The sequence below is a fragment of the Helicobacter pullorum NCTC 12824 genome, from assembly GCF_017979475.1.
Lineage (GTDB): Bacteria > Campylobacterota > Campylobacteria > Campylobacterales > Helicobacteraceae > Helicobacter_D > Helicobacter_D pullorum.
Genome location: NZ_JAERIT010000003.1, coordinates 115,343 through 173,013, shown reverse-complemented (window position 1 = coordinate 173,013; position 57,671 = coordinate 115,343). Strand labels below are relative to the sequence as shown.

At 36.1% G+C, this 57,671-nt stretch carries 47 protein-coding genes, 3 tRNA genes, 3 rRNA genes and 2 pseudogenes (2 of these 55 running past the window's edge); 22 read left to right on the top strand and 33 right to left on the bottom strand.

The genetic code is table 11. From position 1 onward, the window contains the following. Together accA and JJQ98_RS03505 are read left to right on the top strand one after the other, a co-directional pair. Positions 1–372, top strand: the 3' portion of a protein-coding gene (accA, locus tag JJQ98_RS03510; RefSeq protein WP_005021834.1) for an acetyl-CoA carboxylase carboxyl transferase subunit alpha. Its footprint begins 555 nt before the window's first position; the window shows 372 of its 927 coding nt (coding positions 556–927); its start codon lies beyond the left edge, outside the window; it ends in the stop codon at positions 370–372. Continuing rightward, the gene (locus JJQ98_RS03505; RefSeq protein ID WP_065828605.1) at positions 356–1,588 is read left to right on the top strand and encodes an aminoacetone oxidase family FAD-binding enzyme; all 1,233 of its coding nucleotides are present in this window, start codon (positions 356–358) and stop codon (positions 1,586–1,588) included. Before accA ends, JJQ98_RS03505 begins: the two co-directional genes overlap by 17 nt. Here JJQ98_RS03505 and nrfD read toward each other — a convergent pair. The 4 genes from nrfD to JJQ98_RS03485 form a co-directional block, all read right to left on the bottom strand. Beyond that, the gene (nrfD, locus tag JJQ98_RS03500; protein ID WP_060662950.1) at positions 1,583–2,545 is read right to left on the bottom strand and encodes an NrfD/PsrC family molybdoenzyme membrane anchor subunit; all 963 of its coding nucleotides are present in this window, start codon (positions 2,543–2,545) and stop codon (positions 1,583–1,585) included. The two genes, JJQ98_RS03505 and nrfD, sit on opposite strands and share 6 nt — an antisense overlap. Then, on the bottom strand, positions 2,542–3,111 hold the full coding sequence (locus tag JJQ98_RS03495; RefSeq protein WP_005021831.1) for a 4Fe-4S dicluster domain-containing protein: 570 nt from the start codon (positions 3,109–3,111) through the stop codon (positions 2,542–2,544). The genes nrfD and JJQ98_RS03495 overlap by 4 nt, the downstream gene beginning before the upstream one ends. Positions 3,112–3,114: 3 nt before the next feature. Then, positions 3,115–5,394 (bottom strand): thiosulfate reductase PhsA, encoded by a 2,280-nt coding sequence (gene phsA, locus JJQ98_RS03490; RefSeq protein ID WP_247596671.1) that lies wholly within the window; start codon positions 5,392–5,394, stop codon positions 3,115–3,117. 570 nt (positions 5,395–5,964) lie between these two features. Next, positions 5,965–7,242, bottom strand: a complete 1,278-nt coding sequence (locus tag JJQ98_RS03485; protein ID WP_151104859.1) for an NTP/NDP exchange transporter — start codon at positions 7,240–7,242, stop codon at positions 5,965–5,967. 412 nt (positions 7,243–7,654) lie between these two features. Here JJQ98_RS03485 and JJQ98_RS03480 point away from each other — a divergent pair, with 412 nt between their 5' ends. Together JJQ98_RS03480 and JJQ98_RS08890 are read left to right on the top strand one after the other, a co-directional pair. Then, entirely contained in the window at positions 7,655–10,483 is a 2,829-nt protein-coding gene (locus tag JJQ98_RS03480; protein WP_151104858.1) for an autotransporter outer membrane beta-barrel domain-containing protein, read from the top strand. Positions 10,484–10,492: 9 nt separating this feature from the next. After that, a complete protein-coding gene (locus JJQ98_RS08890) occupies positions 10,493–10,615 on the top strand; it encodes a hypothetical protein (RefSeq protein ID WP_281728920.1) in 123 nt (40 codons plus the stop codon). Between the two features lie 56 nt (positions 10,616–10,671). Here the strand turns inward: JJQ98_RS08890 and JJQ98_RS03475 are convergent, their stop codons facing one another. Beyond that, positions 10,672–11,100 carry a winged helix-turn-helix transcriptional regulator gene (locus tag JJQ98_RS03475; RefSeq protein ID WP_151104857.1) on the bottom strand — a complete coding sequence of 143 codons (429 nt, stop codon included), beginning with the start codon at positions 11,098–11,100 and terminating at the stop codon, positions 10,672–10,674. Positions 11,101–11,252: 152 nt separating this feature from the next. Here JJQ98_RS03475 and JJQ98_RS03470 point away from each other — a divergent pair, with 152 nt between their 5' ends. The 6 genes from JJQ98_RS03470 (at position 11,253) to JJQ98_RS03445 (ending at position 16,256) form a co-directional block, all read left to right on the top strand. Next, the gene (locus tag JJQ98_RS03470) at positions 11,253–12,098 is read left to right on the top strand and encodes an aldo/keto reductase (protein ID WP_151104856.1); all 846 of its coding nucleotides are present in this window, start codon (positions 11,253–11,255) and stop codon (positions 12,096–12,098) included. 9 nt (positions 12,099–12,107) lie between these two features. Next, positions 12,108–12,692, top strand: coding sequence for an NAD(P)H-dependent oxidoreductase (locus tag JJQ98_RS03465; protein ID WP_151104855.1), 585 nt, complete (start codon positions 12,108–12,110; stop codon positions 12,690–12,692). 103 nt (positions 12,693–12,795) lie between these two features. Further along, complete coding sequence (locus JJQ98_RS03460; protein WP_151104854.1) at positions 12,796–14,061, top strand: MFS transporter; 1,266 nt, start codon at positions 12,796–12,798, stop codon at positions 14,059–14,061. A gap of 167 nt (positions 14,062–14,228) precedes the next feature. Continuing rightward, positions 14,229–14,750, top strand: coding sequence for a Rid family hydrolase (locus JJQ98_RS03455; protein WP_210670775.1), 522 nt, complete (start codon positions 14,229–14,231; stop codon positions 14,748–14,750). After that, positions 14,747–15,616: an arginase family protein gene (locus tag JJQ98_RS03450; protein ID WP_151104853.1), complete on the top strand. Its 870-nt coding sequence runs from the start codon at positions 14,747–14,749 to the stop codon at positions 15,614–15,616. Before JJQ98_RS03455 ends, JJQ98_RS03450 begins: the two co-directional genes overlap by 4 nt. Then, positions 15,609–16,256: a LysE/ArgO family amino acid transporter gene (locus JJQ98_RS03445; RefSeq protein WP_247596670.1), complete on the top strand. Its 648-nt coding sequence runs from the start codon at positions 15,609–15,611 to the stop codon at positions 16,254–16,256. Before JJQ98_RS03450 ends, JJQ98_RS03445 begins: the two co-directional genes overlap by 8 nt. A 105-nt stretch (positions 16,257–16,361) precedes the next feature. On the opposite strand, the gene JJQ98_RS03440 is transcribed toward JJQ98_RS03445, so the two are convergent. The 11 genes and pseudogenes from JJQ98_RS03440 to JJQ98_RS03390 form a co-directional block, all read right to left on the bottom strand. Then, positions 16,362–16,787, bottom strand: coding sequence for a MerR family transcriptional regulator (locus JJQ98_RS03440; RefSeq protein ID WP_151104852.1), 426 nt, complete (start codon positions 16,785–16,787; stop codon positions 16,362–16,364). Positions 16,788–16,842: 55 nt separating this feature from the next. Next, positions 16,843–17,325, bottom strand: coding sequence for an NAD(P)H-dependent oxidoreductase (locus JJQ98_RS03435; RefSeq protein WP_151104851.1), 483 nt, complete (start codon positions 17,323–17,325; stop codon positions 16,843–16,845). Between the two features lie 23 nt (positions 17,326–17,348). Continuing rightward, entirely contained in the window at positions 17,349–17,510 is a 162-nt protein-coding gene (locus JJQ98_RS03430) for a hypothetical protein (RefSeq protein WP_170252207.1), read from the bottom strand. Further along, positions 17,467–18,451: pseudogene (locus JJQ98_RS03425) on the bottom strand (aldo/keto reductase). The gene JJQ98_RS03430 and the pseudogene JJQ98_RS03425 overlap by 44 nt, the downstream one beginning before the upstream one ends. Before the next feature lie 658 nt (positions 18,452–19,109). Next, positions 19,110–19,225 (bottom strand): 5S ribosomal RNA (gene rrf, locus JJQ98_RS03420). Positions 19,226–19,396: 171 nt separating this feature from the next. Continuing rightward, positions 19,397–22,281: ribosomal RNA gene (locus JJQ98_RS03415) — 23S ribosomal RNA — on the bottom strand. A 199-nt stretch (positions 22,282–22,480) separates the two neighbouring features. After that, a tRNA-Ala gene (locus JJQ98_RS03410) sits at positions 22,481–22,556 on the bottom strand. 5 nt (positions 22,557–22,561) lie between these two features. Continuing rightward, positions 22,562–22,638: transfer RNA gene (locus JJQ98_RS03405), tRNA-Ile, on the bottom strand. Between the two features lie 108 nt (positions 22,639–22,746). Further along, a 16S ribosomal RNA gene (locus JJQ98_RS03400) occupies positions 22,747–24,244 on the bottom strand. The 16S, 23S and 5S rRNA genes sit together here with 2 tRNA genes alongside, the layout of an rRNA operon. A 571-nt stretch (positions 24,245–24,815) precedes the next feature. After that, positions 24,816–25,955 (bottom strand): hypothetical protein, encoded by a 1,140-nt coding sequence (locus JJQ98_RS03395; RefSeq protein WP_151104926.1) that lies wholly within the window; start codon positions 25,953–25,955, stop codon positions 24,816–24,818. Positions 25,956–25,975: 20 nt separating this feature from the next. Next, positions 25,976–27,474, bottom strand: a pseudogene (locus tag JJQ98_RS03390) (MBOAT family O-acyltransferase). Between the two features lie 193 nt (positions 27,475–27,667). Here JJQ98_RS03390 and nhaA point away from each other — a divergent pair. Continuing rightward, the gene (gene nhaA / locus JJQ98_RS03380) at positions 27,668–28,849 is read left to right on the top strand and encodes a Na+/H+ antiporter NhaA (RefSeq protein WP_054198236.1); all 1,182 of its coding nucleotides are present in this window, start codon (positions 27,668–27,670) and stop codon (positions 28,847–28,849) included. Here the strand turns inward: nhaA and pseI are convergent. Further along, a complete protein-coding gene (gene pseI, locus JJQ98_RS03375; RefSeq protein WP_151104925.1) occupies positions 28,827–29,837 on the bottom strand; it encodes a pseudaminic acid synthase in 1,011 nt (336 codons plus the stop codon). The genes nhaA and pseI overlap by 23 nt on opposite strands. 66 nt (positions 29,838–29,903) lie before the next feature. On the opposite strand from pseI, the gene JJQ98_RS03370 reads away from it, so the two are divergent. Then, the gene (locus JJQ98_RS03370; protein WP_151104924.1) at positions 29,904–30,251 is read left to right on the top strand and encodes a hypothetical protein; all 348 of its coding nucleotides are present in this window, start codon (positions 29,904–29,906) and stop codon (positions 30,249–30,251) included. Here JJQ98_RS03370 and JJQ98_RS03365 read toward each other — a convergent pair whose 3' ends face one another. Both JJQ98_RS03365 and JJQ98_RS03360 read right to left on the bottom strand, forming a co-directional pair. Beyond that, positions 30,252–31,535 carry a coproporphyrinogen III oxidase family protein gene (locus JJQ98_RS03365; RefSeq protein ID WP_005022246.1) on the bottom strand — a complete coding sequence of 428 codons (1,284 nt, stop codon included), beginning with the start codon at positions 31,533–31,535 and terminating at the stop codon, positions 30,252–30,254. A gap of 112 nt (positions 31,536–31,647) precedes the next feature. Next, positions 31,648–31,857 carry a hypothetical protein gene (locus JJQ98_RS03360; protein ID WP_065827942.1) on the bottom strand — a complete coding sequence of 70 codons (210 nt, stop codon included), beginning with the start codon at positions 31,855–31,857 and terminating at the stop codon, positions 31,648–31,650. A 199-nt stretch (positions 31,858–32,056) separates the two neighbouring features. On the opposite strand from JJQ98_RS03360, the gene JJQ98_RS03355 reads away from it, so the two are divergent. The 7 genes from JJQ98_RS03355 (at position 32,057) to JJQ98_RS03325 (ending at position 39,379) form a co-directional block, all read left to right on the top strand. After that, the gene (locus tag JJQ98_RS03355; RefSeq protein WP_151104923.1) at positions 32,057–34,567 is read left to right on the top strand and encodes an AsmA family protein; all 2,511 of its coding nucleotides are present in this window, start codon (positions 32,057–32,059) and stop codon (positions 34,565–34,567) included. 85 nt (positions 34,568–34,652) lie between these two features. Continuing rightward, on the top strand, positions 34,653–35,411 hold the full coding sequence (locus JJQ98_RS03350; RefSeq protein ID WP_040499925.1) for an exodeoxyribonuclease III: 759 nt from the start codon (positions 34,653–34,655) through the stop codon (positions 35,409–35,411). Beyond that, positions 35,401–35,853 carry an rRNA maturation RNase YbeY gene (gene ybeY, locus JJQ98_RS03345; protein WP_005022239.1) on the top strand — a complete coding sequence of 151 codons (453 nt, stop codon included), beginning with the start codon at positions 35,401–35,403 and terminating at the stop codon, positions 35,851–35,853. The genes JJQ98_RS03350 and ybeY overlap by 11 nt, the downstream gene beginning before the upstream one ends. A gap of 2 nt (positions 35,854–35,855) precedes the next feature. Next, positions 35,856–36,386: a metal-dependent hydrolase gene (locus JJQ98_RS03340; RefSeq protein WP_065828947.1), complete on the top strand. Its 531-nt coding sequence runs from the start codon at positions 35,856–35,858 to the stop codon at positions 36,384–36,386. A gap of 33 nt (positions 36,387–36,419) precedes the next feature. Beyond that, positions 36,420–37,202, top strand: a complete 783-nt coding sequence (locus JJQ98_RS03335; RefSeq protein WP_151104922.1) for a phosphatidate cytidylyltransferase — start codon at positions 36,420–36,422, stop codon at positions 37,200–37,202. A 6-nt stretch (positions 37,203–37,208) separates the two neighbouring features. Further along, positions 37,209–38,333 carry a 1-deoxy-D-xylulose-5-phosphate reductoisomerase gene (dxr, locus tag JJQ98_RS03330; RefSeq protein ID WP_151104921.1) on the top strand — a complete coding sequence of 375 codons (1,125 nt, stop codon included), beginning with the start codon at positions 37,209–37,211 and terminating at the stop codon, positions 38,331–38,333. A 77-nt stretch (positions 38,334–38,410) separates the two neighbouring features. After that, positions 38,411–39,379 carry a catalase gene (locus JJQ98_RS03325; RefSeq protein WP_151104920.1) on the top strand — a complete coding sequence of 323 codons (969 nt, stop codon included), beginning with the start codon at positions 38,411–38,413 and terminating at the stop codon, positions 39,377–39,379. A gap of 45 nt (positions 39,380–39,424) precedes the next feature. On the opposite strand, the gene corA is transcribed toward JJQ98_RS03325, so the two are convergent. From corA to JJQ98_RS03300, 5 genes are all read right to left on the bottom strand, one after another. Beyond that, positions 39,425–40,381, bottom strand: a complete 957-nt coding sequence (gene corA / locus JJQ98_RS03320; protein ID WP_040499924.1) for a magnesium/cobalt transporter CorA — start codon at positions 40,379–40,381, stop codon at positions 39,425–39,427. 20 nt (positions 40,382–40,401) lie between these two features. After that, positions 40,402–41,610 (bottom strand): phosphoglycerate kinase, encoded by a 1,209-nt coding sequence (locus JJQ98_RS03315; protein ID WP_054195428.1) that lies wholly within the window; start codon positions 41,608–41,610, stop codon positions 40,402–40,404. A 67-nt stretch (positions 41,611–41,677) separates the two neighbouring features. Beyond that, complete coding sequence (locus JJQ98_RS08935; protein ID WP_065827892.1) at positions 41,678–42,688, bottom strand: sensor histidine kinase; 1,011 nt, start codon at positions 42,686–42,688, stop codon at positions 41,678–41,680. Continuing rightward, complete coding sequence (locus tag JJQ98_RS03305; RefSeq protein WP_005022226.1) at positions 42,685–43,014, bottom strand: rod-binding protein; 330 nt, start codon at positions 43,012–43,014, stop codon at positions 42,685–42,687. Before JJQ98_RS03305 ends, JJQ98_RS08935 begins: the two co-directional genes overlap by 4 nt. Before the next feature lie 15 nt (positions 43,015–43,029). After that, complete coding sequence (locus tag JJQ98_RS03300) at positions 43,030–44,085, bottom strand: flagellar basal body P-ring protein FlgI (protein ID WP_151104919.1); 1,056 nt, start codon at positions 44,083–44,085, stop codon at positions 43,030–43,032. Positions 44,086–44,215: 130 nt separating this feature from the next. Here JJQ98_RS03300 and JJQ98_RS03295 point away from each other — a divergent pair. Beyond that, a tRNA-Pro gene (locus JJQ98_RS03295) sits at positions 44,216–44,293 on the top strand. A gap of 259 nt (positions 44,294–44,552) precedes the next feature. Continuing rightward, positions 44,553–46,082: a DUF2828 family protein gene (locus JJQ98_RS03290; RefSeq protein WP_151104918.1), complete on the top strand. Its 1,530-nt coding sequence runs from the start codon at positions 44,553–44,555 to the stop codon at positions 46,080–46,082. A gap of 585 nt (positions 46,083–46,667) precedes the next feature. On the opposite strand, the gene JJQ98_RS03285 is transcribed toward JJQ98_RS03290, so the two are convergent. From JJQ98_RS03285 to JJQ98_RS03260, 6 genes are all read right to left on the bottom strand, one after another. Further along, positions 46,668–48,437 carry a peptidoglycan D,D-transpeptidase FtsI family protein gene (locus JJQ98_RS03285; RefSeq protein WP_005022071.1) on the bottom strand — a complete coding sequence of 590 codons (1,770 nt, stop codon included), beginning with the start codon at positions 48,435–48,437 and terminating at the stop codon, positions 46,668–46,670. Further along, complete coding sequence (gene fliE / locus JJQ98_RS03280; RefSeq protein WP_054195425.1) at positions 48,437–48,754, bottom strand: flagellar hook-basal body complex protein FliE; 318 nt, start codon at positions 48,752–48,754, stop codon at positions 48,437–48,439. The genes JJQ98_RS03285 and fliE overlap by 1 nt, the downstream gene beginning before the upstream one ends. Positions 48,755–48,764: 10 nt before the next feature. Further along, positions 48,765–49,265, bottom strand: a complete 501-nt coding sequence (gene flgC, locus JJQ98_RS03275) for a flagellar basal body rod protein FlgC (RefSeq protein ID WP_151104917.1) — start codon at positions 49,263–49,265, stop codon at positions 48,765–48,767. Between the two features lie 10 nt (positions 49,266–49,275). Further along, complete coding sequence (flgB, locus tag JJQ98_RS03270) at positions 49,276–49,710, bottom strand: flagellar basal body rod protein FlgB (protein WP_005022065.1); 435 nt, start codon at positions 49,708–49,710, stop codon at positions 49,276–49,278. A 418-nt stretch (positions 49,711–50,128) separates the two neighbouring features. Further along, positions 50,129–50,920, bottom strand: a complete 792-nt coding sequence (flgG, locus tag JJQ98_RS03265) for a flagellar basal-body rod protein FlgG (RefSeq protein WP_005022061.1) — start codon at positions 50,918–50,920, stop codon at positions 50,129–50,131. 12 nt (positions 50,921–50,932) lie between these two features. Beyond that, the gene (locus JJQ98_RS03260) at positions 50,933–51,766 is read right to left on the bottom strand and encodes a flagellar hook-basal body protein (RefSeq protein WP_005022060.1); all 834 of its coding nucleotides are present in this window, start codon (positions 51,764–51,766) and stop codon (positions 50,933–50,935) included. Positions 51,767–51,946: 180 nt separating this feature from the next. On the opposite strand from JJQ98_RS03260, the gene JJQ98_RS03255 reads away from it, so the two are divergent. Further along, complete coding sequence (locus tag JJQ98_RS03255) at positions 51,947–54,604, top strand: autotransporter family protein (protein ID WP_247596669.1); 2,658 nt, start codon at positions 51,947–51,949, stop codon at positions 54,602–54,604. A gap of 473 nt (positions 54,605–55,077) precedes the next feature. Here JJQ98_RS03255 and JJQ98_RS03250 read toward each other — a convergent pair whose 3' ends face one another. The 3 genes in view from JJQ98_RS03250 to metG are tightly spaced (at most 10 nt apart) and all read right to left on the bottom strand, a layout consistent with a single transcriptional unit that may run on beyond the window. Beyond that, positions 55,078–55,467 (bottom strand): NifB/NifX family molybdenum-iron cluster-binding protein, encoded by a 390-nt coding sequence (locus JJQ98_RS03250; protein ID WP_005022058.1) that lies wholly within the window; start codon positions 55,465–55,467, stop codon positions 55,078–55,080. 2 nt (positions 55,468–55,469) lie between these two features. After that, on the bottom strand, positions 55,470–56,558 hold the full coding sequence (locus JJQ98_RS03245) for a hypothetical protein (RefSeq protein WP_005022056.1): 1,089 nt from the start codon (positions 56,556–56,558) through the stop codon (positions 55,470–55,472). Positions 56,559–56,568: 10 nt separating this feature from the next. After that, a protein-coding gene (gene metG / locus JJQ98_RS03240) for a methionine--tRNA ligase (protein WP_151104916.1) crosses the window boundary here: on the bottom strand, positions 56,569–57,671 show its 3' portion. It continues 841 nt past the right edge of the window; the window shows 1,103 of its 1,944 coding nt (coding positions 842–1,944); its start codon lies off the right edge, out of view; it ends in the stop codon at positions 56,569–56,571.

Below are 57,671 nucleotides of genomic sequence, written 5' to 3'. Positions count from 1 at the left end.
ATCTCTATTGTTATAGGTGAGGGAGGAAGTGGCGGAGCTTTAGCCATTAGCGTTGCTGATAGGCTTGCAATGATGGAATACTCTGTGTTTAGCGTAATCTCCCCAGAGGGCTGTGCGGCAATTTTATGGAATGACCCAAGTAAAATTGAAAATGCCACGCAAGCACTCAAAATCACACCCAATGAATTAAAAGCCGCAAAACTCATTGATGATATCATCAAAGAGCCAATCATTGGAGCACATAGAGACAAAGAAGGGGCTGCACAAGCCATCAAAGAATATTTTTTAAATTCACTAAAAGAGATTCAAAATGATAAAAACTATCTGCAAACACGCTATGATAAGCTAATGTCTTATGGGAGTTTCCAATAATTTCAAAATAGCTATCATCGGTGCAGGTGCTAGTGGAATCTTTTGTGCAACCTTGCTTGCTTCTTTGAAGATTCCCCTTATTCTTTTTGACAAAAATAAAACCCTTGGCAAAAAACTCCTAGCCACCGGTAATGGGCATTGCAACATTCACAATAAAAACCTAAAACACTCATACTACCAAAGTACAAGTTTCACCCCTCAAGAAATCCAAACTATTCTTAATAATTTTGATTATTTTGCTTTTGAAAAGCATTGCAAAAAAATCGGATTATTCTTAGAATGCAAAGATAATGGCAAAATCTATCCAGCCTCTAGCAGTGCAAAATCTGTCATCAATATCTTTGAATCCCTACTCAAAGAATCTCATATTTCCTTGAAGTTGCAAGAAGAAATTCTTTCTCTTTCTTACAAAGAAGAATCTTTTTGCCTCCAAAGCACCCAAAATTCTTATACTTTTTCACATGTTATTCTTGCTTGTGGCAGTGAAGCCTCACCAAAACTCGGAGGAAGCGACAAAGGCTTACTTCTGGCTCAAAAATTAGGATTAGAGATTCTACCCACCTACCCTTCTTTAGTCCCTCTTAAACTCAACTCTACTGCTATTAACAATCTAAGCGGTATTAAAATCAAAGCAAACATCACCCTAAAGGACGATGATGCCACTCTATTTAAAACCTATGATGATATACTTTTTACCAATTATGGAGTATCTGGCTTTGGCATTTTGGATCTTTCATCCTATTTGCACCAAGCCAAAAATCCAAAAATCATCTTAGATTTATTGCCTAATTTTTCCTCCCAACAACTTGAAAAGTCTTTGATTTATCTTATCAAAAGCTACCCAAATAGAAGCACAAAAGAAATTTTAAGCGGCTTTATTCACCCCAAACTAGCTCAACTATTAAGCGAGAATCTCAAATTAAAAATCACCAACACAAAAACCATCAAACACACAATCTACACACTCAAAAACCTACTTTTAGATTCTCCAAGTTATTATGGCTTTGAAAGTGCGGAAGTCAGTGGAGGCGGTGTAAGTGGAAATGAAATTTCAAAACAAACCTTTGAAAGCAAAAAGTTTAAAAATCTCTATCTCATCGGAGAAATGCTAGATATAGTTGGTAATAGAGGTGGATATAATCTTGCTTTTGCGTGGGCTAGTGCGTGGGCTTGCACAAAAGCCATAAGCACCCACTTAGCACAAAGGGGATTATAAAATCCCCAAATGCAATTGCCCTGCATACAAAATATACATTCTTAATGCAAAAACCCCAATCATAATAGAAACCGCATTCAAAAGAATGAAATTAACCTTATAGGCATGATTTTTAAGTGCCGTTAATGCAATCACACTCGGAATAACCACGCTAAAGCCAATCACCCCAAGCCAAAATACCCACGCCCAAGCCCCAACACTTAAAGCAGTAATTGCAGCTATCGCTTTTTCTCCTCCTTGAAAATATAAACCCACAAAAAGTGCAAAAAGCAACAAAGATTCAATAGGAATAACCCGCAAATCCATTGTCAAAAGATATTTAGTAGTATTTTGTGAAACTTCTTTTTCAAAAAACAACAATCCCACACAGATACAAGCTGCAATTCCGCTAGATAAACCACTTGCAAGAAATAAAATAGGCAAAATAGGACTATTATAAAGAGGGAATGTTTGCACCGCAGAAAGAAGGAATCCTGTATAAACCCCCACACCCGCAGCCAAAGCAAATACCAATCGTCCAAACCAAAGAGAATGTGCTTCAAGCCAATCTAAGATTCCACTAAATGTTTTCATTAATCCGCCCAAAAAGCTATTTTCAAGTGCATTTCTATACCTCATCACTGCATATACCACAGAAAGCGGAGTATAAAAAAGAAGCAACAACACCCCCAAAGACATCACCGAGCTAAAATTATAGGTAATCAGCAAACGATAAAAATTAAGTGGTTTTGTCAAATCAAAAATCAAAAGCACTAATCCCAAAATAATTGTCAATGGAGCAATCAAAACTCCCGCTCTTACAAATGCGTCCCATGGGGCTTTCTTTTGTGGATTCATCCACTCCACACTCAAAGCCGTCATCATCGCCCCGCTCGATAATCCCGCCAAAAACAAATAAACTGCAATCAACCAATGCCATACAATACTCGGATTCTCCGGTCCCCAAATCTCATTCATAGCTCAATACCTCCTTTGTTGTTAGGAATAACAAATAATTTTGGCTTTGTCCCCAAATGTGGCTTGTTTGTGATAAAAGGTTTTGTGGATAAAATATCAAAAATCGGACTATTTGGATCATCTAAATCCCCAAAAATCAACGCATCTGTAGGACATACTGCAACACAAGCAGGCTCTCCATATTGCTTTAGGTGGGTATGCTTACAAAAATTACACTTATCTGGAACTTTTGTTTCTGGATTGACATAACGCGCATTATATGGACAAGCCACCACACAATAAAGACAGCCCACGCATTTATTTGCATCAATATCCACAATCCCATCTTCATCCATAAATGAAGCATGGGTTGGACAAACCGTCACACAGGGCGTATGTTCGCACATTTCACAAGAATGCCTCACATAATTAAAAGACAAATTTGGAAAAACTCCATGGGGTCCATCCATTTTTACTTTAAGCCTAAAAAAGCCATCAGGAACTGCATTTTCGCTCCTACAAGCAATCGTGCAACCTTGACAACCAATACATTTTATAGAATCGTGAATCATTGCATATTTTGCCATTTTTTACCCCTCAACCTTTTGAATTTTTACGCCAATTGTATGCACATTATTTCCTGCCACAGGCGAAATAGTATTTTCTAGCAAATGCCCCGCACTCAATCCTTTGCCATAAGAAATGGTATTGTGCTTGCTTGTATGTCCAAAACCAAAATACGCAAAAAGCGTATCCTCTCTAATCCCAATTGTCGGCAAAACACTGCCAATTTGGCTTCCATTTTTGCTTGTAATTTTGATTTTATCTCCTTTTTTGAGATTCATCTTTTTTGCCACTTTTTCATGAATCCACACTGCATTATCATTCATCAAAGTATTAAGCCATGGAACATTAGCTGTATGCCCATTTGTATGCACCGCGGTTTTGCCTTGAATAAAATAAAAATCCCCATCACCTTTTAGTTTTGGATCATTATAAGTCAATCCTCCTCTACCACAAGCTTTTTGCAACACTTCATCATAAAGCTCTATTTTTCCACTTTTGGTATTACATTTCAAAAACTCTGCAAACTCATTATCAGAATCCAAAAACTGCTTAGAATTAGGGTATTTCTCTACAAATTTTTTAACACTTTCTGGATCTCTAGCAAGAAGAGGGATTCCATAGCTCATCAAGCCTTTATGCTTGATTTCAAACATATCTTCTGGATACTCATATCCCTGCTTCATTCTAAAATCGTCCATATCTTTATAAGGAAATGCATCGCCATAACCCATTTTTTGTGCAAGTTCCAAATAAATTTGCCAAGAGGGCTTTGTATTTCCAATCGTTTTTACTACTTTTTGACGCACTTGATAGCCCGGATTTTTTCCATTATTTGCCAAAAATTGCTCATCTCTCTCCAAATAAGTAGATTCTGGCAATATAATATCTGCATATTGTGCGGTATCTGAAATATAAACATCCACACACACAAATAACTCAAGCTTTTTAATCGCCTCCACCACAGAATCAGAGCCTGCCACCGTCATCACAGGATTAGAACGCGTAATAAACACACCTTTTAGTGCATAAGGATTACCACTTAAAATACATTCATAAATTTTGCTATAAACACCACGATTCTTAGGAATCTTGCTAAATTCCCCTTCTTTAACATCTACAAAGTCAATGCGAGGCTGTTTTGGCTCTGGAAGTTTTGGAAGAATCGAGCCTTTAAATATAGGTGCTACCTTTTCTCCTGCGATTTTATTGTAGATTCCAGCTCCTTTTGGAAAATACAATCCACCTTTAACTTCCATATTCCCCAAAAGTGCGTTTGCAATTGCAATAGAACGCCTAAATTCAATCTCTTCTGGAGTAAATGTCGCCCTATGCCCAAAATCCACCATACAATGCGGTGCGAAACTCGCACACTCTCTAGTTAGTGCGATGATTTTATCAGCAGGAATATCGCATTCTTTTGCCATTTTTTCTGGAGTATAATCTTTAATGCTTTCTTTAAGCTTATCAAAGCCGATAGTGTATTTTTCAACAAATTTTTTATCATACAACTCTTCAAAAATCAAGGTATGCAAAAAAGCCATCATAAAGGCAGCATCTCCACCCGGGCGAATTGGAATCCACTCACTTGCTTTTGAAGACAAAATAGAAAATCTCGGATCAAGGGAAACCAATTTACAGCCATTTTCTAATGCCTGTGTAATACCTCTTGCATAGCTAATCACCATACCTTCATACACATTATGTCCAAAATTCAGCATAAACTTACAATTTGCAAAATCTCTGCTTACTCCGCCATTTCCATACACACTCATTAACGCTGTAGTATAGCCTGAAGGACAAGTATTCCCATGATCAAAAATATTTGGACTACCATAAGCATAAGCAAATTGATTTAAAAAGGTTTGTTCAGGACCCGTTTTTGATGCAAATGCAACCGTATGTGCTCCGTATTTTTCTTTAATTTCATTCAGTTTCTTTGCAATATACCCATACGCTTCTTCCCAACTGACCTCTTTCCATTTGCCTTCCCCTCTCTCTCCCACTCTCATAATAGGATTAACAAGGCGATTTGGATCATAAAGCTGACTTACTCCTGAACCTCCCCTAGCACAAACCGCCCCACCTGTAGCAATAGAAAAGGGATTCCCTTGTATAAATACTTTGCTCCCATTATCCACTCTTGCTTCAATAGGACAACGAGTGCTACACATTTCACAAATGCTAGGGACGAATTTAGATGAACCTTCAATTTTTCCGCTAAAAGCACCAAGAGTCCCGGGTATACCCAATGCCACAGAGCCTACCCCCATACCTTTTAGAAAATCTCTACGATGAATACTCAACTTCTCCTCCTTATATTTAGCTTACACTTTTATTTTACTACCTTAGATAAAAAAAGAAATGTAATAAAATCACATAAACTAGCATTTTCTTTATATAAATTTTTATATAATTTATATAAAAATTTTCATCTTTTTATCTCTATAAATTCCTATATTTAGGTAATTTATAGCAATGAAATTATTCATTTTTGTTATTTTTACCAAATATAAAATGTAATATTTTGTAACACATATTACAAACACAATAAACACAATTTCTTATATTTGATTCCTAACCACTTAAAACTATTATAAACAGAAATATTTGCCACAACCACGAACGATTAAATTTCTCAAAGGCTAGAAATAGAGGAATCTTTTGTCGCTATATTATTTGTATTGATTATTTAAATAAAATTTCACTTACTTTAAGCATTCTTTGCTATAATTTCTCTGCCCATCTTTTTTGAGATTTGTTTGGGGTGGGCATAAGTTTTAAAGACTTAGTTTAGAGGGATTTCCCTCGAAGAATTTTTGACTCTTTATTATTTAAGTTTTTGGACTCCTCTTTATTTGGGGAAGAGGAGTCTTTTAACTTTCTTTTATCTTATTTTCATACCCCTTTGCAAGATACAGCCCTAAAGCTCCCCATATAAAGGACAATCCTGCACCCACTAAAAGTGTAATGCCCACTCCAAATTTAATAAGCACACCTTCAAGCTGTGAAGATATCGCATCACCACCACGATACACCACAGTATCAAAGAAGTTTTTGACTTTGTATTTAGAATCTGAATCTAGCGGCACAAAGAGCATTTCTCGTCCGGGCTTTACAAGTGCATATTCACCCACTCTACACAAACTCATCACAATCACAAAGGGCAAAAACATCGGATGCGTAAAGCTTAGGACAATAAACCCCACACCCACCACAAAGCCTAACAAAGAAAGCAGCCATTTCATACCTAAAAACTCCACAATCTTTGCAGTAAAAAAGATTTGGATAATAAAACTTGCCATTTGCACGATAAAATCAATATTAGCAAAAGCTTGTGTGCGTTCTTCACGCGTAAGGAAAAGCTCTTTGATGATTCTAGCTTGCTCCACATACAAAAAGGTGCTGACACTTGTAAGCAACAAAATAAAAGCAAGAAACGCCAAAAGATACTTTGAGTGCATAATAAGGCTAAATCCCACAAAAGGATTCTTAGAGCCAATGGGCTTTTGGAATCTTTGCATAAAAGATTCTTTATTTGGGGCTAGATTGTGTGCTTCTTGGAGTAAAAACCATTTTATCACTAAGGCTAGGAGCAAAAACACGATAGAAACAAAAATAAAATTTGTATTGCCTATATGGGTAACAAGCAAGCTTACCATTGATGCTCCAACGATACTCCCAAGGCTTGCTCCAGCAGAGATAATGCCAAAGAGTCGCTTACTAGAATCTCTACTAAACACATCAGCAAGCAAACTCCACGCACTAGAAATCGCAAAGAGATTAAACACCGATACCCACACATAAAACACGCGACAAAGCCAAATAAAGCCTTGTGTATGTGGAGATACTTGATTCATCGCGATATAAAAGACTAAGAGATTGAGGGCAAAAAAGAGATAGATAGCATTAAGATAATTTTTGCGTTTTACCCTCGTGCTAAGCCACATTGCAAGGAGTGAAGCAAGAAGTGTCGTGATAAAGGTGGCAAGAAAAAGCCATTTAATCTCTTTATCTCCACCCTCTATCCCAAACGCATCACGCAAAGGACGCAAGATAGCATAGCTTGCAAAAAGCAAAAAGATAAAACTCGCCGCATACAAAAAGAGCTTAAACTCTTCTTGCTTGAGATTAAATATTTTATAAAACAACATAGAATCCACTCACTTAAAATTAATTTCACAAGGTAAATTATAAGACCTTACACTTAGTGTTTGTCAAGTCAAAATTTAAAGAATTTTGCAACCCTCAAACATTAATCAAATATGATAATTTACGAAATAGAGCAAATTCCTAACTACAATTTTGCTTTGGGTTTTTCTATCTTTATGCAGCATTACACAAAGCTTGTAATGCTCTTGTGCCAAGCATAGAGATTCTTAGATTTTAGAATCTCCCAAACTCGCCAGAGAATCCCTTACTTTAGCAAGATTGCAAAGGATTTTATTTGCATAACTTAGGGCTAACTTTAAGCTAGCTTATTATAAAATAATATTTTTTTATGTTTTAATATTTTTAGTTTAAAATTTTATTAACTTTGATAAGAATTTTAGAGGAGTTATTTATATGAGAAAATTTCTGATTCTATCTTTGGCTTGCAGCTCAGCATTAGCAGTAAATAATGGAGATACTTGGGCGGGAAGTTTTAAAGAGAGTAATGTAACATTAAATGATGGGGATAGTATTAATGTAACTTTGCAAAGAGACCCAAACTTCCAAGATAATAGAGGAAATAATTTTGGTTATAACGGTGGAACAAATTTTGAATATTCGACAAATTCAGGCAATTCAACTTTGGTATTAAAAAAAGACCCCAACACCAATACAGCTTCAGGCAAACATTTGTCATTCTACCATAATCAAGGGCAAAAAATTCAAGTTAATGAAAGAAGTCACTTAATAATAGATATGGATAGTAGGACAAGTGATGGAGGTTTTATAGTTAATGGTAATATTATAGCTAATGGTGGAACAATTGACATAAAAAATGTAAATGCTATGGATATGCAACATAATGCAAATATCGTGGTGCAAAATGGCGGAATCTTAAATATAAGTGGTGTAAATAGACTCATTATGACCTCCACAAATAATGCTCCGACTTTAAAAAATGATGGTGGAATTATCAACATTGATACAAGTTTATACAACTACAATAAACAAGAGGGCTATACTAGACCCAATAATGGTGGATATATTTTGCAAAATAGTGGAACTACTACCATAACCGGCTCTTTATATAATGCAGGCTTTGATAATGTAGTCTCAAATGGCGCAAGAAAAGATGCTCTTATTGAAATCAAAGGTGGAATTTTTGAAGTTAAGGGAAATTTTGAAAATGGGAATCACGATTCAAGCCGCTATTATGACTATTTTGGACAAGGAACACTAAACGCTTCAGGCGATTCTGAAGTGATTGTCGGAAATGATTTTATCAGTGACGCACAAGGAGAGGATTTAGCAGGGGGAGGGGTGCTTTATCACTCTTCTGTAAATCTCTCTGATAATGCGATTTTGAGAGTTGGAAATTCTTTCAAAGCTTATCGTAGCGATATTTCATTGACAGATTTATCAAGCATTTACACAAAGAATTTTTTCCTAGATACAACTGCTAATATCAAATTTATCGGCGGTGGTAGTGGATTTGGCTCTATCAATGCTTCTAATTCTGCAACTTTTGATGGCGGTGTGGAGTTTAAGCTCGCTAATCCTTTGATGCAAACCGATAATAAAACCTATCTAATTTTGGACACGCCTAGCCTAAATGGGACAAGCTTACAAGAGGGCAAAGTCGAGGTGATTGGCTCTAGCGGAGGAACGATTAATAATGCCGAGATTGTAAAAGTGGGCGATAAATATTATTTAAGTTTTAATGGTGCGATACCCCCTATAGACCCCGATATAGGTGGAGGCGATGGCAGTGGTGGCTCAGGTGGAGATTCTGGAAATGGAGGTAGCGATGGCGGAAATACCGGAGGTGGTGGAGAAACCGGCGGTGATTCTGGCGATTCTGGGAATGGAGGAAATCAAGGCGGAGATGGACAAGGTGGCAATGAAGGTGGAGAACCCGGGAATGGTGGTGATTCTGAAGGCGATTCTAATGGCGATAACTCTGATGGAAATCAAGGCGATGGAGAAACTGGGGGAGATTCAGGACAAGGAGGGAATCCGGGCGGAAGCGGTGATTCTGATGCAGATAATCCCGATGATGAGAATCAAGGCGGTGATAATAACGGCGATTCTGGAAATGGAGGAAATCAAGGAAGTGGCGATTTAGGCGGCGGAAGTGAGAGTGGAGGGGACAACCCACAAAAGCCTAATCGCCCAACTTCTAATAATCCTGTTTATAACGCTATTTATGAAGCTTTGGTAGGGAAAGGCGGAATCATCGATGATGAGGCGACTTTGCACAAAGCAACACAAACAATAGAAAAGCAACTTGACCACATCAAAGAAGGTCCTAAATCCTATCAAGGCTCGGTAATGCACCACAATATGCTAGGGCGAATCGCCCATACGACAAGGACTCAATACGCACTTAATTCGCAACAAAAATACGCAAGCATTGCTGGGGATTATGTGAGAATGCCTTATTTTGAAAAAGAAGAAACTAAAAACAATGTGTATGTGAATGTGTTAGCTGGGTATTCCCATTATAAAGATAGCGATACTTCAGATTATGGAATCAATTTTGGTTATGATAAAGAGATAAAAGATAGCTTTTTTGGCGGAATCTACGGCTCTGTGAGCAAACGCAATATGAAAGCTGAGAATATGGACCTCGATGGATATAATTATAATATCGGTTTGTATGGGAGGAGCCATTTAACCAAAGCAGTGGAACTTGATATGCTTGGATACTATACAAATTCCCAAAGTGAATACACAAGGACTTTTGCAGGGATTGGAAATAATACAGCCTCTTATGATACGCACAATATTGGCTTTCAAGCAAGACTTGGATATCGAGTGAAGTTTGAAAATGGGCATAGCTTAAAGCCTTATATTGGATTTTTTGGAAGTTATTATCATATGCCACAATACAGAGAAAATGGGAATGTCCTGCCCATAACAAGAAGCGAAAATGACTTTATGAATCTCTATGGTGCTGTGGGTGTGGAATACCGCAAAATCAATGAAAATGGCGGTTCTTTTTTTGTAGCAATAGAGGGGGTTCAAGGGAAGCCGGTTTTTGGCGATAAGGATTATGAAGTGAGAATGGGAGTTTCCAGAATCAAATATGAAAATGAAGAGGAGTTTTTTGGGTCAGTTTTTGCAGGGGCTAATTTGCCTATTAGCGAAAATTGGGATTTGAGTGCGACTGTTATGGCACAAGCTTATGATAATGGGCTTACTTCTGTGAGCGGTAGTGTCGGGCTTAGGTATGCTTTCTAAATTAGGGGGTTGATTTCTAAGAGAGCTAGCATTTTAGGCTTTGTAGATTCTTCTTATAGGAAGTTTATGGATTTCAAAAAAGGCAAAAAGAGTAGAATCAAAGCAGAAAGGGCAGAATCAAGGCTGTGCTAATTGTATTTTTTTGAATCTACTTTGAAATATTTGCCTTTGTATATTTATCTAAGCATTTATTTGGGGCAGTTAGTTTTATCGGGCAATTCACTTTTGTGTATATCTTCAACACCGCAAGCCTCATAATACCCCTGCGACCAAGCACATAGAGATTCTATCACAGGCTTTAGAGCCTCTCCTAATCTTGTGAGTGAATACTCCGTCTTTGGCGGCACGACAGGATAGAGTGTGCGGGTGATGATACCATCAGATTCTAGCTCTTTTAGCTGTTGAGAAAGCATTTTAGGCGTGGCGTTTGGCAGGGCTTTAGCAATTTGGTTGTATCGCAATGCCCCTTTCATCAAATGATAAATAATCATTATTTTATACTTGCCTCCAATCATCGCAATCCCCGCTTCTATCGTGCAATGATAAGATTCTAACTTTTGTCTTTTTTCTTCTGTGATATCTAAGTGAATTTCTGAATCTTTTTTGCGTTTTGCCATAATATACTCCAACATTGAAACTATGTAATTAAACTATGTAAAAGTATAGTATATTACATAAATGATATTATATTACAAAAAAGTGCATTCTTGACACAAAAATATTAAAAAGATTATAATTTCATCACAAATTTCAAGTTCAAGGAAACACAATGCAAACCATCACTTTAAATAATGGTGTAAAAATGCCAATCTTAGGCTATGGCGTTTTTCAAATCGACCCAAAAGAAACACAAAAATGCGTAGAAGATGCTCTAGAAGTGGGGTATCGCCTCATCGATACTGCCGCAGCGTATAGAAATGAAGAAGCCGTAGGTGCAGCAATCAAATCAAGTGGGATAAAACGCGAAGAGCTTTTTATCACTACAAAGCTTTGGATTGATGATGTGAGCGAGGCACAAGCAATAAAAGCCTTTGAATCTTCAATGCAAAAATTAGGACTAGAGTATCTTGACCTCTATCTTATCCACCAACCCTATAACGACCTCTATGGGGCATGGCGAAGCTTAAGCAAACTCTATAAAGAAGGCAAAATCAAAGCCATTGGAGTAAGTAATTTTTATAGCGATAGAATCACGGATTTTTGCCTTCATAATGAGATTATCCCTGCACTTAATCAAATAGAATGCCACCCGTTTTTTCAAAAGCAAGAGGAGCAAAAAATCCTAAAAGAATATGGCATTGCTATGCAATCGTGGGCGTCCTTTGCTGAAGGGAAAAATGATATTTTTACAAACTCTACTTTGCAAAATATCGGGGCAAAATATGGCAAAAGCGTGGCACAAGTGATTTTACGCTGGCTTATCCAAAGAGAAATCGCAGTGATTCCAAAGACTTTACGCAAAGAGCGTATGAGAGAGAATTTTAATGTTTTTGACTTTGAGCTAGATTCTAGCGATATGGAAATGATTGCAAAACTCGATGAAAATAAAACCTACTTTATAAACCACAGAGATGTGGAAAGTGTGAAAATGCTTGCTAATTATATGAAACAATAAGGAAAAACTATGCAAACAATACTTTTATTAAATGGCGGTAAAGCCTTTGGTGAATCTGGTGGTAAGCTTAATGAGGCACTGCATAATGTAGCAAAAGAGACTTTAGAATCTCTAGGGCTAAAGGTGCTTGAGACGCATATAGACAAGGGTTATGAGGTGGAAGCCGAACTCCAAAAGCTCCTAGATTCTGATGTATGGATATGGCAGTTTCCGGGCTGGTGGATGGGTGAGCCATGGATTGTGAAAAAATACATAGATGAAGTGCTGTATGCTGGACATACCAAGCTCTATGCCAATGATGGCAGAAGTAAGCAAGATCCTAGTAAAAAATATGGTAGTGGGGGACTAGCACAGGGCAAACAATATCTCTTTGGCACAACTTGGAATGCACCCCTAGAAGCATTTACAGAATCTGGGCAGTTTTTTGAATCTCAAGGCATTGATGGATTGCTTTTCCATTTGCATAAGGCACACGAATTTATGGGTATGCAGGCTTTACCTAGCTTTATGTGTAATGATGTGCATAAAGACCCAGATTTTGAAAAATACAAAGCAGATTATAAGACACATTTGCAAAAAGTGTTTGCCCTATAACTAAGCCCATTGTGCATTTATCTTGTTAATGCGTCCCTTTAAATGGTATTGTGGATTATTTTGTATTATAATTTCATCTTAAAATAAATGCACAGGAAGCAAAATGGCAAAACTCAAAAAAGATGAAATCAAAGTCCTAGGCTTAAGCTCACTTGGCGGAATGCTGGAGTTTTATGACTTCATTATTTTTGTATTTTTTACGCAAGTGATTTCTAGCCTCTTTTTCCCAAGCACACTTAGCCCCTTTTGGGCAAGCATAAATACCTATGGAGCATTTGCAGCGGGCTACTTTGCAAGACCCTTAGGTGGGATCATTATGGCACATTTTGGGGATAAAAGCGGACGCAAAAAGATGTTTATGCTCTCTATTTTGCTTATGGTGATTCCAACCTTTGCACTAGGGCTTATGCCAACCTTTGAAAGTATCGGCTATGCTGCACCTATCGCCCTTTTGGTAATTCGAATCTTGCAAGGCATTGCTATTGGTGGAGAGCTACCAGGAGCGTGGGTATTTGTCTATGAGCATAGCAATCAACAATCACTAGGCTTTCATCTTGGAATCTTTACAAGTGCTGTAGTTTCTGGAATCTTGCTTGGCAGTATCGTTACGCTTGCAGTCAATGCGAGTTTTACTCAAGAAGAGATTTGGGAATACGCATGGCGGATACCCTTTATCCTTGGGGGGATTTTTGGGATTATCTCACTCTTTTTGCGAAAATTTTTGAATGAAACGCCAGTATTTCAAGAGATTCTAGCCCTCAAGCAAACACAGAATCTCCCTATCAAAGAAGTGTTTAGAACTTCACAATTTAGCGTGATAAAATCCTTTTTTAGCACTTGGATTTTGACAGGCTGTGTCGTGATAACCGTGCTTTTGACCCCAAATCTCTTAGGCGAAGTGTTTAACCTCAATCCCATCTCAAAAGTCATCTATCAAATTATCGCGATATTTTTTCTTGCTTCTGGCAATGTCTTTGCAGGGATTATTAGCGATAAGCTTGGAGTGGCAAGGGTGAGTTTGCTTTTTGGCATTGCTTTGGCGGTATTTGCCTTAGGCTTTTATTGCAGTGTAAATTATGGGAATATGCCTCTTGATGTGCTATTGCTTTTATACTATCTTATGGCATTTAGTGCGGGGCTTATGGTTTTTACGCCCATTGTGATGACACAAAGCTTCCCAGCAACTATCCGATATAGCGGAATTTCCTTTGCATATAATATTTCTTATGCTCTCTTTGGTGGGCTAACGCCTATATTTTTTGCATGGGCAAAGGAAAGCGGACAGATTCTAGCACTTGGTTGGTATATGGTGCTTTTGGGAATCTTAACAGTAATAATTGGCAAAATACACAAAAAACAAATATCATAAAAGTTGTTATTTTGGCATTATGCAAAGTTATTGATAAACTATATCTTTTTAACTTTCCAAAAGTATAGTATATTACAAATTTTATAGTTTATTACAAAAAAGTGCATATTTACTTTATTGATAGAATTTGCTACCATTGTGCTTTATGTTGATACAAAGGTTTTAGAATGCACAAGCACACAATGCAGATTCTGCATAGTTTTACATTATTTGTTGGCATACAGATTCTAAGTTTTCACGCATTTGCAAAGGAGGTAGTAATGAGCGAATCAAAAAAGCAAGGCATAATGGTGCATAACCCAAAAGGTGCAATTGGTAATAATTTCAAAGAATCTGGGGCTAGCACGGCGGTTATCATAGATGATAAGATTATAAAGATTTCAGGGCAAGGCGGCTGGGATAGAGATTTTAACTTCCCACATAAAGAGCTAAAAGATGAGATTAATCAAGCCTTTGAAAATGTCGGCTTTGTCTTAGAATCTGCTGGGAGTAGCTGGAGTGAAGTATATAGCGTAACGATATATCTCACAGGCAAGATAACAGATGAGATAAATGAGCTTATGGCTTCTCAATTTAAAAAGCGTTGTCAAATACCACCACTATGGACTATGGTGCAAGTCGCTGGGCTTGGATTACCACAAATGCGTGTGGAAGTCGTGGTAGAGGCATATAAAGGGGCTAGAAAATGAACACCTTAAGACTACTCTATCCGCAATGGCAAGGCGGTGATATAGCAAGATTAGTGCCGGAGCTAAGTAAAAAGGATTCTAGCTTGGGCTATTATTTGGGTGCGGAGCTTTTGGAGTTTTTAGCCCCTAAAAATATAACTAGCAAAACCGCCAAAGTGCCTATCTCGCTTGAATATCCAAAATCTGGCGTGCGAGAATCCAAAAATGGCATTTTAAACTATGATGAGATTGTTGCGCAAAGCAAGGCGGCATTAGAGATTTTAAACACACAAAAGCCTGATAAGATTCTAACACTTGGGGGTGAGTGTTCTGTATCTATCGTGCCTTTTAGCTATCTTGCACACAAATATAGCGACGATGTGGCTATCGTGTGGATAGATGCACATAAGGATTTGAATCTACAAGGCGATAGTTATGAGGGATACCACGCTATGGCGTTAGCAGCTTGTTTTGGGCTGATTGACACAGATGGCATAGCTAGAATTTTACCCGCTCATTTTAGCCCTAAAGATTCTATCCTTGTGGGTGTGCGAGACTTTGAGGGCAAAAAAGAGCGATGTGAGGAAATAGGGGTAAAATACTTAAGCCCAGAGGAATCAAGAGATTCTACAAAGCTCTTAGAATGGCTTAAAAGCAGAGGCAAATCTAAGGTGGTGGTGCATTTTGACTTAGATGTGCTAGATCCTAGTGAGCTTATAATGGCGGTTGGCGTAGTAGAAAACGGGCTAAAGATAGCCGAGGTAGTAAATCTCATCAATGCCATAAACACAAACTATGATTTAGTAGGACTAAGCATAGCCGAGCATATGCCAAGGGTGGCGATAAAGCTAAGAAATATGATGAGGGAGCTGCCGTTATTTGAATAATGCAATGAATCTCTCTATCTTATTACAAGGTTTTGCGCTCTCTTTTTCGCTCTTTGCAGCCATTGGGGCACAGAATGTCTTTGTGCTAAAACAAGGCATTATGAAAAACCATATCCTTGCTGTTTGTCTTGTGTGCATAGCGTGTGATGTAGTGCTTATCGCACTTGGCGTATTTGGTGTAGCAGGAATTTTTAGTCAAAACCCCTATCTTACTATCACTCTTGGTGCTTTGGGGACTTTATTTGTGCTAAGCTATGGACTTTTGGCACTTAAATCCGCTTTTAAAACAAAAGCATTAAAAAGCCTTAGCCCAGATTCTCGCACAACCTCGCTAAGTAGTATTATTTTACAAACCCTTGCTATCACGCTATTAAATCCCCATGTGTATATCGATACTATAGTTGTGATAGGGGCGTATTCACTGACTTTGGATTCTGCACAAAAAATCATATTTTATGTTGGGGCAATGAGTGCATCATTGATGTGGTTTGCAAGTCTTGGGTTTTTTTCTCACAAAGCAAGGCTATGGTTTCAAACACCCAAAACTTGGGCAATTGTAGATTTTATCACCGCTCTTATTATGTTTGGCATAGCCTATGGACTTTGGAGATTTACATTAGCCCAACTCTCATTGATTTGAAATCCTATTGAATGCCATAAATTCATTTTTGCTTCTATTTAATCACTAAGGCTGCTTAAATACACAAACTCTAGCTACAAAATCATACGATAAAGACAAATAGCCCTAGAATTTCACCCTTTTCTTGCGTTTGACATATTCTTGATTAAGAGGATTTATATCATCTTTTTGCTTGGCTATCATTTCTTTGTAATATGCTACCTTATAATCAAGCTTTTCTAGCACTACTTGAAGCTTTTCTATATCATCAAGCGTTTTTTGCCTCTGTCTTTGGATAATCTTTAATCGCTCTTGTGCGCTGCTCTCGCCCTTAGCACATAGTGTAATGTAATGCTTGATATCCTCTATACTCATACCAATTTGGCGATAGCAGTCTATCCAAAACACCCACTGCACATCTTTTTCGCTAAAATACCGCACGCCATTGCTATCCTTTTGTACAAAAGGAAAAAGCCCCTTATCCGCCCAAAATCTAAGCGTCCTAGAGGCTACGCCCGTCTTTCTCTCTACTTCGATGATTGTGTATGCCATACGCTCTCCTTAGTGTTTAAATGCAGTAATTGCTATAAATGCCCACCTAAGCATTTCAGCCCAACAAATACTTTTTATACTCCTCAAATGGCAAGGCATTAAAGCTTTCTGCATAGATACAAAAGGGTGGTTTTATACGCATAGCTCTTCGCTCAAAACCATAATATATAGGCTTTAATAACTCCTCTATACTTGCATTGCTACCCTCATAATCGCTTTTATGTCCGCCCATTGTGGTAATCACACCAAAGGCTTTATCTGCAAAGATAGGCTCTCTATAAATAGGAGTTAGAACCTCGTCCTGCCAATGCTTTAGCAAGGCTGGGACGCTATACCAAAAAAGCGGAAATTGCCATATAATGCTTTGTGCCTCTCTAACAAGATTTATTTGAGCCTTTGTATCGATGTGATAGTCTGGATACAAGAGGCTAAGATTTTGCACACATACAGAATCTAGCGTACTTGCCTCCTCTATCAATGCCTTATTTACCACAGAATCTTTAAAATAACTATGTGCGAAAAGTAGTAGTGTTTGCATTGTCGCTCCTTAAATAGTGTAATTTATGTGTAGCTTAGCTTTCTATTTTTGCCCTGCTTTTCTAGCCATTTGCTATGCCAACTTACGCTTACTTGCTTCATATCAACTTGCTTGATTGCTAATTTGGCATTATTGCTAGCCCTATTTACCAACTCTTTTTGCCGCATCGCTGCTATATCGCTCACCGACAATCTTTATAGAATCTAACTTACTATTGATAGAATCTAGCTCTTTTTGACTGAGGCTTACACCTAGTGTGCCTAAATTCTCATCTAGTCTCTCAAAGCTAGTAGTGCCAAAGATAGGCACGATATAGGGCTTTTGGGCGAGATTCCATGCTAGGGCGATTTGAGCCTTTGTAGCGTTTTTAGCTTGTGCTATACCCTCTAGCTCATCTATTAGGGCTAGATTAGCTTTTATATTTTCTTGGTTAAATCGTGGCACCGTGCTTCTAAAATCATCACTCTTAAAGCTAGAATTAGCATCAAATCTCCCACTTAAAAAGCCCTTGCCTAGCGGGCTAAATGCCACAAAGCCAATGTCTCGCTCTTCTAGGACATTAAAAAGCTCCTTTTCTGGCTCACGCCACCACATCGAATATTCGCTCTGAATTGCAGTGAGTGGAAAGACGCTATGGGCTTTCTTTATAGTCTCTATACCCGCCTCACTAAGCCCCCCAAGCCTTGATTTTGCCTTGTTTATGAAATTCTGCCATAAGATTTGCCACCTCCTCAATGGGTGTGTTCGTATCAACTCTATGCTGATAATACAAATCTATACATTCTATGTTAAGTCGCTTCAAACTCCCCTCTATGCTCTTTTTAATCACATCAAGGGAGCTATTTACGATTTGCCTTTTATCCTCTATTGACATAGTAATGCCAAATTTCGTAGCCACCACGATTTTATCCCTAAAGCCCTTAATTGCACTGCCTACAAGCTCCTCATTTGTGTAGGGTCCATACACTTCGGCAGTATCAAAAAAGTTAATACCCCTATCATAAGCTTTTGCGATAAGCTCACGCATCTCTTTAACATCTTTTGGCTTACCATAGCCATAGCTCATACCCATACAGCCAAGCCCCAAGGCACTTACTTCTAAATCTCTTAATTTTCGCTTTTGCATTCTTTGTCCTTAATATAGAATAAAATGACATTATAAAACCTGACACCTAGTGTCTGTCAAGAGGAAATAATGAAAGAAGTGTAATATTTATCCAACACCATCAAGCACTATCAAGAAGGACTATTATATACAAATGCGTAGCAGAGGGGTGAGAATATAAAAAAGGGCTTTGCTTGAAGTCTCGATAAGTATTGCCACTTTCATTAAATAAAGATAAGACATAATACATCTTGTGTAATCCAACCACATTAGGCCATAATTGTAGCTCACTTCACAAGAAAAGGAATTTTATGAGAGTATTTAAAGAGTTAGTTAAAGGCTTATTTGCCCCCCCCCCCCCATACACTATAAGAATTAGGATTGTTTGACATTTTGGGTCCTTTATAAGATATTTAAATTTACAAACAAAGAAAAACATTTTTAAAAGAAATTTTAAAAGAGATTCTTTGATTTATAAATTCATAAAAGATATTATACTACTAAATTTAGATAAAGTTGATAAAATAAAAATAAAATAATTGCAATAAAGAGATAGGGTAGTTTTATAAAATATTTAATCTCAATATCAAACAAGAATAAGCAATTAGAAAGATTAGAGTAAATATAGATATTAAGAGCAATTTTGAAAGATATACCCATTGTTCTTTTTACACTCTCATCTCCGCACCGTCCTACTTTACCACATCTGAAAGTTGCAGTATCATCAGCGAAGAAGAGCTTAACTTCTAGGTTCGGAATGGAGCTAGGTGGAACCTCTTCTCTATTAGCACGAAGATGACAATGTAAAAAACCTATAATCTGTTTCCTATATTCATTTAAAAGATAAAATTAAAAAATTTAAATCCTATTCTTCTAAATCTCTATAAGAAATAACTATCACTTTGTTTCACTAAGATTAACTTTAGAGTGTATTTACACTCATTAAGGCAGTGGCTTTAAAGTCTTTATATTAAGCCAAACGGTCTATTAGTAGTAGTCAGCTAAACATATTACTATGCTTACACCCCTACCCTATCAAGCAGGTAGTCTTCCTGCGACCTTCAGGGAAAGTTCATCTTGGAGTTGGCTTCACGCTTAGATGCTTTCAGCGTTTATCACATCCATACGTAGCTACGCTGCGATGCCCATAGCAGGACAACAGCTACACCAGTGGTATGTCCATCCCGGTCCTCTCGTACTAGGGACAGATCTCCTCAACTTTCCTACGCCCACGGCAGATAGGGACCGAACTGTCTCACGACGTTCTGAACCCAGCTCGCGTACCGCTTTAAATGGCGAACAGCCATACCCTTGGGACCTGCTCCAGCCCCAGGATGCGATGAGCCGACATCGAGGTGCCAAACCTCCCCGTCGATGTGAGCTCTTGGGGGAGATCAGCCTGTTATCCCCGGGGTACCTTTTATCCTTTGAGCGATGACCCTTCCACACAGAATCACCGGATCACTATGACCGACTTTCGTCTCTGCTTGACTTGTTTGTCTTACAGTCAGGCTGGCTTATGCCATTACACTCTACAAATGATTTCCAACCATTTTGAGCCAACCTTTGCAAGCCTCCGTTACTTTTTAGGAGGCGACCGCCCCAGTCAAACTACCCACCAGGCATTGTCCTACTTGAGGATAACTCAAGCTAGTTAGCAGACAGAAACATTAAGGGTGGTATCTCAACGGTGGCTCCATCTCTACCAGAGTAAAGATTTCATAGCCTCCCACCTATGCTGCGCATAATGCTCCCATCGGCAGTGCCAAGCTGTAGTAAAGGTCCACGGGGTCTTTCCGTCTTGCCGCGGGTAGGAGGAATTTTCACCTCCACTACAATTTCACTGAATCACTCTTTGAGACAGCTCCCATCTCGTTACGCCATTCATGCAGGTCGGTATTTAACCGACAAGGAATTTCGCTACCTTAGGACCGTTATAGTTACGGCCGCCGTTTACTCGGGCTTCAATTCAAAGCTTCACATTGCTGCTGACTAATCCTCTTAACCTTCGAGCACCGGGCAGGCGTCACACCTTATACTTCCTCTTACGAGTTGGCAAAGTGCTGTGTTTTTGGTAAACAGTCGGGAGGGACTCTTTGCTGAGACCTAATTGCTTAGGCACACCTTATCGCGAACTTACGGTGTTAGTTTGCAGAGTTCCTTAAAGAGAGTTCTTTCACGCGCCTTAGAATACTCATCTCATCTACCTGTGTCGGTTTGCGGTACGGGCAACATTAGCTAAACTTAGAAGCTTTTCTTGGCACGACGATCTTAACAATTCCCCTATCCATCCGAAGACTTCAAAGGGCCTGTTGGGTTTGGGATACGGGAGCGGATTTGCCAATCTCCTAACTTGCACCCTTCGGCTAGCATTTCTATCGGCTAACTTGTCTTGACCCTATGCGTCCCTCCATCGCACACTAATGTTGGTATTGGAATATTAACCAATTTTCCATCGACTACCCCTTTCGGACTTGTCTTAGGACCCGACTAACCCTACGATGACGAGCATAGCGTAGGAAACCTTAGATTTACGGCGAAGTGGATTCTCACCACTTTTATCGCTACTCATTCCTGCATGCTCACTTCACACCGCTCCACCACTCCTTACCGGTATGGCTTCAACGCTGATGTGAACGCTCTTCTACCACTGTGCATCAGCACAATCTACAACTTCGGTGTCTATCTTAGCCCCGTTATATTTTCAGCGCAAAATCACTAGACCAGTGAGCTGTTACGCTATCTTTAAAGGATGGCTGCTTCTAAGCCAACCTCCTGGTTGTCTAAGTAACTTCACATCTTTTTCCACTTAGAATAGAACTTTGGGACCTTAGTTGGTAGTCTGGGTTGTTCCCCTTTAGACGATTGATTTTATCACCCACCGCCTGACTCCCAAGATACGGTAATAGGTATTCGTAGTTTGACAGGGGTTGGTACCGCGGTGAGCAGCCCTAGCCCAATCAGAGCTCTACCCCCTATTACTATCACTTGAGGCTATACCTAAATATATTTCGAAGAGAACCAGCTATCACTGAGTTTGATTGGCCTTTCACCCCTATCCACAGCTCATCCCAACCCGTTTCAATGGGTACGAGTTCAGTCCTCCGGTGGGTGTTACCCCACTTTCAACTTGGCCATGGATAGATCACTCAGCTTCGGGTCTGCAGCATCTGACTTAATCGCCCTTTCAGACTCGCTTTCGCTACGGCTTCACATTAGTTTAACCTTGCCAGATACCACAACTCGCAGGATCATTATGCAAAAGGCAGTCCATCACCCTGATAAATCATAGGGCTCTGAATGATTGTAGGCAAATGGTTTCAGGTTCTATTTCACTCCGCTCACTGCGGTTCTTTTCACCTTTCCCTCACGGTACTGGTTCGCTATCGGTGTAGTAGTAGTATTTAGGGTTGGAGGGTGGTCCCCCCAGCTTCAGCCCGGATTTCACGTGTCCTGACCTACTCTGGATCCTGCTACCTAGCAATACTCTTTCATATACGGGACTATCACCCTCTATGGCTATCCTTTCCAGAATGTTCTATTAAAGTATTGCAGTGGATGTTGCAGTCCTCAACCCCAGATGCAAGCATCTGGTTTGCCCTATTCCCCTTTCGCTCGCCGCTACTAAGAGAATCTCGTTTGATTTCTTTTCCTCTAGTTACTGAGATGTTTCACTTCACTAGGTTCGCTCCATTTAAGGTAATATGTATTGCTACATATTGGGTTGCCCCATTCGGAAATCTAGGGATCAAAGCTTCTTGACAGCTCCCCCTAGCTTATCGCAGTCTAGTACGTCCTTCATCGCCTCTACTACCCAAGGCATCCACCATTTGCCCTTCACAAGCTTAACTGACTTTATATTCTAACGCCACTGCCTTAATGAATGTAATATACAATTACAAACTTTAAGGCAAATCTTTAGTTATTATTTGCGTGATTGTAGTTATTTACTTATTATAGGCTTGAACAATGAGTTGTTAAATAACATAGACTTTTTAAAGTCTAATGTGAATTTTAAAACCAAATAAAACTCACATTAGACTTTTATATTGGTGGAGAATAGCGGGATCGAACCGCTGACCTCCTGCGTGCAAAGCAGGCGCTCTCCCAGCTGAGCTAATTCCCCAACAATGGTGGGCTTAGGAGGACTTGAACCTCCGACCTCACCCTTATCAGGGGTGCGCTCTAACCACCTGAGCTATAAGCCCCTCTTTTTAACAAAGATTTTTGCACTTAAAGCTAGAAATAATCTCTGAAAACTAAGCAGGAAAGAATTACATTCAACTAAATAAATGAATATTTAGTTATTTCTCTTGAAAGGAGGTGATCCAACCGCAGGTTCACCTACGGTTACCTTGTTACGACTTCACCCCAGTCGCTGCATCCGCCGTGGGCGGTAACTAGTTTAGTATTCCGACTTAAGGCGAATACAACTCCCATGGTGTGACGGGCGGTGAGTACAAGACCCGGGAACGTATTCACCGCAACATGGCTGATTTGCGATTACTAGCGATTCCAGCTTCATGTAGTCGAGTTGCAGACTACAATCCGAACTGAGAGATGTTTTAGAGATTGGCTCCACTTCACAGTATTGCTTCTCTTTGTACACCCCATTGTAGCACGTGTGTAGCCCTAGGCGTAAGGGCCATGATGACTTGACGTCATCCTCACCTTCCTCCTCCTTACGAAGGCAGTCTCCTTAGAGTGCTCAGCCGAACTGCTAGCAACTAAGGACGAGGGTTGCGCTCGTTGCGGGACTTAACCCAACATCTCACGACACGAGCTGACGACAGCCGTGCAGCACCTGTTTTCAAGCTCTGGCAAGCCAGCACTCCGCTATCTCTAGCAGATTCTATCAATGTCAAGCCTAGGTAAGGTTCTTCGCGTATCTTCGAATTAAACCACATGCTCCACCGCTTGTGCGGGTCCCCGTCTATTCCTTTGAGTTTTAATCTTGCGACCGTACTCCCCAGGCGGAATGCTTAATGCGTTAGCTGCATTACTGCAAGGACAAGCCTCACAACAACTAGCATTCATCGTTTAGGGCGTGGACTACCAGGGTATCTAATCCTGTTTGCTCCCCACGCTTTCGCGCATCAGCGTCAGTAATGTTCCAGCAGGTCGCCTTCGCAATGAGTATTCCTCTTGATCTCTACGGATTTTACCCCTACACCAAGAATTCCACCTACCTCTCCCATACTCTAGAGTAGTAGTTTCAAATGCAGTTCTATGGTTAAGCCATAGGATTTCACATCTGACTTACTACCCCGCCTACGCGCTCTTTACGCCCAGTGATTCCGAGTAACGCTTGCACCCTCCGTATTACCGCGGCTGCTGGCACGGAGTTAGCCGGTGCTTATTCGTTAGATACCGTCATTATCTTCTCTAACAAAAGGAGTTTACAATCCGAAAACCTTCATCCTCCACGCGGCGTTGCTGCTTCAGGGTTTCCCCCATTGAGCAATATTCCCTACTGCTGCCTCCCGTAGGAGTCTGGACCGTGTCTCAGTTCCAGTGTGTCCGATCACCCTCTCAGGCCGGATACCCGTCATAGCCTTGGTGAGCCATTACCTCACCAACAAGCTGATAGGACATAGGCCAATCCCTTAGCGAAAAACTTTCCCCCGTAGGGAGTATCTAGTATTAATCACCGTTTCCAGTGGCTATCCCAGACTAAGGGGCATGTTACCTATGCATTACTCACCCGTGCGCCACTAATCCACTTCTAGCAAGCTAGAAGCTTCATCGTTCGACTTGCATGTATTAGGCACGCCGCCAGCGTTCACTCTGAGCCAGGATCAAACTCTCCATAAAAATAATATAGGATTAGTTTGTCCTAAAATCTCAAAATCTCTGTTTATAGATTTGTGGTTTTAAATAAAAACTACAAAGTAATAAATGAGTTTATGTTGTATCTTAATTGATTTTAGAAATAAAAAGATTTTTAGTAATTCTTTTTACTCCTGCTTAGTTGTCAAAGATCATTTTAACTTTAAATATCCAACAAGTTTATCAAATGTATTGAATATATCTTTCAAATACTATGAATTGGCTCATTACTATTTATGAGTTAAAGAACATCTTTTCAACATTTTTACAATAAACTAAAATTTAACGCTTTTTATTAAAAGGTTAAAACATTAAGTTGTATTGCTCAATTAGAGGGTTGCTCTAACAAAAAATGCAAAAAAGGAAATGGAATTATATCAGCTAAAGCTTAAGGGAAGTTGAAATTATTTTATCTTAGTTAAATTTATCAAAAAAAAAGGGGGGGGGGATTCTACTTCAAGCCATTCATAAGGATTACTAGATTATCACGCCATTTGCTTACTAGCTTTTCTTGCTTTTTACAAATCTTTAGATGATGACAAAGTCAAAATTTATCTTACTGAATTGTCTTTGCTTTTTCTATAAAAGGCTTTAAATCATAATTTTTAATCTTATCTTCCATTGCTTTGAGATAAGAATCTATATTATTAGAATCCAAAATATGCTTCCCTTGCTTAATAGAATCTAAATGCAAAGAATTCATATCTACATTATAATGTGTAAAGTCTATGTAATTAGCAATATCATCTGCATAATCTAAAGTATCAAAACCATAAATTTTAGCATTAGGGTATTTTTCTAACTCTTGGACAAACCATTTGAGGTTTAATGCCCTATTATAGAAAGCTTTGTTGTCAAAATTATCACTCCCTATACGATAGCTCAACCTCGAATAAGTTGGCACAATAAAATAAAATTTCGTTTGAGGATTTTCTGCTACAAAGTCTAACACATAAGTTTGGATATAGCTTCTTTGTTTTTCCAAATCAAAATTATCTTTTTTGACAACAAAAGGAGTATCTTTGATATTTTTCAACATTGCAATTGTTTCTTTTTTGCCATATTTCAACCATTTTTCAAACCCTCCAAACAATTGTTTAGCATCTTCATAATCAAACCATTTTAATAACTCCTCCAATCCTTTATTGCCAGTGCAATCTTTGCTTTCCCTCCAAGCTAATGCACACAAAATAAATCTATCATTCAAATAAATTTTAAAATCATCTAAAGGATTCTCATCATATAAATAATCAAATCTGCTTGAATCTTTTATAGAGTCAATTGTAAAACTTTCCAAAGAGTAAATAATTTTTTGGGGCTTCTTATACCTAAATAAATATTCTAAAATCACCGCCCTTTCATTATAGGCACTACCATACAAAGAAAGATTCACCCACTTCCCACCTAGCTTTTCCCCAGCTTCTTTAGCCGAAGTATTCTCAAGCATTGAAGTTCCAAGAATCACCGAATCAAAATCATAATTCCAAATAATCCCTCTTGCAGCCAATCGCATATCGCCAAAAAAGGTTGTCTCTCTAAAAATAGGCTTATGGAAAAGTTGCAATGGATCATAAAGCCACAAGATTCCAAATAAAACTACCACCACAGGAAGTGGAATCAAACACGCCCCAAATACAAATTGTTTGGGACTTAGCTTCTTCTGTAAAAAATTATTTAAGCCATTCTGGATTCTCATATACACTCCCCACTTACTTTTTAAAAATTAAAATAGATAAACTCCACATAAGGAGTAACCGCCATTGTAAATAAGGAAATATATAAACACAATGTTGCAATAATCATATTTTTAAAATCGAGTCTGAATGTCTCTAGCTTTTGGATACTATTAGAACAAAACAAAACTATAATAAACGAAATAACAATAAAAAACACTGTTTCATTTCTCCCCTCAATCTGCACTAGAAGTTTTGGGATATGTCTTGCCTTCTCTGGCAATTCCACCCAAACAACTCCAAACATTCCCTTAAGTAAGTTTATTGCTCCACTTAGATTCTCGCTTCTAAAGAAAATCCAGCTTAGATTCACAAAATTAAAAGTCAAAAACCAACAAAATATCTTATAAATCCGACTTTCCCTAAATCTCCATTGCTCCACAAATCCACTATAAACTCTATGAATCACCATAGCAGCCCCATGCAAACTGCCCCAAATTATAAATCCAAAGCCTGCTCCATGCCAGATTCCACTCAAAAAAGCCACGACAAAAAGATTCCGCAAAGTCAGCCATTTGCCCAAACGATTCCCGCCCAAAGGAATATAAAGATAATCCCTCAAAAATCGCCCCAAAGTAATATGCCATCGCCTCCAAAAATCCGCTATATTCAAAGCTTTGTAAGGGGAGTTGAAATTAATAGGCAGCATTATCCCAAAGAGCAATCCAAGTCCTATTGCCATATCACAATATCCACTAAAATCAAAGTAGAGTTGGAAAGTATAAGAAAGGGAAGTTGCCCAAGATTCAAAGAAATTCAAAATCTTCCCACTCTCCACAATACTAAAGCCATTGTTTGCCCATTTTGCAAAAGAATCAGCTACATAAACCTTCTTAAAAAGCCCAATGGAAAAAATAAACATTCCTTTTGCAATCATCACAGAATCAATTAATTTTTGATTTTCATTAGCTTTGAATTGTGGCATCATTTCTTTGTGATGCACGATAGGTCCTGCGATTAATTGCGGGAAAAAGGTAATAAACAAACAATAATCCACAAAATCAATTTCTCGCGATTCTTCTTGTAAATCCGCAACATCAATCTTTTTATAACAATCTACCAAAAAAGCAATTTGCTGAAAAGTAAAAAAAGAAATCGCTAAAGGCAGAACAATATGTGGAAGTGGAATCTCAAAATCCAAATTCAAAACTTGAGAGAGAAGATTGAAATTTTCTAAGAAAAAATCTGTGTATTTAAAAAAGCCTAAAAGCCCGAGGTTAAAAACAATACCGCTAGTTAGGTAATATTTAGCCCCCCCCCCCCGCTACTTTTTAAAATCACTTTTGCAATCACATAATTTACAACTATGGAACCCATCAATATAGGCAAATAAAGCACATTCCAAAAAGCATAGAAAAATAAACTACCAAGCACCAAAAAAACATTCGCACCTCTGTGGAGATTAAAATATCTCAATCCATAAAATCCCACAAGCATAACAGGCAAAAAAGCAAAAATAAAAATATATGAGCTAAAAATCATAATTAAGTTATTCCATTACAAGCAAAAAATTAAGCCAAAATTATAACACTTTTAAAACGACAAATCAAAAAATAATTTGCACTTAGCACGGCTTTATGCTAAAATATAATATTGTTGTGGATACATTTTTAGGAACTCTTAAAATACAAATCTTAGACAAAATAAATAATCAATTCATTATTTTGGATATATTATGCTATTAAAACTCAAAAATTTTATACACACTGAAGCTTTTGGTGGAATTTTGCTTATTATTTGCACAGCACTTGCTTTGTTTGTGCAAAATGGTCCTTATGCGATACATTATAGGGATTTTCTAAATCTCAATATGGGCTTTAATATAGGCAACTTTGAACTTAGTAAGCCATTTTTGCTATGGGTTAATGATGGATTGATTTCAATCTTTTTCTTTGCCATTGGGTTAGAACTCAAAAAAGAGTTTGTTTATGGCGATTTTAAGAATCCCAAAAATATTACTTTGCCTTTTGTGGCTGCATTGGGTGGGATTATCATTCCTGCAGCAATTTTCTCCTTGATAAATTTTGGGGATTCTTACACACTCAAAGGCTGGGCTATCCCTACTGCCACTGATACTGCTTTTGCATTAGCCATTTTGATGATGTGCGGGAAACATATTCCAAGCTCTCTTAAAATCTTCCTTCTTTCCTTAGCAATTTTTGATGATGTTGGTGCAATTTTAATCATTGCTCTTTTTTATACTAATGAACTTTCTTTAGCCGCTTTGATTGTATCAAGCATAGCAATTTTTATGATGCTATTACTCAATGTATTTAATATTACTAGAAAGTCTTTTTATTTTATTTGTGCTGTAATTTTGTGGATTAGCGTCCTAAAAAGTGGAGTTCATGCTACTTTAGCGGGCATTATTTCAGCATTCTTTATCCCTATGCAAACCAAAAATGGGGAACCTTTTTTAAAAGAAATTGATGAGAGTCTAAAATTTTGGCTTACCTTTGTTATTTTACCCTTATTTGCCTTTGCAAATGCTGGTGTTAATCTCTCTAAAATCACTCCAGAATTGCTTTTTTCTGGTGTAAGCATTGGTATTTTTTTGGGTCTTTTTGTAGGCAAACAAATTGGCGTCTTTTTATTTGCATACCTAGCCATCAAAGCAAAACTTGCCTCTCTTCCACAAGGGGCGACTTTTAGGCAACTTTATGGGGTTTGTATATTGACAGGCATAGGTTTCACAATGAGTTTATTTATTGATGGTTTAGCCTATGAAGTAAGCGATATTTTTAGCTATGCTGATAATCTCTCTATCCTTATTGCTTCTTTGTGTTCGGGTATTTTTGGCTTTATCTTTTTGCGATTCTTTGCAAAAACTAAACCTATTCCCAATCCCCAAAGCTAAGAGGTTCTCCTCTTTTTAAAGCTTTTTTGGCTTTTTTGCCTACCACTTGATATTTCATTTTGGGGGGGATTCCATATCCGGGACGAATGGAGCGAATTTGATTTTCTTTAATCCTCTCCCCTTTTGCAATATCTTCTACCACAAAAAGTGATCGCATAAACACTCTACCCTCTTTTGATTTTTGGCTTAACTCATAAGATTCTACTCCTAGCAATTCCTCAACTTCTCTAAGTGCCTTTGCCATTGCAGAAAACTCTTGTGGTTCTATGCTAAAAGCACTATCAGGACCGCCTAACCTTTTATCCAAAATAAAATGCTTCTCAATTACCTTTGCTCCAAGACTTGCAGCGACAATCGGGGCGGTGATTCCTAGTGTGTGGTCAGACAATCCAACTTTCACCCCAAAATCTCTCTGCATTTTAGGTATTAAAGATAAATTCGCTTCATTTAATGGAGCAGGATAAGAGCTGGTGCATTGCAACAAAGTAATATCCTTTACTTCTTTTTTGCATACATCAAGTGCCTCTTTTATCTCTTCTTTTGTCGCTATTCCTTTGGATAATATAATTGGCTTTTTGGTTTTTGCCATATATTCAATCAACTCTAAATCCACAATCTCAAAAGAAGCAACCTTATAAATTGGATTCCCTAGCTCTTCCAAAAAATCCACACCTTCTTTGCTAAATGGGCTTGAAAAGCAGATGATACCCAACTCTTTAGCGTATTCAAAAAGATCTTTATGCCACTCCCATGGTGTCATTGCTTCTTGATAAAGCTGATAGAAATTCTTCCCTTCCCACAAAGTCCCTTGAATCTGAAAATATTTTGAATTGCAATTTAATGTCAAACATTCTGGCGTATAAGTTTGCAGTTTAACCGCATCTGCGCCACTCTCTTTAGCAGCTTTGATTGTTTTTAGAGCAATATCCTTACTTTGATGATGATTGGCAGAAAGCTCTGCTACTAAAAAAATTCGATTCTTTTGCATTTTAATTTTCCATTTAAAAATTTTTGTTAAGATTATAACCAAAAAAATATCAAGATAGGTTACCTAATGAAAAAAGCTATTTTTATGTGCAGTTGCATTTTGTTTCTTTGTGGTTGTGATGAATTAGCCCAAAAAGGCACACAAACTTTCCAAAATGCACTAGAAGATTCTGGACTTAAAGACACATTAATAGAACATGGCAAAAAACTAGATGCTTTTTTAGATAGCAACAAAACACAAGAATTTATTGAAAAACAAAATCAAATTTTACAAGAAAGCATAGATGAATTCAAAAGCACTTTGGAGAGCAACACCACAAAAGAACTTCTCCAAAAACAAATGGAAAATCTCAATGAAATGCTTGGAGGGGAATCAAAAAGTCAAGATTCCAACCAAACCATATTTGATTTATAATTACATATCCTCTTCTTTTAGCATAGCACGCGATTCTTCACGCACCCTATCCATACCGATATAAAATTCTTTCATCATTGACAAAAATAAATATTTACCTTGAGTAGTTGGATAATAATCGCCCTCTTTTTTGTAAATATTCCCCGTTATTTTTAAAAACATCAACTCTTTCCACAAATCCCATTCTAAATTTGAATCATACTTCTCTTTAAAAATCTTAGCACTTGCTTTGCCTCCAAAAAGCTCCACCATTAAGCGATATTGAAGCTGTGCTTTTTTGGAATATTTCCTCTCCCTTGCAACTCCCATATTTCCACTATTGATTTTATGTGCGTATTCTTTGAGCGAGAAGGTATTGACATACAAAGTCCCATTTAAAAAGCTAAAAGACCCCGATCCAATCCCCACATACTCATCATTATCCACCACATATTCATCAAAAATTGCACTCCCTTTGTGAGAAAATGCCCAACTTGACAAAGAAGAAAAATCATCCTTCAAAGTTTCCAAGATTTGCTCATATAATTGTGCTTCATTTTGAAGGCTAACTTCCCCTATAGAACGCTTTAAAATACTCTTTACAGAAGGCGAAGACATTAATGGATATAGAGTAACTTGCTCAGGCTTTAAAGCTTTGATAATCTCTAAATCTTTAGCCAACATTTCTTGCGTTTGATTAGGAAAATTAAAAATCAAATCAACATTTAAAATCGGCAAAACTCCAATTGCTTTTTGCAGCTTTTTAATCACCTCTTCACCACTGCCAAATTTATCATATCGCCCCACTTTCTTCAATATTCCATCATCAAAACTTTGCACCCCTACAGATAATCTATCAATCCTGCCTTTAAACATTTCTAATTCTTCTAAATGGATATGATTAGGATCTGATTCACAAGAGACTTCTTTAATATCAAAAAGGCTTTTAGCCAAATCCAAAGTTTTGCACAATTCCTCTGGCATAATCGAAGTCGTCCCACCCCCAACATAAATAGCATTAAAATCATATCCCAACTCTTTTACCATTAGCATTTCTTTACGCAGGGATTCAAAATATGCTTTTGCTTTGTCCTCTTGGAATAAAAAACGATTAAACGAGCAATAAGTGCATAATGTCATACAAAATGGCACATGAATATACAAAAGATAAGATTTTTCTTTGACCTTTTTAGGATTAGGTGGAGGTAGTTTTGTCAAATGAGATGGTTTTAAGCTTAAATATCTATTAGTTGCATAACGCATAATAGAATTAACAACTTTGGTTGAAAAATTTTGCTGTATCATTTACTTCTATCTTTACATTAATATTTTTTTTTTGCGAAAAAGAATTGTAGAGATTCTTTTTTAAGATTAGATTAATTTGCAAGGAAATTTCAAGTACCAAAGGCACTTGAAATTAAGCCATAATGTCAAGCTTAGAGCTTGGCTGACTTTGTGAGACTGGTGTAGATTGTGCGGGAGCTTGGGAAGTTTGCATTGTTGCTTGTGTGTTTTGCATACCATTAATGATTGAACTCATTAATACTTCTTCTGTTTCCATTGCTTTTTTAAGAACATTCAAATTTCCACTTACTGCCACAGAACTACTATTGATTCCTGAAACCATAACAGACTCCTTTCTGTTTTTTAATTCCTTTGAAATTCTTGAAATTTAAATCTACAAAAATTAAAGAATTTCGTAATTTTATATCGACCTATTTTATAGATACTTTAATTATAAAATATTTATCGGTATTTTTTTAGATAAATATTATATTAATTAGTATAGAATTATAGAAACTTTAAACCAAAAAAGGAAGATTGTTATGAAATTTCTAAAATACTTGGGAATCTTTTTAGTCTTTATTATTGCCATTGTTGTTGGTATTGCAATGTGGTTATTCTCTGCAAGCGGAAATGAATTTCTCAAAAACAAAATCACAGAAATTGCTAATCAACAAGCACCCATTGGATTAGAATTCACGCATTTTAAGCTTAATTCTAATTCGTATGCCTTTAGCATTACTGACAAACAAAAATCACAAATTGCTATTGGGGGAGAATATTCTCTCTTTACTCTCAATACTCAAGCAAAGATCAACGCCATTATTAAAGATTTAGCCCCTTATGAAAAGCTCATTGGAATTAAACTCAATGGAGGCATAAGTTTAAATGGAAATGTTATTAAAGATTCAAATATCCTTACAGCCAAAGCCGATATTAATGCCTTTAATAGCGATATTTATGCTGATATAACATTACAAAACTTCAATCCAAAAAGACTCTTTATCTCTAGTAAAGAAGGCATTAATATCTCATCACTTCTTACTTTTTTAAATCAACCTCAATATGCTAGTGGGAAACTCCTACTCAATGCGGATTTAGATATTTCCAACCTATCCTCACCCACAGGGGGCTTCCAAATTGCCTCTAGTGCCATTTTGCCAAACATTACTCTTTTGAAAAATGATTATGGAATCACTCTCCCAACAGACCCTATCAAACTTGCCATTAATGGAGAAGCCAAACAAGAAAATATCCTAGCAACAATCGCTGCAAATTCTAGCTATCTTAATCTTGATTCACAAAACCTCTCTATTAGCCTAAAAGATTATGCAACTAATGGGGATTTAAAACTTATGCTATCTAATATTAGTGCAAGTGGCTTTGAGCTAAAAAGTCCAGTGAATGCAAATCTCAACCTAAAATCCAGCTCCATTGCAAATCAAGAAGCCACCCTTGCATTAAACATTATCACCAACCCCATTTTAGCACATTTAGAGATTCCAAACTATACACCCACAAATGCCACACTCAATGCGAAAGATTTGGATTTAAAAGAGCTTCTAAACTTCGCTTCACTTCCCTATGAAGCCAAAGGTGCAATTAACCTCGATGCAAAAGTTAGCAAAATCAATCTTACTAACCTTAACTATACATTAAATGCAAATCTACAAAGCAATATTGAATCCCTTGTGTTTAACAATCTAAACCTCGCAAACAACAATACCCTCAATGCAAATATCAAAGGTGATTCTAAAAAATTAGAAGTTTTAGCAAAAAGCGATTTATTTGACTCAAATCTTAGTGCTGATGCAACCTTAGAAAACTATTCCCCACAAACCATCACACTAGATTTACAAAATCTCAATCTCCAAAAACTAGCAAAACTCTTTAATTATGATGCAAAGGGATTTTTAAGCGCAAAAGCTAATCTCAAAGACTTTAAAGATTCTAACTTCAATGGAAATTTCAATCTTTACTCACAAGATATTACAATTGCCAAAAACACCCTTAATGCCCTAAGCGGTATGAACTTCAAAAAAGATATTACTTTAAGCTTAAATGGCGATGGTCGCTTCAATAATGGCACTGGCAATGCCGAAGTTAAAATCAACGGACAAGACATTAATATAGAAATCACCAATGGAAAAGCCAACCTCAAAGACAATGCTTATAGTGCTGATTTTTTCATCAATACTCCAAATATTGCAAATATTAACCCACTTACTATGAATCTCCAAGGTGCTTTGACACTTAAAGGTAAAGCTGGTTTTGAAAACAACCTACCTTCTTTATACTTGCAAAATCAAGATTTTGGTAATTTAGTGGTAGATTTCAAAAATGAAAACTTCAAACTTTTAGGTGAAAATATTGATGTGAAGAAAATTGCAAATTTCACCGGCAATGGCAAAATTATCAAAGGCGGCATTATCAATGCTAACGCAGACTTGACTATCAAAGGATTAGACGCACCAACTATCATCAAAAATCTAAATGGTCCATTTACACTAAGTGGAAGCAATATTGAAATTTATAGTATTGATATTGATGGACTAGCAAAAAACTTCGAAAAGAGCAATCAAATTAGTCTTCTTGATGTTGGTGCATTTGTGCTTGCAGGACCTCTTGGAATTGCAGCAACCAAAGGCAGCAATGTCGGTATGCTTGGATTAAACACTCTTGTAGATACTAAAACTGCTATCAAACAACTAGAAGTAAGAGTGGATGTAAAAAATGGAGTTGCAAAAGCAAGCGATGTAGCATTTGCCACACAAAAAACTAGAATTGCAGCTATCGGGGCTATCAACCTCAACAATAATACCTTTGAAAATTTCTCCATAGGAATCCTTGATGAACAAAATTGTGCAAAATTCTCTCAAGCTATCAAAGGCACTCTTACAAATCCAAAAATCGAAGTTACCCAAACTGCAATTTCAACTGCTGTCAATCTTGCCACTTCTCTCTTTGGAAAACTCCAAAAAGGTGCTGAAAAAATCACTAACACCAAAAGCAAATGTGAGCCATTCTACAACGGAATTGTTAAGCAACCCTAAAAACATATTTTAAGATTCCATTATGGAATCTTAAAAGAAAAATAACCATAATTCCAAAAAATATTTATTATATATGGAGACTATTATGAAATTAATTTCGTGGAATGTTAATGGACTTAGAGCATGTATGAATAAAGGTTTTATGGATTTTTTTAACACGATTGATGCTGATGTATTTTGCATCCAAGAATCCAAAATGCAAAAAGAACAAGCCACTTTTGATTTTCCAAACTATGAGGAATATTGGAATAGCGCAGAGAAAAAGGGCTACTCTGGCGTGGCAATTTTTAGCAAGAAAAAACCGCTAAGCGTCGCCTATGATATGGGAATATCTCACCATGACAAAGAAGGTAGAATCATCACTGCTGAATACAATGATTTCTTTTTGGTCAATGTTTATACACCAAACTCCAAAAGAGAGCTAGAGAGATTAGAATATCGAATGGAATGGGAAGATGATTTTAGAAATTTTCTTAAAAATCTTGAAGTAACAAAACCTGTAATTGTTTGTGGGGATTTAAATGTTGCCCACAAAGAAATTGACCTAAAAAACCCCAAAACAAATCGCAGAAATGCTGGTTTTACTGATGAAGAACGCGAAAAAATGAGCGTGCTTTTGGATTCTGGATTTACTGATACTTTTAGATATTTTCACCCAACATTAGAGGGGGCATATAGCTGGTGGAGCTATATGGGCAAGGCACGAGAAAACAACACTGGTTGGCGGATTGACTATTTTTTGTGCTCTAAAGCCCTTGATTCTAAATTAAAAAGTGCTAGCATTTATCCTGAAATTTTTGGGAGCGATCACTGCCCTGTGGGATTAGAAATCAATGCACAATAAAATTGATTTTATCAATCAAACAGACTACAAGGCTAATCAAAATTTCTTAGAATTTTTGGAAAAAATCTTAGAAAAAATCCTAAGAGATTCTAATCTATGCAATAAACAATGTGAATTGTTACTTGTGGATAATCCGACTATCCAAGCCCTTAATTGCTCCCATAGAAACAAAGATATGCCAACTGATGTTCTATCCTTTCCTTTGGAATCTGAATTTTCTCTTTTGCTTGGAAGTATCGTAATTTCCTTAGATTTTGTAAAAAGCGCTAGTGCAAAACTCAATCATTCATTAGAAGATGAAATTGCTTTATTGTTTATCCATGGGGCTTTGCATTTAATAGGATTTGACCATGAAATTGACAATGGAGAACACCGCACCAAAGAAGAAGAGATTATCACCTTTTTTAATCTTCCAAAAAGCCTTATAACAAGGAATTCATAACAATGTTAGGCAAAACACATTTGGCTTTTGGGCTTGGTTTAACCTCTTGTGGAATCTATCTACTAGAAACATTCCATCAACCTCTACTTTCTCCACAAAATTTAGCGTTATTTTATAGTGCAGTAGGGATTGGGACATTGCTGCCTGATATTGATGAGCCACAATCCATTATCGGCAAAAAAACAATGGGAATTTCTAACTTCATCAAATTTATTTTTGGGCATAGAGGTTTTACTCATAGTCTTTGTTTTGTGCTGTTTTTAGGTATTTTATTGTTTATACTCCATTCTTTAGGAATCTTACCGATATTTCTAATTATAGGATTGATTCTAGGTTGCCTTTTGCATTTAGTTGGGGATATGATGACACCAAGTGGCGTGCCTTTATTGATGCCATTTAACCTCAAAAACTACCATATCCTCCCTAAGCCACTTTGTTTTAAAACCGGTGGCATTTTTGATTATCTCATCGGCTTAATTGGAGCTTTTGTGTTTATCTATTGCTCCTGTGATGTGTTACAAGATTATTTCTGATATAATTTTGCATTACAATAAAGAAGGAAAAGTATGCTCAATAACTTAAAATCCATTGAAACAAATCGCCTTTATACTGCTTTTTTTATGCTTATTGCTATTATTTTGATAGTTATATTTCACAGCCCTTCTTTGCTTTGGAGTGTTTTAGGGATTGCCTATATCATCGCATTTTATGAATCCTATAAGCTCTATAACCAAAAGAATCCTTCTTGGATTTTTTTACTATTGTGTATGCTAATATGGATAAGCATTTTTACTATACAATCTTTTAATGGTTTGTTGTTTGTATTGATTGTGCTTGCTTCTTATCAAGCCTATACCAACAAGGGAAAATTAGAACAAATAATGCCTTTCATCTATCCCACAATCCCTTTTATTATTTTGTATTTTATCTACTTAGAATACACAATCAATGCCATTGTATGGTTGCTTTTCATTGTTGCTCTAACAGATAGCTTTGCTTATTTTGGAGGCAAACTACTTGGCGGCAAACTCTTTAGCAATAGCACATTTTGCAAAACCTCTCCTAATAAAACAAAAGAAGGGGTTTTAATTGGAGTAATTTTTTCTGTCATCATTAGCGCACTCATTGGACTTGGAGTATGCGATTTTCTTTCGTCTTTAATCATCAGCCTTTGTGCTAGTATCGCAAGTATCTTTGGAGATCTTTATGAAAGCTATCTTAAGCGTCAAGCAGGCGTTAAAGATAGCGGAAGATTATTTCCCGGACATGGCGGAATGCTAGATAGATTAGATGGGTATTTCTTTGGGGGCATTATTCTTTATATTTCACTCACATTGCTCCCAAGGTAACTTGCAATGATTATTCTTGGCTCTACTGGCTCTATTGGGATAAATACCCTCATTATTGCAAAAAAACTCCATTTAGAAATCGAAACACTCTGTGCGGGCAAAAATATCCCTCTTTTAAACCAACAAATCTTAGAATTTAAGCCCAAAAACATTGTAATTGCAGACAAGCAAGATATTCCAAAAATCACAAAACACTTTAATGGAAAAATCTACTATGGGGAAAATGGTATTTTAGAGGCAATTTTGGATTCTAAAAGCACCTTAGTAGTGAATGCTCTTGTAGGTTTTTTGGGCTTAAAACCCACATTATATGCCATCAATGCTGGCAAAACTATCGCTTTAGCCAACAAAGAAAGTCTTGTTGTTGGGGGTGAATTTATCGACACTTCCAAAATTATTCCTATTGATAGCGAACATTTTAGTCTTGCTTATCTTATGAATTTTAATTCTCAAATCCGTCCGTTTAAAAATCTTTATATCACTGCAAGCGGTGGTGCTTTTAGAGATACTCCTTTAGAGGAAATCCCCTTACAAAATGCCACCAACGCACTCAAACATCCTAATTGGAAAATGGGCAAAAAAATCACCATTGATTCAGCAACTATTGTTAATAAACTCTTTGAAGTTCTAGAAGCTCATTGGCTTTTTAAAACTCAAAATATTGATGCCTATATTGAGCGAAATTCACAAATTCACGCACTAGTAGAGTTTTGGGATGGAAGTGTGGTAGCACATTTTGCTAATGCTAATATGCAACTCCCTATTGCTTATGCCATTACCTATGGACTTGGCTTAAAAGAAGAGTTTTTACAATCTTTCTCTCACTCACCCCTTATTCCAAGTATTAATTTTGTAAATCAAAATTACACCCTAGAACCTATCTGCACCAAACGCTATCCCCTATGGAATCTCAAAAATTCTCTCTTAGAAAATCCTAAATTAGGCGTAATTTTAAACGCCGCTAATGAAGTTGCTGTTGAAGCTTTTTTATGTCATACAATTCCTTTTGGAGAGATTGCAACAATCATCCAAAAAACCCTAGATTATTTTCATCAAACACTACCAAATTCCTTAAATGAAGTCTTTGCACTTGATTTTGAAGTGAGAAAATTTGCTCAAAACCTTCTTTAACCAAAAAAATAAACTTTACTTATTTCCTGTAATTATGCTATTATCTCTAAAATAATTATTATTATAAGGGGTTTTCAATGCTTAAAAATTTCAAAAAAGTTTTAACAATTTGTGCTAGCACTTGTTTGCTTGGAACCTTTGTTAATGCTCAAGAAACCATTTATGATCCAGACAAAATTGCAGAAATTTTCTACAAACTCAATGGTGATCCAAATGATAGCAAAGCAAGAGTAAATCATAAAAAAGGATTTTGTGCCAATGCAACTTTTATTGCTGACAAAAATTTCAATCTTTCTAATTTAAATATTCCACTTTTTAATCAAGCAGCCATTCCAGTTCAAGTTCGATATTCTTTAGGGGGTGCTATCCAAGATGACAAAAGCAAACAAAGAGGTATGGCACTTAAATTTATGGGAAATGAAGATTCTTGGACTATGGTAATGCTTAATACCGAAATTAACTTTGCCAAAAATCCGAAAGAATTTGGACAATTCTTTGAAATGAAAATTCCAAATCTTATGGATCCAAAAACCATTGATGATCTCAATAATAATGTAGATTCTTATAAAAATTTTAGTGCATATTTAGATAAAATTGGCATTTCAAGTCTAGAACACACTCCTTTTTATAGTATTCACACTTTTTGGTTCAAAGAAAAAGGAAAAGACAAAACTATTCCTGCTAGATGGAAATTTATTCCCAAAGATGGCATTAGCTATTTAAGCCAAAGTGAGCTTAAGAGTGCTTCTAAAGATTTTTTAAAAGAAGATTTCATTGCTTACACGAAAAACAAACCCATTGAATATCAAATGTATCTTGAATTCCCAAATAAAGGGGATGCAGTTGATGATACAACCGCTTTATGGACAGGAGATCACAAGACTTTATTAGTTGGAACACTTAAAGTAGAAAAATATGATGGTGAAGCGTGTAATCAAGATGTTTATTTCCCATCAGAACTTCCAAGTGGAGTAGAAGCACCTATAGATCCTCTTTTTGATCTTAGAACACCCACTTATGCAATCACTTTTGGAAAAAGGCAATAAATATCGCCTATTCTAATCCACTTAAATTTTAAGTGGATTATTCCACTAAAGCCATTTTTTCTTTTTGAAATAAATCAATGGCAAAATCGTTGAAACAATCATCGCACTAAGCACAATGGGATAAGCATAAGTCCATTCTAACTCCGGCATATGCGTGAAGTTCATTCCATAAATAGTAGCAATCAGTGTTGGGGGCATCATCGCCACAGTCACCACCGTAAAAATCTTGATAATTTTATTTTGTTCAATATTAATTTGACTAGCAAAAAGCGTTTGGATATTGTCCAAAATATTCATATTTACATTAGTAAATTCTACTAGCGAGTTAATATCCTTTAGCACAATTCCCAAATCCTTTTTTACTTCATTATCTGCCTTGTTTGTCCGGAGCAATGCAGTAATTGCGAGCCTCTTATCAAACAAACTATCCCGCAAACTCAAGTGCATTTCTTGCAAGATTGAAAGTTTTTCCAAAATTTCATCGCCTAATTGTTTATCAAAAACTACCATTCGTCTTAATAGCCTCGTTTCTTTGGCGATTCCCTCTAGCATATCGGCATCTTTTTCCACCCGCAATTCAAAAATTTTTGAAATCAAATCAAATCCATCTTCAAAATTTTTTGGACTTGCTAAAACGCGTTGTTGAATCTCATCAAACACTTTAAATTCACTATAACGCACAGTAAAAAGAATATTGTGCGTTAGCAAAAAAGTAATGGTTTCATTATGGAAAATCTTTTCTTCATTAGGACGCGTAAGGAAGTAAGTATTAATCGTAACCGTCTCACTATCCTCCCAATATCTTGCAGATTCCTCAATCTCTTCTCTTTCTTCTTTGGTTGGAATGTCCAAAAGGTAAGTTTTAGAAATATAGGCAATCTCTTCAGAATTTGGGTGCAAAAGGTCAATCCATAAAATATCGGCTTCCATATCAATACTTTTAACCGATTGAATACTTTCCCTAACAACCATTCCATTTCGTTTGATAAAAAGATTCAACATCAAAACCCCTTTTATAAAACTTAGGCTTTTTTATCTAATACCTCAAAGGCTGGCAACACTTCCCCTTCCAATAATTCCAAACTCGCTCCACCTCCTGTGGAAGTAAAACTCATACTATCTTTATCCCCTGCTTTATCTACTGCATCAGCGGTATCTCCCCCACCAATCACACTATAAGCATAAGTATCTGCTATGGTGTGAGAAATACTAAATGTTCCTCGCGAGAATTTTTGATTCTCATATACTCCCATAGGTCCATTCCATATAATTGTCTCACAATCCCTAATTACTTCATTAAACAGCCTTACTGTTGCAGGTCCAATATCTACTGCCATTAAATCATCTGGAATATCTTGAGCAGGAGAGATTTTAATAATTTTAGCTTCTTTAATATTATCTGTTGCCACTACATCTACAGGCAAATAGATTTTTACACCTTTTTCTTTGGCAGTACGCAAAATACTTCTTGCTTCCTCTAATAAATCCTCTTCTACCAAAGAAGCCTTCATATCATAACCCACTGCCTTAAGGAATGTATTACTCATCGCTCCACCAATAATAATCTTATCCACTACTTCCAAAATAGATTTCAGCAAAGTAAGTTTAGAGGAAACTTTAGAACCTCCCACAATCAGCAACAAAGGGCGTAATGGATTAGATAAAGCAATCCCAAAAGAATCAATTTCTTTTTTAAGCAACAATCCTGCCACTTTCTCTTTGGCATATTGAGCGACACCATAAGTAGAAGCATGTTTGCGGTGAGAAGTCCCAAACGCATCATTCACATATACATCACACAAATCCGCTAATTGTTTGGAAAGCTCACTATCATTTTTTTCTTCTCCCTCATAAAATCGGATATTTTCCAAAAGCAAAATACTTCCATCTACAAGAGTATTGAGAGTTATTTTAGCATTATCCAAACTATCAACAAACACTACATCTTTTGCAAGAAGTCTCTCTAATCTCTTCAAAATAGCCTTAAGTGAAAACTCTTCACTTCTACCCTTTGGTCTTCCAAGATGACTTACAAGTATGATTGATTTTGCACCATTATCAATACAATAGTTAATTGTAGGAATCGCTTCTCGTATTCTTGTATCATCGCTAATATTTAATTCGCTATCCATTGGCACATTAAAATCAACTCTAATTAATACTCTTTTATCTTTAATATCAATTTCACGCACGCTTTTTACATTTTGCATTATCTGGATATTTTTACTCATCATTAACCTTTCTTTGATAGTTTAAGAATCCTAGCAAAAAACGACTTAATCTATAATGAGTAATACATTAAATATTTTGTGGCAATCTAATTTCAAAGCCTTTTTTATTTTCTTCCAAAAGCCTAATCTTCCCATTATGTGCTTCAATAATCTGCAAAGAGAGTGCAAGCCCCAAACCATTCCCCTTAAGCTTTGTGCTTTTAAAAGGCTCAAAAAGTATTTGTGGATTTTCAATAGGCTTACCATTATCATAAATTTTAAAAATCACCTCTTTTGGATTCTTATGGTATTCAATTTCCACAATCCCTTCTTCCTCATCACTCTCCTCAATGGCATCAATAGCATTAAATAGAAAATTTTGTAAAACAATACACAATAAATCAAAATCCGCCTCAAACACCTCATCATCAAATCTAAAAATAAAATTGATATTCTTAGAGTAAGTGTAATAATTAAGGGATTCTTGAATTTCATTTTGAATATTTTGAGGAATAATCTCACTCTTGTGAATCTGCACTCCCTTAGAAAAAAGCAAAGTCGCCTTTACAATTCTCTCCACACGCCAAATAGATTTTTTAATCTCCAGCACCAAAGTTTTATTTTTAATATCCACTCTTTTTAGAAGCGTGGAAGCAAGAAGTGCGACAGAGCCAACGGGATTGCGTATTTCATGGGCTAAATGTGCAGAAATCTGCCCCATTGAAGCCAATCTTTCTCTCCGCTTTTCATGTGTAATGTCTGTTGCAGAAATGATATATTTATTTAATTTTTGATTAGTTTGCACCAAATACACTTTGGATTCTACTTCAATTTCTTGACGATTAGTATTTTGCAAATCTAGTTTTTCCAAAATCTCTGGAATCTCTGAAGCAAGGCTATTTTGATAAAATATCTCCCCCTCTTGTTCCAAAACCCAAACTGCTGTTGGCAAAATATCCAACACTTCTTCAAAAAGTGCCTTTAATTCAACAAATTCCTTTTCAACTTCATAAGTTTGGGTAATAAGCTCTTTTAGCCCTCTTGCAAAAGATTCTTTATCACTGCTGCTTAGAGATTCTAATAGATTTTGGTCAATCACTTAACGCCTTTAGCACCTTGTTGATTTTGCAAATCTTTAAGATAATCAAAAAGCAATTCACTAAAGCCAAAACTTCCGCTCAAAGTTTGCGAAAGAGTATCCCGATACATTGATTCATAAATATCATGTCCGGGTGCTTTTGGATAAAGCGAATCATCCATTTTTAACGCAGTATCAAGCATATTTTTAATAATAAGTGCTTCAAACGCATCAGTTTGCTCCCTCAAACGCGTATCATCATCTGTTTTTTGAATCGTTGGTGCTTGTTTGGCTGCTTCTAAAATTTCCTTAGAATATCCACTTAATCCACTAAAATTAATCTCCATATCACTCCCCCTCTCTTAGATAATCTCCAAATCTGCATTAAAAGCACCAGCTTTTTTCATTGTTTCAATAATGGCAATCATATCCTTAGGTGTTGCACCCATTCTTTGTAATGCCCTTGTAACGCTTGAAATAGTCGGATTATTAGGGCTTGTAACCATTGCTTGTTGTGGGCTAAAAATAGCTCCACTTCCCATATCTACCGCTTCTGGATCATTAACCACTTCATTAGAAACTTTGATAGTAATATTATTATGGGTAACCACCACAGGCGAAACCTCAACTCCCATTCCAGCAATCACCGTTCCTGTGCGTTCATTGATAATAATTTTATTTTCTTTAACATAATCCACATCAATATTTTGCACACGCGCCAAAAACTCTACCATACTCAAATTTTCAGGTCTTTGCAATTTAATAGTCCTTGGATCAATTGCCATAGCAACAGGTTTATTCTCCGGATTTGCTCCAAAGGTTTCATTGATTCTTGTTTGGATTCGCATCGCATTTTGAAAATTTGCCTCTTTTAAACTCAAAGTTGCATTCACTTTGCTATACAAATCATAAACCACTTCTCTCTCTACAATTCCTCCATTTGGCATTGTTGCAGCAAGTGCATGATTAGCACTCCCTCCTCTTTCGTTTTTTCCACCTATTCCAACTGCTCCTTGTGCCACAGCATAGATTCTACCATCTAATCCACTCAAAGGAGTAAGAAGCAATGTCCCACCTTCTAGTGATTTTGCATCACCAATACTAGAAACTAAAATATCAATCGTATCCCCTTGTCTAGCAAATGGGGGTAGTTTTGCAGTTACCATAACTGCAGCAACATTTTTAGATTGAATATCATTAGGATCAATTTTTACATTTACACTTTCTAACATATTAGAAATAGATTGCATTGTAAAAGTTGAAGTAGTTTTATCTCCACTTCCATTTAAACCCACTACCAAACCATAACCGATTAATTGATTATCCCTTACACCAACAATATTTACCAAATCGCTTACTTTAGCCGCAAAAAGAGGCATAGTAAGTAGCACAAACACCATATAAATTACTTTTTTCATAGCTTCATATCCTTATTTAGCCTAATCTTTAATACCTAAAAGCAAAAAGCATTCCAAAAAATATTTTTTCATTTCAAAATTTTTTAATTATTTTTTGATAACATTGCATTTTTAATTATACTACAATTTGCGGAGTATAGCGCAGCCTGGCTAGCGCACACCCTTGGGGTGGGTGAGGTCGTGGGTTCAAATCCCGCTACTCCGACCATCAATCACAAACAATCAATATCTTTCATTGATAAATTACATGCCTTTCAAAGCAATTATATAATTTATTTTAGGGCTTTTCAACACACAAAGTAATCACAATTAATAACATTTGGAATCATTAAAATAAGGTAATAAAAGCTCAAGAATTTTACACTCTTTTGAAAGGATTAGAGGACTATAAAAAAGAAAGGCTAGGTTTCTAATGTAAAAATTGTTTATTTTTATTATATAATTCTGTATTTACAAGGAGGGAGATTATGGACTTCTTAGATAGTTTAAAAGAAAATATGAATAGTGGTTATACAGAAAATGGCTCAAAAGCATATCTAAGCACTAAAAACAACTTACTTGATTTGTTTGCTAAAATGGGAGCTTGGAGGTATAGAGTAGAGATAGAAGTTGATTCTAAAGGGCAAATCATCTTTAATAATGATGAACCTTTTAAAATCTTATTGAAAAGCTATTTAACAGCTCCAAAAGAAACACTATGTTCTTTAATGTATCTAAGAGATATTAGAGGAGGACTAGGAGAAAGAAAACTTTTTAGACTATTTCTAATTTACCTCTATTTAAAAAGAGATGATAAACAAGATTTATTAGATAAAACCCTCAATTCCTTGTTTGATATAGGCAGATATGATGACATTATCTTTATACTCTATCAACTACATTTAGCAGGAATCAAGAAAGAAATCTTTTATAACAAAATAAAAACTCAATTCTTTAAAGAATTAAATGGAAAATCATCTATTAGTTTATTAGCGAAATGGTTACCTTCTGAAAATACTTCTAATAAGCAAACCGTTTTAATGGCTAGGTTTGTTAGAGAAAAAATCTTCGAAATAGATTCTAAGACTTATAGAAAAGCATTATCAAAGCTAAGGGCAGAAATCAAACTCATTGAAAATAACCTAAGAGAAAGGGATTATAGTTTTAATTATTCTCAAATCCCCTCATTAGCTATGGCAAAATACAATAAAGCCTTTAAACGCAATGATGAGGATAGATACTCTAAATACCTCCAAGATGTCCAAGAAGGTAAAGCTAAAATCAATACTCAAGTTCTTACACCCTTTGATATTATAAGGAAGATTCAAGTAGAAAATAATGAAGTAGAAGCCCTCAATACAATGTGGGATAATCTACCAAATCTCTTTGGAGAGGATTCTATTGATGCAATAGTAGCTTGTGATGTTTCAGGCTCTATGAGTGGCAATCCTATTTGTGTTTCTATTGGATTAGCTATCTATATCGCACAAAGAAATAAGGGAAGATTCCACAATCATTTTATAGACTTCTGTGGTGATTCAAGACTACACGAATTTCCAGACAACGCCTCTATTAAAGAGCTTTATGATTTAGTTATATCCTCAAGTAGGGATATGAATACCAACATAGAAAGTGTGATGATAAATGCTATTTTAGAGACATTAATCAAAAACAAAATACCCAAAGAGGAATGTCCTAAGTATGTTATTATTATAAGCGATATGGAATTTGATATGTGTGGCAAAGGCAAGAAAACCAACATAGAGTATTGGAAAAAGAAATACCAAGTAAGAGGGTATGATATGCCAACAGTTATCTTTTGGAATGTAGATGATAGGAATAATATATTCCCCGCAACATTAGATGAAAAGGTTATCCTAATTTCAGGTTATTCTCAAAACTCTATTAAAGCTTTACTTAAAGTATTAAATGATAAAATGAGTGCCGAAAATATAAGTTTGCAGATAGTTTCTGAAGCTATTAAACCTTATGAAATCTATCTTGAAAAAGAGATTTAGTTCTTTTCACATTTAAAGACGCAAACAGCAATTTTCTGTGTGTTATTTGGCTTTTACAAAAGCGTCTTGTGTAGATACAAACAGCAAAATTTTATTTCTCTTTTATTTTAGAATTCTGAAAAAATTCAATTGTATCTAGTATTGCGTGAAATCCAAAATAAAGATCTTTGCAGAATCAAGAGGAAAGTTTTAGAATATTTTCCTAATTAATCGTATATAATTTATTATCTTGACAATAGCGATAATAAAATATCTCTGACACTCCACCCTTTTTTGGATAAAGTTCTAGGTAAAGATTCTTTGCAGAAGTGTCTTTGTGGATTCCTCTTTTATCTTATGGAATCTTTTCAAGTTCTTTTTTATTTGCAAATTGCATATCATTCCCTACGATGTTTAATCTATCCTAATCTATTCCTAGTGATTTCTATTGATTTGCCTTTATGTTATACAAAAGCATATATGATAATAAATCAAAATACATTATACACACTCACAATAGGCAATCCAAAATGCCCACAAACAAGATTAAATCAAACACTCTCAATGTATCAAGCAAGCTATTAATCTTTATTTTATGTTGCAATTTCATTGAGTATTTAGAGGATACAAATAGTTTTCCTTAATCAATAATTCCACTATCTCTTTAAACAAAGGCACAGCAGTGATAGACGCAAAATAAGCTTCTGTTTCATTAGGTTCAAAAACGCTGATTCCAATTGTATATTCATTGCCTTTTTCATCACTCACAAAACCAAAAAAGGAGCTATTATATTTCCTTACATATTGTCCGCCTTGTGCAATATGTGCTGTCCCTGTTTTCCCACCAATAGTTACCCCCTTTACCTGTGCAGTCCGCCCTGTCCCTTGTGTGACCACTTTAATCAGTGTATTTTTTACTTCATTAGCAACCTTATCGCTCAAAATTCGCGTTGGCATTTGATGCTTAAGTTTATAACGCACACCTTTTGAATCTTGAATATACTCTACCAAATAAGGTTCATAAGCCACCCCATCATTAACAATAGTGTTATAAGCTTTTAGCATTTGCATAAAAGTTGTCCTAAGTCCATATCCATAAGAAACAGTAGCCCTATACACTTCACTTCTTAAGCGGCGAATATCTGGGATTACGCCCACTCTTTCATAGGGCAAGTCAATACCGCTTTTTTCTCCAAATCCAAAAGCCTTCAAACCTTCATAATACTCATCTGCCATTAAACGCTGTGCAATCTTTGCCATTCCAATATTACTTGAATACAACAAAATCTCTTCTATACTAGCCTCTTGCAACCGATGCGTATCGGTAATATAAAAATTATGCAGTTTATACCTACCATTTTCAAGAGGAATAATTTCGCTAGGTTCAATAAGCTTTTTATCCAACAAAATAGAATAAATAATAGGCTTAATCACACTACCGGGCTCATAAGAATATTCAATGGCATTAGCATTGAGATTAGGATAATCTTCTTTGGTAATTACATTAGGATTAAACCTAGCACTACTTGCCAAAGAAATCATTTTGCCTGTTTTGCTCTCCATAATTCCGACTATTATCTCTTTTGCATTCAAAATTTTTCTACTATCATCAATAACCTGTTCAATCTTTTTTTGAAGTTTCAAAGGAATGCTAGAAATTACATTATAACCATCACTACGCTCTTTGAAAGTAGAATCTTTATTCAAAATAACATTAAAGCCAATATCCCTCTGCCCTACCATCAACAAATCACTCAAGGGCTCTAATTCCTCATTAAAGCTTTTCTCAATCCCCTTAACTCCGCTAACCTTTGTAATGTCTTCTTGATTTTGTTTGTTAATATATCCCAAAATAGGCTCCATAGTATCTTCATAGAGATAATCCCTTGACTCTCCACTCTCCACCACAGAAAGCCCGTATTTAAAAATATGTCCATTCTCATTTTCATAAGCACGAAAAACATCTAAAGCATTTAACTTGATACTAAGTTGTTTTAAATAACTAGCTGTTTTTGAATCAATATCATAAGAAAGAACTACATTTCCTTTATCTTGCAATTTTTCAGCAATTTCTTGTTTTGGTATCTTGCTATAAATAGAAAAAAGATTAATAAAAAGTTCTTTTTTTTGCGGATCGATATTGTAAGTATTTACCACTGCTTTATAGACTTTTTTACTAGAAGCCAACAAAAATCCATCGCTACTATAAATAGAGCCTCTAATTGCACTTTCAATGCGTTTGGCTTGAAGATTTGGAAGTTTCCTATCTGCGAAAATATGATAAAAAATAGTCCCCAAAAAAATACAAAAGCCTCCTACAATCATTAAAAAAATTAATAAGATTTTACCTGCTTTTTTGGAGCTTGTATCGTTCATTAAATTTGCGTTCTAATTAATTCTTTATAAGCACTAATGGCTTTATTCCTTACCTCCAACATAAGTTTCATACTATTTTCTGCTTTCCCAATAGCAATTGCTGCTTGATGAATATCTTTAATTTGCCCCGTTGCCATATCTGCCATTGCTTGTTCGGAAGTCTTTTGGTGTGTATTTACTTCATCAAAAGCGTCTTTTAGCATACTGCCAAATGTTTTATCTGAAGAATTAGCATTATTGTTTGGAGATAGATTTGGGACATCTTTTAACTGCGAATTAAGCTTCTCTGGATCTATTCCATATTTGTTAATTTCCATTTATAATCCTTTATGCCTGGAACATAGAAATAGCAGTAGTTGCCATATTTTTTGCACTTTGAAAAGCTGCCACATTAGCTTGATAGGCTTTTGTTGCTTCAATCAAATCAGCCATTTCCACAACCGGATTGATATTAGGATAAGCGACATAACCTTCTGAATTTGCATCAGGATGACTTGGCTCATATTTCATTTTTGGCTGTGAGTCATCTCTCGCAATCTTATCAACATAAACACTCATCAAAGTAGGCTTTGGCTCTCTCTGCTCATCAAAACTATCCATTTCATCTAATGGATCTTCATATTTTAACAAATTATTGCTGTTTTCATACTTTTGATTCAAAACTTTATCAAAATTAAAAGCCTTAAGTATTAACTCTCGCCTTCTATATGGACCTCCCTCATCAGTCCTTGTTGTATTTGCATTAGCAATATTACTAGAAATTAAATTTACTCTTTGCCTTTGTGCAGAAAGCCCATAACCGCTAATATCAAAACTTGACAAAAACATTTAATTCCTCCTATAAGCTTTTTGAAGATTCAATTGCATTAGAAAAGATTCCACCTTGCTTTCTTAAAGCCCCTACTAATGCTTGATACATAATATCATTTTTCGCCATTTCGCTTGTTTCAATATCCAAATCCACACTATTTCCATCATTTCTAGCCAAATGCCCATCACGATAAAACATTGTTGTGCGAGATAAATCCATCTCTTCAAGTGGCAAAAGGTGATTGCTATTAGTCAATGCCAAATCCAATGTCATATCTTTGCTTCGATTAAAAACTTCATCCGCTTTTTTTGCCATCATTTGTTCAAAATTAATATCTTTTGGGCGATACATAGGAGTGGAGACATTTGCAATATTACTAGAAATCATATCCCTTCGCAAAGAACGATAATCCAAAGCCTCTTGTGCTAATCCACGCGCTTGGCTAAAATTAAAAATGCTCATAAAAAATCCTAATTTATAAATTCTAAATAGACAATAAGCAAATACTATTCCAATTTTTAATTTGGCGAGGTTTGTGAATTTATCACACAAAATCCCACTGCGTCATTAGATATACCATTACAGATTATTTTATTATTACGATTTGGATTACAAAAGCTTTTAGCCTTAAATCCACGGCAAGAAAAATAACAAAGACAAAAGACAATAGCAAATCACAAGAATCCCTCTTGATTTTGCCATTGCTTCCCCAAAAATCCAGCAATTGCCAAGTAGTTTTATAAGCAACTTTGATTGTTTTAAGTTTTAAAGAGGGCTAGAACTAAGCCTAGAATCCTTATAAAATTTCTAAATTCCCCCAAATTATACTCATACTCACTGCGTAAGCACTAGCCCAAACCCACGAATATAATTTTACTCATTAGTTACGCTTGAGCTGATTCACGATTTGTAGCATTGAATCTGCTGTCTGAATTGATTTTGAATTCGCCTCATACGCTCTTTGTCCCACAATCAAATCTGTCATTTCTTCTACAAGCTTCACATTACTTGTTTCCACAAATCCCTGCCTTAATTGCCCAAAACCATTCAATCCCGGAGTCCCAACGATAGGATCCCCTGAAGCATTTGTATTAAGATAGAGATTATCGCCTAATGCGTGCAAACCTGCAGGGTTGATGAAATTCACCGTTTCAATCTGTCCTAGCTCATTGACTTCTGTTTCATTCCCTTGCACTACCGTAACAGTGCCATCTGTCCCGATATTTACTTGAGTAGCATCATCTGGAATTGTGATATTTGGCACGAGCAAATACCCTTGAGAATTCACCACATTCCCTTCATCATCAAGCTTAAAAGAACCATCACGCGTATAAGCAATCGTCCCATCTGGAAGTTCGATTTGAAAAAACCCATTCCCTGTAATTGCAATATCCAAATTATTTTCAGTTTCTTTAAAATTCCCTTGAGAAAAAATCTTCTGCACCGAAGTTGGACGCACACCAAGCCCCACTTCAATCCCTGTTGGTGAAAGTGTTGTTTCTGAAGTGCTAGAACCTGCATATTGCAAAACTTGATGAAACAAATCCGCAAATTCTGCCCTTTCTTTTCTATACCCAAAAGTATTCACATTAGAAATATTATTAGAAGTTACATCAATTTGTAATTGTTGCCCCAGCATTCCTGTTGTTGCTGTATATAATGCTCTCATCATTTTAAATCCTTTTTATGCTCTTGCTGCTAATCTTGTAATTGCTTCTGTATTTAAGTCATCCATATGGGTTTTAAGCACCTTAGAATACGCCTCTACCAAACGATTAGTTTCAATCAATCCTGTCATTTCATAAACAACATTAATATTGCTTTTTTCCAAAAACCCTTGTCTTACCGCTCCACTTCTCTCCAAAACCTCCATTTCATTCATTCTTTCTTCTGGATATTTATAGAGATTGTCCCCGACTTTTTGAAGAAATTTTGGATTCTCAAAAGAAACCACAGCAATATTGCCACCTAGCAATGCCTCATCTAATTCCTCATTTGTCAAAGAACGATTGTAGATATTCCCATCACTATCTACTTCTACTTGGAATCCATCGACAAAATCAATATATTGTGGAGATTCAATGTATTCTCGTGGAAGCACTGCATAACCCTCTTTATTGACCAAACGCCCTTCCTCATTTAGCACAAAAGAACCATCACGACTAAATCGTATCCCCTCTGGCGTCTCAATCATAAAATAAGCATTTTCTCTACTCAATGCAAAATCAAAAGTATTTTCTGTTTGCACCACTCCCCCAGCACTTCTATCCGTAAATTCCTCTACAATCTGTGGCACACGATTTAAAGAACGATTATAAAATTTTGCTGCATCTTTTGTTTGATCTTCTATAGGCAAAAATTCTTTGTGTTGTTCATAAAGTCGCATAAAATCACCTATCACGACATCATCTCTTTTAAATCCCGTAGTATTGGCATTTGCAATATTATTCGCAATCACATCTAAGCGATTAATCTGCGTTACCATTCCACCAACTGAACTATAAAAGCCACCTTGCATAATATTCCTTTATCTAGCAAATTTGACATCACTAAAGCAAAAAGTGTTCCAAAATCTTGATACCACTAAAAAATTTAATTTTTTCAAAATTACCTAAAACATTTTTTATCTTTTTAAGTAAAAACTAAGGGGGGGGGGGGGCATAATAAAAATTCCATTTTTATTTTTAAGGAGAAATGAATGAAAGTTTCAATTATAGCAAGTCGAGTCCTAGCTGGACTTAGTATCGCTGCAGCATTTGCTGGCATTGCTGTTGCAAACACAGGAAGTGCTAACACAGGTAGCATACAACAACCAACTATCACAGATATTGCAGTTAGCGATAGTGCGGGCTTCAATAGCAATTTTCAGCAAAATGGTACAGGCAATTGGCAGTTTAACAACACAAATTCAAATTTAAATCTTAGCTTTGATGCAACAACAATAAGAAATGACGGAACTACAAAGCTTAACAACCTCAATATTACTGCAAACAATGTAACTATTACTGCACCCATTGGAGGATATTACCCAGATGAGCTGGGGGAAGCAGCACCAGAAATAGGCAGTATAGTTTCAAATGGACAAGCCTTTGCATTTAATATTAATGCACAGCAAGTTACATTTGATTCTAATGCATTTGTAAATATTTATAAAGATTCTAACATTACAGGTGATACTACCTTTCAAAATGGTGCCATGCTAAATGTAATAGGGTATAATTTAAATATCACAGGCAATGCAAACTTTCAAGGCGATGGCTCTGGTTTCCATACATTGCAACTTGGAAAAATCAATATTTCTGAAAATTTAACTATGACAAATGAGCATTTTCAGTTTAATGCTGGGGCACAAAGTGCTGTTCAAAATGGCACATTACCAAACACTGGCTCAAATCAACCAGATTATTATAACTCCATGCTGTCTAATTGGAGCTTTACTGATTGGGGAATCTATGTGGGCAAAGATGCAAACATTACAAATAGTCAATTTGGATTCTTTAGTGCTGATTTACCTCTTGGACAGATGAATATTATTCATGCGGATAAATTCAATAATGATGTCCTAACAAGTAATCAAGTAGGTAAAATCATTTATTTTAAAGATATTTCTTCACTATTAACTAGCCCAAGCATTTTAAAACCAAATTTATATAATCTCCAAATTGAAATTACTGATGGCAATTCTCTAAATGGAGTTACTTACACTCTTAATCTTTCAGAAGATGGCAAAACGCTTTATATCAATGGGCAACTTAGCGAGGAATTTGCGAAACAAGATTTAACAAGCCTTAAAAATGTTGCAAGTAGCCTTATCACAACAGAACAAGGCTATATTACAAAAGCACAAACACAATTAACACAAATAGAAGGCAATTTGACATCACAAAAAGCAAGCCTTGAATCACAACTTGCAATGGCTGATGAGGCAACAAAAGCACAACTACAACAACAAATCAATCAAATCACAAGCGAACTTGAAGCAATCGCTAATGCACAAACAGATTTAACCAATAGAAATAATGCACTTACAGACACTAAAAATCAAGTTGATACTGCAACAGAATCTAATATCAAAGATATTATGCTTGAAACTTTAGCACCTAGCATTAATGCAGGGGATTATTCTTTGGCTAATAGTGTCTTAGAAGCGGTTAAAATTCGTAAAGACGATACTCTATTTGGTGGAGTTTTATTTGATATGAACGAGAAGCTCACTCCGATTGTTTCTGCGACAAAAAATTCAGGAAACACTGGAGAATCTCTCAAAATCCTTTCAAGTATTGCAGGTTCAAGCCTTCATACTCAACAAGTAATGCAAGTGATTACCAACCAAAGATTCTTCAAAGATACTAGAGATTCTGCAAGAAGTGCGACAAACTTCACAGACGCTTCATCATCAATGATGACTGCAATTAATGTTTCTAATGATATGGCAATTAGTTCTCGAATCGCAAGAGCAAACAATCCTTATCAATCACTCTCCAAAGAAAAATTTGCAGCTTCAGGCACAACAGGGACAGATGGAGCTTATAGCTATTATGAAACTTATAATGCGGCTGTATGGGCAAATGCTTTTGGTGGTGCAAATATCATTGATGGCGAATCTGGTGGATTGTATGGGATTAGCATAGGTGTTGATGGAAATGTAACAGATAATGTTTTATTGGGTATTTATGCAACTTATGCAAATGCAGAATTACAAGATACTTTGCTTAGTCAAGAATCTGATAACTTCCAAATCGGTGTTTATTCTCAAATCAAAATTGCTCCAACTTGGGAACTTAACCTAAGAGCTTATGGACAACTTGGACAAACTGATCAAAGAGTTTCAAACATCGCTGGAATCAACACTTCAGATTTTGATAAAAAATTCTTTGGAATTAGTGCCAATGTAGGTAAAGTCTTTGATATGGATAATGGATTCTTCTTAAAACCATTTGGTGGAGTGAATTACTACTATTCTCATACACCTAGCTATACAGAGCGTGGAACTATCTTGGCTCAAAGCGTAGAATCCAATACAAACAATTCTGTAAGCTTGGAATTAGGATTGGAAGCTAGAAAATACTTTAGCTCTTCATCATATTTGTTTGTAACTCCAAAAATCGAGCAATATATCATCAATAATGGCGATGATTATGTGGGTAGATTTGTAGGCTCTAGCACAAGCTTTAGCATTGCAGGAGAAGACAAAAAGAAAACTTATGGACAACTCGTAATTGGTGGTAATTTAGAAATCACTGATGCATTATCATTAAACGCTGGTATTGGTGCTAAACAAATCTTAGCTGGAAAAGTAGATTCTAAAAATGAAACTTATATCAGCGGAAATGTAGGAATCAAATATAGATTCTAATCATACTATCAAACTCAAGGTTTTTGCCTTGGGTTTTATTCAATTGCAAAGTTAATCGATAAAAAGCTGAAAAATTGTTAAACAAACCAACTTACTTTTAAAAATTTCATTCCTCTTTAGCCTTTTTGGCTAAAGATATCTTTCATCTATTCAATTCAATGAAAACTAACAATCCAAAACAAAATCCTACATTTATAGAAAATAATCCAACAAACAATAGCAGTAAAAGTCTATGAAATCTTAAATTAATAGCAATAGGATATAAGCTTATAAGTGATAATTAGACACAAAACAAATTGAGGGTAACTTGATACTTTTTGCCCCAAAACTTTACAAACAAACTACCATTCTACTTCATTTATACTTAGCATTAATTTTGTAAGCCACATAAATAAACAATCAAAAACAAAAAGCATTAAGAGATTCTAGCAAATTTACTCATTTGCAATCATTCCTAAAATCTCTACAATCAATTACTTCTTGGCGAGATATTTAAAAGAATCCTTTGCATTTTGACAATCTTGGTTGATTTTATAAATCTCAATACCGCATTCCAAAAAAACTTTTGCAGTGTTTTTACAAGCTTTTTTAACTAGCACAGCCTGACAATCCTTGATAATTTCACCCAACACATTATGTTCCAACTTATGTGCAATTTGCTCTTCTTGCGTCATATCAGAATCTTTATGGGAGCAACCCTCGCTTGCTTCTACATTCCCACGCGGATTTTCTCGTAATTCTAGTAAATTAAATTGCTTAAACATTCCGCTACCCTTTTGCTCAAATACTGCAAAAAATGGAGTATGCCCTGTATTGCCAAAAATCCTTAAACTCTCATCAAAAACCGGAACTGCTACTTTCATCATTAATCCTTTTTTGTATCCTCATTATCAATATTTGCAAGGTCAAAGAGATTTTGCTCTTCTACTTGCCCTTGGAATCTTTCTTCAAAATCTTGCGTTTCTACACCAAGCACTAATGCAAAATTATACTTTTGCACCAAAACTTGAGAAAAAAGCTCTTCTTTTGTTTCATAACCCAAAATTTCTGCATAAGGGGTAAAAATCTCTTGGTATTCTTTAGGGACAAAAAGCATTAATCTCGCCCATTTAGCATACATTTTAAAATAAGCCAAAAACTGCTCATAAAGTTTAATATCCTTGCAAGCAAGCACAACTTTATTGGTTGCACCCGGCTTTGATATAAAACCTCTCTCATCTAAATAAAGCGGTTTAAAACTTGAAAGACCCTCTAATTTCTCCAAATCCGCTTCCAACGAATATTCTTCTGCAAACTTCAAAACTCTTGCTAAAAGCTGCAAAAAAAGCTTTGGGATAGGCAGTGAATAATCCACAGATTTATAAAATATTTTCATACCAAACAAAGAAAAAGAATTAATAGAAAATAAAAAAGATTCTTCTGGTATTTTTTGTTTATCTAGCTCTTTAATTTCTTGCTGAAATTGAGGGAGATTGCTAAAATCTAATTGGATAGCATTGTGATATAAAATATAAGCTGTATTCTCGCCTTCTAACACATAAGAAATAAGCTGCACCAAAGAACCATCAAAATGGATAAAGCTCTTTTTGGGGATTAAGATTTGATGGCTTAGCTCATATTCATCACTATTTAATAAAAAAAGGATTTCATTTCTCATAATGAGATAATGTCGCAAAATTCGCACCAAAGCTTCATCGAGATTTTCGACATAAATCCACGCTACTTCTGAATCACTCATTGCAATTTCATCGCTAAAAAGAATCCCAAAAGCACCTTCTTGCACAGCTTTAGAAATATCTTTAGAATCTCTTGCGACAAACAAATCGCCTTTTTTGATTTTTTGCACATCATCACAAATTTGATTAAAAAAAGAAATACTAGGCTGATTTAAAAGTGTCCCATAAGTAATCTCTACGATTTCATTGACGCTAAGTTGGATTCCGTTTTTTTTCACATACAATCCTTTAACTAATTTGACTTCCATTTTTTCTTTGGTTTTGAGGCATAATAAATGCCAAGCCCTCATCATCTTTAGCAGCCAAAATCATACCTTCGCTAATTTCCCCCATGAGTTTTACTGGTTTTAGATTTGCCAAAACACACACTTGCTTGCCTATCAAATCAGTTGGCGTATAATATGCTTTAATGCCTGCTAGAATCTGTCTTGTCCTACTCTCTCCCAAATCCACTTTAAGCTTTAGGAGCTTTTCACTTTTGGGTAAAATCTCTGCTTCTATGATTGTTCCCACTTTGATTTCTATTTTTGTAAAATCATCTTTTGTGATAGGATTTTCTAATTTTAGAGGCTCTAGGGCTTCTTTATTTTCTTTGTTTTCGACAGGTTTTTGCACTTCACAGATTTCTTCGATTTTTGGAAAAAGTGCGGGGATAGGATTCAAAGAAACCGAAGTTAAAACCTCTTCCCCACATACAAAATTCTTATAATTTTGGGCATTCACTTCCAAACCAAAAACACTCATAATTTTCTTAGCACTCTCTGGCATACAAGGATAAAGGCACAAAGCACCCTTAATAAGCAAATTTGCCACAAAAATCAAAAGTTCTGCAACCTCTGCTTGTTTATTTTCTTTAATAAGCTTCCAAGGTTCTTTTTTGGCAATAATCCCATTTGCAAGGTTAAAGAGCCTCCAAAGCTCTTCTAAATATCGATTGATTTGCACCTCTTGCATCATTTTATTCAAATTTCCCAAGACTGCCTTTATCTCTTCTATCTCTATTTTATAAGCATTTTGATAGCTTTCTAAATCCACATTTAAGGTATTATCAAAATACTTCGCACTCATTCCCAACAAACGATTTAAAAGATTCCCCAAATCATTCCCCAAATCTGCATTAAACCGCTCAATCAAAGCTTTTTGCGAGAAATCTCCATCTTGCCCAAAAGGCACTTCACGCAATACAAAATATCTAAAACAATCTATACCATAAGATTCTACAACCTCTTTGGGATTAACGACATTTCCAATGCTTTTACTCATCTTTGCACCATCTTTTGTCCACCAACCATGTGCTGCAATATGTTTAGGCAATGGCAATTCCAAACTCA

Bases quoted from the DNA above. Each gene is read 5' to 3' on its own strand.
- JJQ98_RS03450 (WP_151104853.1), top strand. From the start codon at position 14,747: ATGAACACCTTAAGACTACTCTATCCGCAATGGCAAGGCGGTGATATA.
- nrfD (WP_060662950.1), bottom strand. From the start codon at position 2,545: ATGAATGAGATTTGGGGACCGGAGAATCCGAGTATTGTATGGCATTGG.
- JJQ98_RS03290 (WP_151104918.1), top strand. From the start codon at position 44,553: ATGGACTTCTTAGATAGTTTAAAAGAAAATATGAATAGTGGTTATACA.
- pseI (WP_151104925.1), bottom strand. From the start codon at position 29,837: ATGCAAAAGAATCGAATTTTTTTAGTAGCAGAGCTTTCTGCCAATCAT.
- JJQ98_RS03465 (WP_151104855.1), top strand. From the start codon at position 12,108: ATGCAAACAATACTTTTATTAAATGGCGGTAAAGCCTTTGGTGAATCT.
- flgC (WP_151104917.1), bottom strand. From the start codon at position 49,265: ATGTTTTTGTCAAGTTTTGATATTAGCGGTTATGGGCTTTCTGCACAA.
- JJQ98_RS03495 (WP_005021831.1), bottom strand. From the start codon at position 3,111: ATGGCAAAATATGCAATGATTCACGATTCTATAAAATGTATTGGTTGT.
- JJQ98_RS03505 (WP_065828605.1), top strand. From the start codon at position 356: ATGGGAGTTTCCAATAATTTCAAAATAGCTATCATCGGTGCAGGTGCT.
- JJQ98_RS03475 (WP_151104857.1), bottom strand. From the start codon at position 11,100: ATGGCAAAACGCAAAAAAGATTCAGAAATTCACTTAGATATCACAGAA.
- nhaA (WP_054198236.1), top strand. From the start codon at position 27,668: ATGCTATTAAAACTCAAAAATTTTATACACACTGAAGCTTTTGGTGGA.
- JJQ98_RS03255 (WP_247596669.1), top strand. From the start codon at position 51,947: ATGAAAGTTTCAATTATAGCAAGTCGAGTCCTAGCTGGACTTAGTATC.
- JJQ98_RS03300 (WP_151104919.1), bottom strand. From the start codon at position 44,085: ATGAAAAAAGTAATTTATATGGTGTTTGTGCTACTTACTATGCCTCTT.
- JJQ98_RS03455 (WP_210670775.1), top strand. From the start codon at position 14,229: ATGCACAAGCACACAATGCAGATTCTGCATAGTTTTACATTATTTGTT.
- JJQ98_RS03350 (WP_040499925.1), top strand. From the start codon at position 34,653: ATGAAATTAATTTCGTGGAATGTTAATGGACTTAGAGCATGTATGAAT.
- JJQ98_RS03365 (WP_005022246.1), bottom strand. From the start codon at position 31,535: ATGATACAGCAAAATTTTTCAACCAAAGTTGTTAATTCTATTATGCGT.
- JJQ98_RS03485 (WP_151104859.1), bottom strand. From the start codon at position 7,242: ATGTTGTTTTATAAAATATTTAATCTCAAGCAAGAAGAGTTTAAGCTC.
- JJQ98_RS03370 (WP_151104924.1), top strand. From the start codon at position 29,904: ATGAAAAAAGCTATTTTTATGTGCAGTTGCATTTTGTTTCTTTGTGGT.
- ybeY (WP_005022239.1), top strand. From the start codon at position 35,401: ATGCACAATAAAATTGATTTTATCAATCAAACAGACTACAAGGCTAAT.
- fliE (WP_054195425.1), bottom strand. From the start codon at position 48,754: ATGGAAATTAACAAATATGGAATAGATCCAGAGAAGCTTAATTCGCAG.
- flgB (WP_005022065.1), bottom strand. From the start codon at position 49,710: ATGAGCATTTTTAATTTTAGCCAAGCGCGTGGATTAGCACAAGAGGCT.
- JJQ98_RS03480 (WP_151104858.1), top strand. From the start codon at position 7,655: ATGAGAAAATTTCTGATTCTATCTTTGGCTTGCAGCTCAGCATTAGCA.
- JJQ98_RS03340 (WP_065828947.1), top strand. From the start codon at position 35,856: ATGTTAGGCAAAACACATTTGGCTTTTGGGCTTGGTTTAACCTCTTGT.
- JJQ98_RS03315 (WP_054195428.1), bottom strand. From the start codon at position 41,610: ATGAGTAAAAATATCCAGATAATGCAAAATGTAAAAAGCGTGCGTGAA.
- flgG (WP_005022061.1), bottom strand. From the start codon at position 50,920: ATGATGAGAGCATTATATACAGCAACAACAGGAATGCTGGGGCAACAA.
- JJQ98_RS03395 (WP_151104926.1), bottom strand. From the start codon at position 25,955: ATGAGAATCCAGAATGGCTTAAATAATTTTTTACAGAAGAAGCTAAGT.
- JJQ98_RS03250 (WP_005022058.1), bottom strand. From the start codon at position 55,467: ATGAAAGTAGCAGTTCCGGTTTTTGATGAGAGTTTAAGGATTTTTGGC.
- JJQ98_RS03355 (WP_151104923.1), top strand. From the start codon at position 32,057: ATGAAATTTCTAAAATACTTGGGAATCTTTTTAGTCTTTATTATTGCC.
- JJQ98_RS03325 (WP_151104920.1), top strand. From the start codon at position 38,411: ATGCTTAAAAATTTCAAAAAAGTTTTAACAATTTGTGCTAGCACTTGT.
- JJQ98_RS03470 (WP_151104856.1), top strand. From the start codon at position 11,253: ATGCAAACCATCACTTTAAATAATGGTGTAAAAATGCCAATCTTAGGC.
- JJQ98_RS03360 (WP_065827942.1), bottom strand. From the start codon at position 31,857: ATGGTTTCAGGAATCAATAGTAGTTCTGTGGCAGTAAGTGGAAATTTG.
- JJQ98_RS03440 (WP_151104852.1), bottom strand. From the start codon at position 16,787: ATGGCATACACAATCATCGAAGTAGAGAGAAAGACGGGCGTAGCCTCT.
- JJQ98_RS03435 (WP_151104851.1), bottom strand. From the start codon at position 17,325: ATGCAAACACTACTACTTTTCGCACATAGTTATTTTAAAGATTCTGTG.
- corA (WP_040499924.1), bottom strand. From the start codon at position 40,381: ATGTTGAATCTTTTTATCAAACGAAATGGAATGGTTGTTAGGGAAAGT.
- JJQ98_RS03460 (WP_151104854.1), top strand. From the start codon at position 12,796: ATGGCAAAACTCAAAAAAGATGAAATCAAAGTCCTAGGCTTAAGCTCA.
- dxr (WP_151104921.1), top strand. From the start codon at position 37,209: ATGATTATTCTTGGCTCTACTGGCTCTATTGGGATAAATACCCTCATT.
- JJQ98_RS03260 (WP_005022060.1), bottom strand. From the start codon at position 51,766: ATGCAAGGTGGCTTTTATAGTTCAGTTGGTGGAATGGTAACGCAGATT.
- JJQ98_RS03285 (WP_005022071.1), bottom strand. From the start codon at position 48,437: ATGAACGATACAAGCTCCAAAAAAGCAGGTAAAATCTTATTAATTTTT.
- JJQ98_RS03335 (WP_151104922.1), top strand. From the start codon at position 36,420: ATGCTCAATAACTTAAAATCCATTGAAACAAATCGCCTTTATACTGCT.
- JJQ98_RS03305 (WP_005022226.1), bottom strand. From the start codon at position 43,014: ATGGAGATTAATTTTAGTGGATTAAGTGGATATTCTAAGGAAATTTTA.